General features: G+C 72.0%; 51 protein-coding genes (2 of these 51 running past the window's edge). 27 read left to right on the top strand and 24 right to left on the bottom strand.

Annotated features, from left to right (window positions below; translation table 11 throughout):
- A protein-coding gene (locus tag ACFZAM_RS23370) for a TIM barrel protein (protein ID WP_391048914.1) crosses the window boundary here: on the bottom strand, window positions 1-388 show its start. 620 nt of this gene lie to the left of the window's left edge; the window shows 388 of its 1008 coding nt (coding positions 1-388); the start codon lies at window positions 386-388; its stop codon lies off the left edge, out of view.
- A 24-nt stretch (window positions 389-412) separates the two neighbouring features.
- Complete coding sequence (locus tag ACFZAM_RS23365) at window positions 413-1567, bottom strand: Gfo/Idh/MocA family oxidoreductase (RefSeq protein ID WP_355338795.1); 1155 nt, start codon at window positions 1565-1567, stop codon at window positions 413-415.
- Between the two features lie 239 nt (window positions 1568-1806).
- On the opposite strand from ACFZAM_RS23365, the gene ACFZAM_RS23360 reads away from it, so the two are divergent.
- Window positions 1807-2988 carry an ROK family protein gene (locus tag ACFZAM_RS23360; RefSeq protein ID WP_355338445.1) on the top strand — a complete coding sequence of 394 codons (1182 nt, stop codon included), beginning with the start codon at window positions 1807-1809 and terminating at the stop codon, window positions 2986-2988.
- 78 nt (window positions 2989-3066) lie between these two features.
- Here ACFZAM_RS23360 and ACFZAM_RS23355 read toward each other — a convergent pair whose 3' ends face one another.
- From ACFZAM_RS23355 to ACFZAM_RS23340, 4 genes are all read right to left on the bottom strand, one after another.
- A complete protein-coding gene (locus tag ACFZAM_RS23355; RefSeq protein WP_355338448.1) occupies window positions 3067-3804 on the bottom strand; it encodes an ABC transporter ATP-binding protein in 738 nt (245 codons plus the stop codon).
- Between the two features lie 200 nt (window positions 3805-4004).
- Window positions 4005-4778 (bottom strand): DUF3710 domain-containing protein, encoded by a 774-nt coding sequence (locus tag ACFZAM_RS23350; protein WP_355338451.1) that lies wholly within the window; start codon window positions 4776-4778, stop codon window positions 4005-4007.
- A gap of 2 nt (window positions 4779-4780) precedes the next feature.
- Window positions 4781-5311, bottom strand: coding sequence for a dUTP diphosphatase (gene dut / locus ACFZAM_RS23345; protein WP_188282019.1), 531 nt, complete (start codon window positions 5309-5311; stop codon window positions 4781-4783).
- 37 nt (window positions 5312-5348) lie between these two features.
- Entirely contained in the window at window positions 5349-5954 is a 606-nt protein-coding gene (locus ACFZAM_RS23340) for a PaaI family thioesterase (protein WP_355338454.1), read from the bottom strand.
- Window positions 5955-6109: 155 nt separating this feature from the next.
- On the opposite strand from ACFZAM_RS23340, the gene ACFZAM_RS23335 reads away from it, so the two are divergent.
- Together ACFZAM_RS23335 and ACFZAM_RS23330 are read left to right on the top strand one after the other, a co-directional pair.
- Window positions 6110-7003, top strand: a complete 894-nt coding sequence (locus ACFZAM_RS23335; protein ID WP_355338457.1) for an SDR family oxidoreductase — start codon at window positions 6110-6112, stop codon at window positions 7001-7003.
- A gap of 27 nt (window positions 7004-7030) precedes the next feature.
- Window positions 7031-7480 (top strand): DUF3093 domain-containing protein, encoded by a 450-nt coding sequence (locus ACFZAM_RS23330; protein WP_355338460.1) that lies wholly within the window; start codon window positions 7031-7033, stop codon window positions 7478-7480.
- A 54-nt stretch (window positions 7481-7534) separates the two neighbouring features.
- Here the strand turns inward: ACFZAM_RS23330 and ACFZAM_RS23325 are convergent, their stop codons facing one another.
- From ACFZAM_RS23325 to ACFZAM_RS23310, 4 genes are all read right to left on the bottom strand, one after another.
- On the bottom strand, window positions 7535-8299 hold the full coding sequence (locus ACFZAM_RS23325; protein ID WP_355338463.1) for a hypothetical protein: 765 nt from the start codon (window positions 8297-8299) through the stop codon (window positions 7535-7537).
- Between the two features lie 111 nt (window positions 8300-8410).
- Window positions 8411-8710: a DUF4193 domain-containing protein gene (locus ACFZAM_RS23320; protein WP_103884889.1), complete on the bottom strand. Its 300-nt coding sequence runs from the start codon at window positions 8708-8710 to the stop codon at window positions 8411-8413.
- A gap of 419 nt (window positions 8711-9129) precedes the next feature.
- Window positions 9130-10398, bottom strand: a complete 1269-nt coding sequence (locus tag ACFZAM_RS23315; protein ID WP_391048904.1) for an ATP-binding protein — start codon at window positions 10396-10398, stop codon at window positions 9130-9132.
- A 5-nt stretch (window positions 10399-10403) separates the two neighbouring features.
- On the bottom strand, window positions 10404-11057 hold the full coding sequence (locus ACFZAM_RS23310; protein ID WP_188282025.1) for a response regulator transcription factor: 654 nt from the start codon (window positions 11055-11057) through the stop codon (window positions 10404-10406).
- Between the two features lie 289 nt (window positions 11058-11346).
- Between ACFZAM_RS23310 and ACFZAM_RS23305 the strand changes: the two genes are divergently transcribed.
- Entirely contained in the window at window positions 11347-11520 is a 174-nt protein-coding gene (locus ACFZAM_RS23305) for a hypothetical protein (protein ID WP_188282026.1), read from the top strand.
- 198 nt (window positions 11521-11718) lie between these two features.
- Here the strand turns inward: ACFZAM_RS23305 and ACFZAM_RS23300 are convergent, their stop codons facing one another.
- Window positions 11719-12537 (bottom strand): inositol monophosphatase family protein, encoded by an 819-nt coding sequence (locus ACFZAM_RS23300; protein ID WP_355338470.1) that lies wholly within the window; start codon window positions 12535-12537, stop codon window positions 11719-11721.
- A gap of 96 nt (window positions 12538-12633) precedes the next feature.
- Window positions 12634-13767 carry a ferrochelatase gene (locus ACFZAM_RS23295; RefSeq protein WP_391048899.1) on the bottom strand — a complete coding sequence of 378 codons (1134 nt, stop codon included), beginning with the start codon at window positions 13765-13767 and terminating at the stop codon, window positions 12634-12636.
- Window positions 13768-13997: 230 nt separating this feature from the next.
- Here ACFZAM_RS23295 and ACFZAM_RS23290 point away from each other — a divergent pair, with 230 nt between their 5' ends.
- The 3 genes from ACFZAM_RS23290 (at window position 13998) to sepH (ending at window position 18020) form a co-directional block, all read left to right on the top strand.
- Window positions 13998-15260, top strand: a complete 1263-nt coding sequence (locus tag ACFZAM_RS23290; protein WP_391048896.1) for an MFS transporter — start codon at window positions 13998-14000, stop codon at window positions 15258-15260.
- Complete coding sequence (locus ACFZAM_RS23285) at window positions 15199-16539, top strand: D-arabinono-1,4-lactone oxidase (protein WP_355338479.1); 1341 nt, start codon at window positions 15199-15201, stop codon at window positions 16537-16539. The genes ACFZAM_RS23290 and ACFZAM_RS23285 overlap by 62 nt, the downstream gene beginning before the upstream one ends.
- A gap of 374 nt (window positions 16540-16913) precedes the next feature.
- Window positions 16914-18020, top strand: a complete 1107-nt coding sequence (gene sepH, locus ACFZAM_RS23280; RefSeq protein ID WP_355338482.1) for a septation protein SepH — start codon at window positions 16914-16916, stop codon at window positions 18018-18020.
- Window positions 18021-18181: 161 nt separating this feature from the next.
- Here the strand turns inward: sepH and ACFZAM_RS23275 are convergent, their stop codons facing one another.
- The gene (locus ACFZAM_RS23275) at window positions 18182-19015 is read right to left on the bottom strand and encodes a rhodanese-like domain-containing protein (RefSeq protein ID WP_391048891.1); all 834 of its coding nucleotides are present in this window, start codon (window positions 19013-19015) and stop codon (window positions 18182-18184) included.
- 227 nt (window positions 19016-19242) lie between these two features.
- Between ACFZAM_RS23275 and ACFZAM_RS23270 the strand changes: the two genes are divergently transcribed.
- From ACFZAM_RS23270 to ACFZAM_RS23260, 3 genes are all read left to right on the top strand, one after another.
- Complete coding sequence (locus tag ACFZAM_RS23270; RefSeq protein ID WP_391048888.1) at window positions 19243-20010, top strand: VOC family protein; 768 nt, start codon at window positions 19243-19245, stop codon at window positions 20008-20010.
- A gap of 529 nt (window positions 20011-20539) precedes the next feature.
- The gene (locus ACFZAM_RS23265) at window positions 20540-23785 is read left to right on the top strand and encodes a tetratricopeptide repeat protein (protein WP_391048885.1); all 3246 of its coding nucleotides are present in this window, start codon (window positions 20540-20542) and stop codon (window positions 23783-23785) included.
- 90 nt (window positions 23786-23875) lie between these two features.
- The gene (locus ACFZAM_RS23260) at window positions 23876-26347 is read left to right on the top strand and encodes a tetratricopeptide repeat protein (protein WP_391048883.1); all 2472 of its coding nucleotides are present in this window, start codon (window positions 23876-23878) and stop codon (window positions 26345-26347) included.
- On the opposite strand, the gene ACFZAM_RS23255 is transcribed toward ACFZAM_RS23260, so the two are convergent.
- A complete protein-coding gene (locus tag ACFZAM_RS23255; RefSeq protein ID WP_391048880.1) occupies window positions 26230-26838 on the bottom strand; it encodes a hypothetical protein in 609 nt (202 codons plus the stop codon). The two genes, ACFZAM_RS23260 and ACFZAM_RS23255, sit on opposite strands and share 118 nt — an antisense overlap.
- Window positions 26835-28076, bottom strand: coding sequence for a hypothetical protein (locus ACFZAM_RS23250; RefSeq protein WP_355338500.1), 1242 nt, complete (start codon window positions 28074-28076; stop codon window positions 26835-26837). The genes ACFZAM_RS23255 and ACFZAM_RS23250 overlap by 4 nt, the downstream gene beginning before the upstream one ends.
- Before the next feature lie 374 nt (window positions 28077-28450).
- Here ACFZAM_RS23250 and ACFZAM_RS23245 point away from each other — a divergent pair, with 374 nt between their 5' ends.
- From ACFZAM_RS23245 to ACFZAM_RS23230, 4 genes are all read left to right on the top strand, one after another.
- Window positions 28451-30997 (top strand): sensor histidine kinase KdpD, encoded by a 2547-nt coding sequence (locus tag ACFZAM_RS23245; RefSeq protein ID WP_355338503.1) that lies wholly within the window; start codon window positions 28451-28453, stop codon window positions 30995-30997.
- Window positions 30998-31053: 56 nt separating this feature from the next.
- Entirely contained in the window at window positions 31054-31737 is a 684-nt protein-coding gene (locus ACFZAM_RS23240; protein ID WP_188282663.1) for a response regulator, read from the top strand.
- A gap of 118 nt (window positions 31738-31855) precedes the next feature.
- A complete protein-coding gene (locus ACFZAM_RS23235; protein WP_188282613.1) occupies window positions 31856-32254 on the top strand; it encodes an OB-fold nucleic acid binding domain-containing protein in 399 nt (132 codons plus the stop codon).
- Between the two features lie 114 nt (window positions 32255-32368).
- The gene (locus tag ACFZAM_RS23230) at window positions 32369-33130 is read left to right on the top strand and encodes a DUF3159 domain-containing protein (protein WP_391049037.1); all 762 of its coding nucleotides are present in this window, start codon (window positions 32369-32371) and stop codon (window positions 33128-33130) included.
- A 92-nt stretch (window positions 33131-33222) separates the two neighbouring features.
- Here the strand turns inward: ACFZAM_RS23230 and ACFZAM_RS23225 are convergent, their stop codons facing one another.
- Together ACFZAM_RS23225 and ACFZAM_RS23220 are read right to left on the bottom strand one after the other, a co-directional pair.
- Window positions 33223-33906 carry a TrkA family potassium uptake protein gene (locus ACFZAM_RS23225; protein ID WP_355338506.1) on the bottom strand — a complete coding sequence of 228 codons (684 nt, stop codon included), beginning with the start codon at window positions 33904-33906 and terminating at the stop codon, window positions 33223-33225.
- The gene (locus tag ACFZAM_RS23220; protein ID WP_355338509.1) at window positions 33906-34571 is read right to left on the bottom strand and encodes a TrkA family potassium uptake protein; all 666 of its coding nucleotides are present in this window, start codon (window positions 34569-34571) and stop codon (window positions 33906-33908) included. Before ACFZAM_RS23220 ends, ACFZAM_RS23225 begins: the two co-directional genes overlap by 1 nt.
- Window positions 34572-34816: 245 nt before the next feature.
- Between ACFZAM_RS23220 and ACFZAM_RS23215 the strand changes: the two genes are divergently transcribed.
- Together ACFZAM_RS23215 and ACFZAM_RS23210 are read left to right on the top strand one after the other, a co-directional pair.
- Entirely contained in the window at window positions 34817-36880 is a 2064-nt protein-coding gene (locus ACFZAM_RS23215; RefSeq protein ID WP_355338512.1) for an APC family permease, read from the top strand.
- Between the two features lie 168 nt (window positions 36881-37048).
- Window positions 37049-38413, top strand: coding sequence for a TRAM domain-containing protein (locus tag ACFZAM_RS23210; RefSeq protein WP_391048873.1), 1365 nt, complete (start codon window positions 37049-37051; stop codon window positions 38411-38413).
- A 181-nt stretch (window positions 38414-38594) separates the two neighbouring features.
- Here the strand turns inward: ACFZAM_RS23210 and ACFZAM_RS23205 are convergent, their stop codons facing one another.
- The 5 genes from ACFZAM_RS23205 to ACFZAM_RS23185 all read right to left on the bottom strand — a co-directional run bounded on the left by ACFZAM_RS23205 (window position 38595) and on the right by ACFZAM_RS23185 (window position 45575).
- A complete protein-coding gene (locus ACFZAM_RS23205; RefSeq protein WP_391048870.1) occupies window positions 38595-39311 on the bottom strand; it encodes an FCD domain-containing protein in 717 nt (238 codons plus the stop codon).
- Window positions 39312-39459: 148 nt separating this feature from the next.
- Window positions 39460-42228, bottom strand: coding sequence for a fibronectin type III domain-containing protein (locus tag ACFZAM_RS23200; RefSeq protein WP_391048868.1), 2769 nt, complete (start codon window positions 42226-42228; stop codon window positions 39460-39462).
- Between the two features lie 52 nt (window positions 42229-42280).
- The gene (locus ACFZAM_RS23195) at window positions 42281-43207 is read right to left on the bottom strand and encodes a carbohydrate ABC transporter permease (protein WP_355338524.1); all 927 of its coding nucleotides are present in this window, start codon (window positions 43205-43207) and stop codon (window positions 42281-42283) included.
- Window positions 43207-44100, bottom strand: coding sequence for a sugar ABC transporter permease (locus tag ACFZAM_RS23190; protein WP_355338527.1), 894 nt, complete (start codon window positions 44098-44100; stop codon window positions 43207-43209). The genes ACFZAM_RS23195 and ACFZAM_RS23190 overlap by 1 nt, the downstream gene beginning before the upstream one ends.
- A 164-nt stretch (window positions 44101-44264) precedes the next feature.
- Entirely contained in the window at window positions 44265-45575 is a 1311-nt protein-coding gene (locus tag ACFZAM_RS23185; RefSeq protein WP_391048864.1) for an extracellular solute-binding protein, read from the bottom strand.
- 183 nt (window positions 45576-45758) lie between these two features.
- On the opposite strand from ACFZAM_RS23185, the gene ACFZAM_RS23180 reads away from it, so the two are divergent.
- The 4 genes from ACFZAM_RS23180 to ACFZAM_RS23165 all read left to right on the top strand — a co-directional run bounded on the left by ACFZAM_RS23180 (window position 45759) and on the right by ACFZAM_RS23165 (window position 49417).
- Window positions 45759-46499, top strand: coding sequence for a GntR family transcriptional regulator (locus tag ACFZAM_RS23180; protein ID WP_355338533.1), 741 nt, complete (start codon window positions 45759-45761; stop codon window positions 46497-46499).
- 214 nt (window positions 46500-46713) lie between these two features.
- Window positions 46714-47448, top strand: a complete 735-nt coding sequence (locus ACFZAM_RS23175) for an SDR family oxidoreductase (RefSeq protein ID WP_391048861.1) — start codon at window positions 46714-46716, stop codon at window positions 47446-47448.
- Between the two features lie 26 nt (window positions 47449-47474).
- Window positions 47475-48326: a fumarylacetoacetate hydrolase family protein gene (locus ACFZAM_RS23170; protein ID WP_391048860.1), complete on the top strand. Its 852-nt coding sequence runs from the start codon at window positions 47475-47477 to the stop codon at window positions 48324-48326.
- Window positions 48323-49417: a mannonate dehydratase gene (locus tag ACFZAM_RS23165; protein ID WP_355338542.1), complete on the top strand. Its 1095-nt coding sequence runs from the start codon at window positions 48323-48325 to the stop codon at window positions 49415-49417. Before ACFZAM_RS23170 ends, ACFZAM_RS23165 begins: the two co-directional genes overlap by 4 nt.
- Here ACFZAM_RS23165 and ACFZAM_RS23160 read toward each other — a convergent pair.
- A complete protein-coding gene (locus ACFZAM_RS23160; protein ID WP_355338545.1) occupies window positions 49402-50220 on the bottom strand; it encodes a DUF2785 domain-containing protein in 819 nt (272 codons plus the stop codon). The two genes, ACFZAM_RS23165 and ACFZAM_RS23160, sit on opposite strands and share 16 nt — an antisense overlap.
- Before the next feature lie 9 nt (window positions 50221-50229).
- Window positions 50230-50859 carry a DUF1697 domain-containing protein gene (locus ACFZAM_RS23155; RefSeq protein WP_391048857.1) on the bottom strand — a complete coding sequence of 210 codons (630 nt, stop codon included), beginning with the start codon at window positions 50857-50859 and terminating at the stop codon, window positions 50230-50232.
- A 158-nt stretch (window positions 50860-51017) separates the two neighbouring features.
- On the opposite strand from ACFZAM_RS23155, the gene ACFZAM_RS23150 reads away from it, so the two are divergent.
- From ACFZAM_RS23150 to ACFZAM_RS23120, 7 genes are all read left to right on the top strand, one after another.
- Complete coding sequence (locus tag ACFZAM_RS23150; RefSeq protein ID WP_355338550.1) at window positions 51018-52313, top strand: ATP-binding protein; 1296 nt, start codon at window positions 51018-51020, stop codon at window positions 52311-52313.
- Window positions 52310-52660 (top strand): MazG-like family protein, encoded by a 351-nt coding sequence (locus tag ACFZAM_RS23145; RefSeq protein WP_391048853.1) that lies wholly within the window; start codon window positions 52310-52312, stop codon window positions 52658-52660. Before ACFZAM_RS23150 ends, ACFZAM_RS23145 begins: the two co-directional genes overlap by 4 nt.
- 123 nt (window positions 52661-52783) lie before the next feature.
- A complete protein-coding gene (locus ACFZAM_RS23140) occupies window positions 52784-53188 on the top strand; it encodes a DUF6099 family protein (protein ID WP_391048850.1) in 405 nt (134 codons plus the stop codon).
- 33 nt (window positions 53189-53221) lie between these two features.
- Window positions 53222-54145, top strand: a complete 924-nt coding sequence (locus tag ACFZAM_RS23135; RefSeq protein WP_391048848.1) for a TIGR03560 family F420-dependent LLM class oxidoreductase — start codon at window positions 53222-53224, stop codon at window positions 54143-54145.
- Between the two features lie 7 nt (window positions 54146-54152).
- Complete coding sequence (gene mmuM / locus ACFZAM_RS23130; protein ID WP_391048846.1) at window positions 54153-55061, top strand: homocysteine S-methyltransferase; 909 nt, start codon at window positions 54153-54155, stop codon at window positions 55059-55061.
- A 52-nt stretch (window positions 55062-55113) separates the two neighbouring features.
- Window positions 55114-56694, top strand: a complete 1581-nt coding sequence (locus ACFZAM_RS23125; protein ID WP_391048843.1) for a 3' terminal RNA ribose 2'-O-methyltransferase Hen1 — start codon at window positions 55114-55116, stop codon at window positions 56692-56694.
- On the top strand, window positions 56691-57459 hold the beginning of the coding sequence (locus ACFZAM_RS23120) for a polynucleotide kinase-phosphatase (RefSeq protein WP_391048840.1). 1775 nt of this gene lie beyond the right edge of the window; only the first 769 of its 2544 coding nucleotides appear in the window; it begins with the start codon at window positions 56691-56693; its stop codon lies beyond the right edge, outside the window. Before ACFZAM_RS23125 ends, ACFZAM_RS23120 begins: the two co-directional genes overlap by 4 nt.

The following is a 57459-nucleotide window of genomic DNA, read 5'->3' as shown; positions in this document are numbered from 1 at the left end:
CGACCACGGTGTCCACGCCGAAGGCGGCGGCGGCCCGCGCGGTGTTCTTGATCTCCTCCGCCGCCCGCTCCCGCACCCCCTCGGGCGAGCCGTCGCCCCAGATACGGGCGGGCAGGATGCCGCGGTGCCGCTCGTCGATCGGATGGTCGCAGACCGCCTGGCTGGTCAGATGGCAGGAGATGGTCCAGCTCTTGAGTCCGTGCTTGTCCAGGGTGTCGCGCAGCCGCGGCAGATACGCGTCGTCGCTGAGCGCCGCCTCCACGTCGAAGTGGTCACCCCAGCAGGCGATCTCCAGGCCGTCGTACCCCCACCGCGAGGCGAGCGCGCACACCTCGGTGAAGGGCAGGTCGGCGAACTGGCCGGTGAAGAGCGTGACGGGTCGGGCCATGTGCGTCCTCCAGGGATCGGGGCTTCAGGACTGAGGGGCGGGCACCGGGATGTGCACGCCGAGGGCCGCCGCACTGGTCTCCACGGCCGCCAGCACCCGCTGCACCTGGAGCCCGTCGGCGAACGACGGCCGCGGATCCGTACCGCCCGCCACCGCCTCGGCGAAATCGCGCACCTGGTGCGTGAAGGAGTGCTCGTAGCCGATCAGATGGCCTGGCGGCCACCACGCGTCAAGGTAGGGGTGGGTGGGCTCGGTGACCAGGACGCGGCGGAAACCGGCGGTGTCCGGATCCTCGGAACGGTCGTGGAAGGCCAGCTCGTTCATCGACTCGGCGTCGAAGGCGAGCGTGCCGCGCGAGCCGCTGACCTCGATCCGCATGGCGTTCTTGTGCCCGGTGGCGAAACGGGTCGCCTCGAACACGCCGATCGCGCCGCCGTCGAACCGCGCGGTGAACAGCGCCGCGTCGTCCACCGTGACCCGGCCGCGCTCGGAACCGCCCTTGCCCGACAGGCCGCTCGCCGACTCCGGCAGCGGCCGTTCGGTCACGAAGGTCTCCAGCAGCGCGCCGACCGAGCTGATCCGCTGACCCGTCAGATACTGCGCCGCGTCGATGCTGTGCGCGCCGAGATCGCCCAACGCCCCTGACCCGGCGCGGTCCTTGCGCAGCCGCCAGGCCAGCGGGAACTCCGGGTCGACCAGCCAGTCCTGGAGGTACTGCGCCCGCACCTGGTGGATCGTGCCCAGCCTGCCCTCCTCGATCAGCCGCCGCGCCAGCACCAGCGCGGGCACCCGGCGGTAGTTGAAGGCCACCATCGAACGCACTCCGGCCTGCCGGGCCTTGTGCGCCGCGTCGACCATCGCCTCGGCCTCCGCCACCGAATTGGCCAGCGGCTTCTCGCACATCACGTGCTTGCCCGCCGCGAGCGCCGCCTCCGCGATCCGCGCGTGGCTGTCGCCCGGCGTGCAGATGTCCACCACGTCGATGTCCGGCCGCGCCACCAGCGCCCGCCAGTCCGTCTCGTACGACCCCCAGCCGTACCGCTCGGCGGCCGACGCCGCCCGCTGGGCCGACCGGCCGCAGACGGCGGTGAGTTCGAGCCGTACCGGCAGGTCGAAGAAGCGGCCCGCGGTGCGCCAGGCGTGGGAGTGCGCCGCGCCCATGAAGGCATGGCCGACCATGCCGATCCGCAGCGCGGGGACCGGGGGTGGTGTCGTCGTCACGTACGTCCTCCTGGCGGAATGCCGCTCCTGGTACGGGCCGTGAATCGTTATTCATCCGGCATCGACTGAAACTCACGGCACCGGATAGAACAGTTCGGCAGTTTCTGCCTGAACTTCGGCATAAGTCAAGGCTCTTGACGTCGGTGACGGCAACAGGGCACCGTGCGGTTGCCGAGACGTCACACATCCGGGGGGCAGTGATCGACACTCCAGTCAATCTCCGCGAGGTCGGCAGGCTCCGGGTCCTCGAGGCCCTGCACACCACCGCACGCAGCAGCAGGCCCGAACTCGTCCGTGTCACCGGCCTGTCCAGGGCCACCGTCTCCTCGCTGATCGCCGACCTCATCACCGTCGGCCTGGTCACCGAGGACGAGGGCCCCGAGGAGCCGGAGCCCCGCCGCACCGGACGGCCCGCCCAGTCCCTCTCGCTGGTCCCCAGCTCGGGCTACGCCATCGGCGCGGACATCGGCCACCAGCACGTACGCGTCATCCTCTGCGACCTGTTCGGCGCCGTCCTGTGGGAGCACTGGGTCGCCAAGGACGTGGACCGCGCCCCGCAGGAGACCCTCGACCTGGTCGCCGTCCTCGTCGGCCGCGCTCTCCAGGAGACCGGCGTCGCCCGCGAGCGCGTCCTCGGCATCGGCGCCGGAATCGCCTCACCGGTCGAGAAGGGCAGCGGCGCCCTCGGCGCCGAGGGCATCATGCCCGGCTGGGTCGGCCTGCGCCTCACCGACGAACTGCGCCACCGCACCTCGCTGCCGGTCCGCGTCACCAACGACGCCAACGCCGGCGCCCTCGCCGAGCGCATGTACGGCGCCGGACGGCAGGCGGGCGACATGGTCTACGTCCGGCTCTCCGCCGGTATCGGCGCGGGCATCGTCAGCGACGGCCGCCTCCTGCTCGGCTCACGGGGCCTCGCCGGGGAGATCGGCCATCTTCCGCTCATCACCGACGGCCTCATCTGCCGCTGCGGCAACCGCGGTTGCCTGGAGACCGTCGCCAGTCCGGTCGCCATCGCCCGCCTGCTGTCCGACAGTTGGGGCGAGACCGTCGCACCCCGCGACCTCCCCGCCCTCATCCGGGACCGCAACACCGGCGCCCTGCGCGCCGTCCGCGACGCGGGAGACGCCGTGGGCCGCGCGCTCGCCACGCTCGTCACCCTCCTCAACCCGCGCCTGATCGTGGTCGGCGGCGACCTCGCCGCCGCGGGCGCCGACATCCTCGAACCCATGCGGGCCGGTGTCCGCCGCCACACCCTTCCCTCCGCCGCGGAGGGCCTGGAGATCGTCACCGGCGGTCTCGGGGACGGCGCCGAGGTCCGCGGGGCGGCCGGTCTCGTCCTCGCCGACGCCGCCTCACTGCTCGCCGGAGCGGCCTGACCGGAAAGCGGCCTGTCCCGGAGCTGTCTCACCCGGAAAGCGGCCTGATCCGTACCGGCCTGACCCGCGTCAGGCCGCTCAGTCCGTGGTCTGGACGATCTGCCCGTCGCGCAGTTCCAGGACGCGGTCGGCCAGGGCGAGGAGCTGCGTGTCGTGGGTGGCGACGAGGGCGGTGACGGACTCGCTGCGGACGACCGCGCGCAGCAACTCCATGACGGCCAGGCCCGTGTCGGCGTCGAGCTGCCCGGTGGGCTCGTCCGCGATGAGCAGGACGGGGCGGTTGGCGAGGGCGCGGGCGATGGCCACGCGTTGCTGCTGGCCGCCGGAGAGTTCGCCGGGGCGCTGGGCGGCGTGGTCGGCGAGGCCGACGAGGGCCAGGAGGAGTTCGACGCGCTCCTCGCGCTCCCGCGGCGGGGTCTTGCGCAGCCGCATGGGGACCCCCACGTTCTCGGCGGCGCTGAGGATGGGGAGCAGCCCGAAGGACTGGAAGACGAAGCCGATACGGTCCCGGCGCAGGGCGAGCAGTTCGTCGTCGCCGAGCGAGGCCAGATCGGTGCCGTCGAGCATGATCCGGCCGCCGTCGGGGCTGTCGAGACCGCCCACGAGGTTGAGGATGGTGGTCTTGCCCGAGCCCGAACGGCCCTTGAGCGCGACGAGTTCGCCGCGCGGGACGGAGAACGAGACACCGCGCAGGGCGTGCACGGCGGTGTCGCCGCTGCCGTAGGTGCGGCGCAGATCCTCGACGACGACCATGTCCCCGGACGGCGGACCGTCCGCGACCGCCGTCGCCGCACGTCCCGTGGACCCCTCGCTCATGCGTCCTCCCCGTCCTGGCCGCATCCCCTGCCGGCCCCCGCCCGCGGCGCGCCGGCCACCGTACGGCCGTCGCGTATCCGTACGGTACGCGCAAACGCCGTGGACGGTACGCGCAAACGCCGTGGCCCGGACCCGTGGGAACGGATCCGGGCCACGAGGGGCCACGAAGGCCGCGAACGGCGCGTACGCGGAGCGACGCCTCAGTGCAGCTCGGTGATCTCCGGGCCGCGGCGCAGCGGGTCGATGCCGTCGCCGAACTTCGACGGCTCGCCCTGCTCGGTCGGCGCGGCGCCGTCCGGCACCATCTGCGCGTCGTTCGGCAGCTTCAGCACGATCGGGTCGCGCGGCGCCATCGGGGTGTCGCCGCGCAGCACCACGGTGTCGCGGAAGACGGACTCCAGCACACCGGCGGCGGCGGGCTGCACCGCGCCCTGGCCGGAGATCACCCCGCGCAGGAACCAGCGCGGGCCGTCGCAGCCGATGAACCGCACGAGCTGCACGCCATTGGTGCCGTCGGGGAGCTGGACGGGCACCTGGGCCCGCAGCTCCCAGCCGAGCGGGCCCTCCAGCTCGTCGACGATGCCGCCCTGCTGGGTGATACCGGCGGCGATCTCCTCGCGGACCTCGCCCCAGATGCCCTCGGACTTGGGGGCGGCGAACGCCTGGAGCTGCACGGCGCTGTCCCGCAGCACCACGGTCGCGGCGACGATGGACTCGCCCGCGACCTCGACCCGCAGCTCCATGCCCTCGACTCCGGGCACGAACAGTCCGCCGAGGTCGACGCGGCCCTCGCCGGGCTCACTGACCTCGCTCAGGTCCCACGGGCCGTCGGGCCTCGGGGCGGGCGGAAGGTTGTACCGGAGGGACTCACCGGAGTCGTCCGACTCCTCGGCGTCCTCGACCTGCTCGTCAGGGCCTGCGGCCTCGTCGAGCTCGTCGAGGTCGTCTTCGCGCTCCTTGCGACGACGGAACACGGTCACTGTCCTTCCCGGTCTGCAACGACCGATGCGAATCCGACTCTGGACGTGTCGGCCGACGGCGTCTCCACCGCGGCATGACCCCCCGTGGAGCCGAAGCCCCCCGCGGCCCTGGCAGAGCCGGGCAGCTCCGCCACCTCATGGAAACGGACCCGCTCGACCTGCTGGACGACCAGTTGGGCGATCCGGTCACCCTTTTCGAACCGCACGGTCTCGCGCGGATCGAGGTTGACGACGATCACCTTGATCTCTCCACGGTACCCGGCATCCACCGTTCCCGGGGCATTCACCAGGGCCACACCGCAGCGCGCTGCCAGCCCCGAGCGGGGATGCACGAAGGCCGCGTACCCGTCGGGCAGGGCGATCGACACCCCGGTGGGCAGGACCGCGCGCTCACCGGGCGCGAGGTCCGCCGCCAGCGTGGTCGTCAGGTCCGCGCCCGCGTCACCGGGATGCCCGTAGGACGGTACGGGCACGGACTCGTCGAGCCGGTGCAGCAGTACGTCCACCGGCTGTCGCTCTGTGCTCACGGGTTCACCTCGCTGACGAGGCGCAGCGGCTCACGGCTCATGGGTTCACCTCGAAGGCGCGGGCGACCTTCACCTGGTCGGGGTCCGACATCGCCGCGCGGATCTCCTCCGCGCGGCCGTTCTGCGTGAAGTGGTCGAGCTTGACCTCGACGAACAGCGCCTCCGCGCGGACCGCGACCGGCCCGTCGTGGCCGCCGATCCGGCCCTCGGCCGAGCTGTAGATCTTGCGTCCGGCGACCGCGGTGCAGCGCGCCGACAGGTACAGCGTGGCGCCGACCGGGACCGGGAGCAGGAAGTCCGACTCCAGCCGTCCGGTGACGGCGATGGCGCGCAGCATCCAGTTGACCGAGCCCAGCGTCTCGTCCAGCGCGGTGGCCAGGACCCCGCCGTGGGCGAGGCCCGGCGCGCCCTGGTGGGCGGGCTTGACGGTGAACTCGGCGGTGACGCTGACGCCCTCGCCCGCCCGCGCCGCCAGGTGCAGCCCGTGCGGCAGACCCTCGCCGCAGCCGAAGCACTGGTCGTAGTGCGCCCCGAGCAGCTCGCCCGGCGCCGGGGCGTCCGGGTGCCGCGTGGGCGCGGTGGCGTCGGGCGGCGGCGTCAACGACGACCGTCCGGCGCTTCTGGGTGTGTTCGCTCCACTCACGCCCGAGACCCTACCCTTCCGCGGGATCCTTTCCCTGCCGGTGTCCGTTGGTCCCGGGGGAGCCGCCCGGCGGCCGGCGGAAACCGCCCCCTGTACCACCCTCGTACCGCCCCCGCAGTCCCCCCGTTGTCATCTGGTAGCACCGGAGCGCGCGCATGTCCCCAGGAGTAGGCCAGTCCGTCGTCGTCACCGGAGCCGGACGCGGCATCGGCCGTGCCATCACGCTGGAGCTGGCGCACTGCGGCTTCGACGTGATCGGCACGGTCCGCAACGACCGGGACGCGCGGGCCCTGCGCGCGGCGGTCGACCGTACGGGCGCGGCGGTGCGCACCGCGGTGCTCGACGTGGCCGACGCGACGTCCTGCGTCCGGGCGTTCACCGAGATCGCCACGATGACCGACGGCGGGCCGTGGGCGGTGGTCAACAACGCGGGGTTCGCGCAGCCGGGCGCGGTGGAGGACGTGGACGACGAGCAGGTACGGCGCCAGCTGGAGACCAATCTGGTGGCGCCCGCGCGGATCGCCCGCCTGGTGCTGCCCGCGATGCGGGACCGGCGGGCGGGCCGGATCGTCAACGTGTCGTCGATCGCCGGGCGGGTGTCGCTGCCGATGCTCGGCTGGTACTGCGCGAGCAAGCGCGGCCTGGAGTCGGTGACGGACGCGCTGCGGATGGAGACCGCGCCGTTCGGCGTGCAGGTCTCGCTGATCGAGCCGGGCTCCTACGGCACCGGGATCTGGGAGACCGGCGCCGGGCTGCTGCCCGACGAGCGGGCGTCGGCGTACCAGGAGCAGTACGCGGCGGCCGGGGACGTGCTGCGCGGCAGCCGCGACCTGCCGGGGCCGCGCCCGGTGGCGCTCGCGGTGCGCAAGGCGCTGACCGCCCGGCACCCGCTGCCGCGCTATCTGGTGGGCGGCGGCGCCCGCTCGACCGCGGTGCTGGACGCGGTGGCGCCGACGGCGGCCTCCGACTGGGCGAAGCAGCTCGCCACCGGGCTGCGGCAGGCACCGCCCAGGGTCACCCGTGCGCTGGCGCGCCTTCGCGGCAGATAGCACAGGACCGCATGGCAGTCTGGTGCCATGCAGCCTTACGACGAACGTCTCACCGTGCCGCGCTCCTGGTGGTTCCTGGCCGCCGGGGTGGGTGTGGCGATGGCGCTGATCCTCTTCCCGTTCGGCCCGCTGCCGATGCTGGCCGGGCTCGCGGCCGGCGCGGCCGTCGCCATGATGGCGGTCAGCTCGTACGGGTCCGCGCGGATCCGCGTGGTGGCGGGTTCGCTGGTGGCGGGCAAGGCCCGGATCCCGCTGGCGGCACTGGGCGAGGCGACCGTGCTCGACGCGGCGGAGACGGTGGCCTGGCGCTCCCACAAGGCCGACCCGCGGGCGTACATGCTGCTGCGCTCGTACGTGCCGACGGCGCTGAAGGTCGACGTGACCGATCCGGACGACCCGACGCCGTACGTCTATCTGTCGACGCGTTCGCCGAAGCGGCTCGCGGAGGCGCTGAAAGCCGTGAAGGCGCCCCAGTAGGACCGGCCGGGCCGCACGGTGCCGGGCGGCCCCCGCGAGGGCGCCCGCGGCCGGTCAGGGCTCGATGGCGGGCGGCTGCCACAGCGTGCCGGTCAGGGCCGCGTCGGCCGGTGCGCCGACGGCGGGCAGCTCGGGCCACGGGAGCTGCGCGGCGCGCAGGTCGTGGCGGATCCGCTGGGCGAGCTTGCGGGTGTCGCGGCGGTTCATCACCGCGCCGACGGCCGCGCCGATCATGAACGGCGTCAGCGTCGGCATATTGCGCAGCGTGCGGCGCAGCAGCCGCTGGCGCATCTCCTTCTTCATGCTGCTGCCCAGGGCCACGTTGACCGTGGAGAGTTTCAGCACATCGATACCGCGCTGTTCGGTCCAGGACCACAGATACGCGGTCGCGCGCTCCCGGGAGTTGCCCGGGACACGCAGTCCGTAGACCTCGTGCAGTTCCGCGATGAGTTTGAACTCGACCGCGGCGACGCCGAGCGTCTCGGCGGTCAGTTCGGCCGGCATCGCCGGCGGGGTGGGCAGCATCGCGGCGGCGCCCACACCGGCGCCGACGGTCATGGTGCCCTTCACCGCGGTGGCGATCAGCCGGTCCGCGATGTCCTCGGGGCCGAGACCGGGAAACTGCCCCCGCAGCGTCGCCAGGTCACGCACCGGGATGCGCGGGGCGACCTCGATCAGCCGCTCGGCGACCGAGCCCATGCCCGCCATCGCCTTCCTGCCGCCGTAGCGCGCCCCGCTGCGTATTCCGCGCGCCCCGCGCGCGGTCGTGGCCGCGAGCGAGGCCCTGCGGCCCCGCTCGTCGCCTTCTCGGCCTTCCACCCGGCCTTCCGTCGGACCCTCCACCGGGCCTTGTGCCCGGTCCTGGTCCTGCGCCCGGCCGGCGTCGTCCGCCCGGCCGTCCCGCCGTGAGCCCGTCACCGCGCCCGCGGATCAGGCCGCGCAGTCGCGGCAGATCGGGTTGCCGTTCTTCTCCGCCGCGAGCTGGCTCCTGTGGTGGACCAGGAAGCAGCTCATGCAGGTGAACTCGTCGGCCTGCCTGGGCAGTACGCGAACCGACAGTTCCTCATTGGAGAGGTCGGCGCCCGGCAGCTCCAGGGACTCCGCCTGGTCGAACTCGTCGACGTCCACCGCGGAGGTGGACTTCTCGTTCCGCCGGGCCTTCAGTTCCTCGATGCTGTCCTCGTTGACGTCATCGTCGGTCTTGCGTGGGGTGTCGTAATCCGTAGCCATTTTTCGCTCTCCCCCTGTGGGTGTCTGCGGTGTCTCCAGCGCACGTAACGCGCGGGAGGCCGGACTTGTGCCCGACCCGAGGCGGAGATTTTGCCTCACATCAAGGCCTGTTACTCAATCGACACCCAAGGTCGCCCCCGAAGGGGTGATCGCACGGGTGGCCGATCGTCACTCGCGACAGTCTGAAAGTCGTATGTCGCGGGTGCCATCACGTGTACTTCCCGTGATCATGACCTGGGGAAACATGGATTTTCCGGTCTTTTTCCCCAATGTCTTGATCACTGTGTGTAGGTGTCCCTCCGATAGCATGTGCTGTCGATCACAACGGTTCCCGGCGGGGAACAGACCGCGAAATTTCTCGCATAGCGAACACTCGTCGGTGCTGTCGTCGCCGGTGGCCGTCCTGGGCGTGACGCGGTTCACAACGGGATCGCGACCCGCATGACCAGGCCGCCTCCCTCGCGCGGCTCGGCCACGATGACGCCTCCGTGCGCCCGTGCCACCGACCGCGCGATGGACAGTCCCAGTCCCACCCCCTTGTCACTTCCCGTCCGCTCGGTACGCAGACGCCGGAACGGCTCGAAAAGGTTGTCGATCTCGTACGCCGGAACGACCGGTCCGGTGTTCGCGACCACGAGCAGCCCCTGGCCGCCCTCCACGGCCGTGGAGACGTCGACCCAGCCGTTCTCCGCCACGTTGTACCGCACCGCGTTCTGTACCAGGTTCAGGGCGATCCTTTCCAGCAGCACGCCGTTTCCCTGGACGACCGCGCCGTCGAGCCGGGAGCGCAGCTCCACGCCCTTGCCCTGTGCCTCGGCGCGGGTCTGGTCGAGCGCCCGGGAGGCGGCCTCCGCCAGGTCCACCGGCTTGCGGTCCACGATCTCGTTGTCACTGCGGGCGAGCAGCAGCAGGCCCTCGACCAGCTGCTCACTGCGCTCGTTGGTGGACAGCAGCGTCTTGCCGAGCTGCAACAGGTCGGCCGAGGCGTCCGGATCGGAGAGCTGGACCTCCAGCAGCGTCCGGTTGATCGCCAGCGGTGTGCGCAGCTCGTGCGAGGCGTTGGCCACGAAGCGGCGCTGGGCGTCGAAGGATCTCTCCAGCCGGTCGAGCATCTCGTCGAAGGTGTCGGCCAGCTCCTTCAGCTCGTCGTCCGGGCCGTCCAGCTCGATCCGGCGCTTGAGGTCGGAGCCGACCACGACCCGCGCGGTCCTGGTGATCCGCCCGAGCGGCGCGAGCACCCGCCCGGCCATCACGTAGCCGAAGACCAGCGCGACCACGGCCAGGCCGATCAGCGCCAGCAGCGAGCGCTTGAGCAGCACATTGAGCGCCGCCTCGCGCTGGACGGCCATGCACTGCGCCAGGGCGGAGTTGAAGCGCCCCGAATCCGTCTCGTTGATCAGGCTCGGGCAGGTGTTGCTGACGATGTTGACCCGGCCGCTGTTGACGGTGAACAGCGGCTCGCTGCCCTGGTGCAGGGCCTGGGCCGCCAGCAGATAGATGATCCACAGCAGCAGCACACCGGCGATCAGGAACATGCCGCCGTACAGCACGGTCAGCCGTATCCGGATGGTCGGGCGCAGCCAGGGCAGCGGGCTCTCGCCCGGCAGCGGGTCCCAGGGGGGCCTGGGCGGGTTCGGCGGGGCCGAGGGCGGTGCGGGCGCGGGGGAGCCGGCGGAGGGGGACGCCACGCGGATCAGATCCGGTAACCGGAACCGGGGACCGTCACGATCACCGGAGGCTCACCGAGCTTGCGGCGCAGTGTCATGACGGTCACCCGCACCACATTGGTGAACGGGTCGGTGTTCTCGTCCCACGCCTTCTCCAGCAACTGCTCGGCGGAGACCACCGAGCCCTCGCTGCGCATCAGCACTTCGAGGACCGCGAACTCCTTGGGCGCCAGATGCACCTCCGCGCCGTCCCTGAAGACCTCGCGGCGGTTGGGGTCGAGCTTGATGCCGGAGCGCTCCAGGACCGGCGGCAGTGCCGCGGTCGTACGACGGCCCAGCGCGCGGACCCGCGCGGTCAGCTCGGTGAAGGCGAAGGGCTTGGGCAGATAGTCGTCCGCGCCCAGTTCAAGACCCTCGACCCGGTCGCTGACGTCACCGGCGGCGGTGAGCATCAGCACCCGGGTGGGCAGGCCGAGATCGACGATCTCGCGGCACACCTGGTCGCCGTGGACGACCGGGAGGTCGCGGTCGAGGACGACCACGTCGTAGTCGTTGACCCCGATCCGCTCCAGGGCGGCGCCGCCGTCGTAGACCACGTCGACGGCCATCGCCTCGCGGCGCAGCCCGGTGGCAACCGCATCGGCGAGCAGTTGCTCGTCCTCGACGACCAGTACGCGCAAGGCGCTGTTCCTTCCAGAGCGGGGGGACATGAGCGGTCCTGCGGCGGCGCGGAGCCGCGGCCGGAACGGCATGAGCTGTGCGAATGCTCCACCATCCTGCACCTGAGGACCGTAAATCGGCGGTAAGGGACCGACGACGGAATATTCCTCCGGCCGACGGAGGTTTCCGCTCCGAAGCGGGTGGGCAAGACGACTGCACACCCACCCACCACGCCTCGCCACGCGTTTCCCTCGCGTGGTACCTGGCTTGACACACCCCGTGTCAACGACGACGACGAGGGGGCGCCTAATGGACGCGTTCACCACCGGAATCCTCCAGCGCATACACAGCACGGAGACCGATTTGCGCCGGGCCCGGGAGACAGGCGACGACTTCCTCGCCGACGTCGAGCAGGCGGAACTGGAAGACCTCCGCCGACTCGCGTCGGAGAACGGCGTGGACGTACGGCCGAAGGTCGCCTGATCCACACCGGCTGACCCCGAGCCGCACGCCCCGGACACCTCACAGGTGCCGGGGCGTTCGCATGTCTACGCGCGAATATCAGCCGCTCATCGGACGGTCGGCGTGACACGCGCTGGGAGCGCTGCGAGCCCCGCGGGGTCCTACGAACGCGGCGAACGCCACGGTCCGGCCCGCCGCCCCCGCCGCCGTGCCGACGCTCTAGTCGTGCCAGGCGCCCAAGCCGTCCAGCAGCTCCTGGAGCGGTTCGAAGAGGCCGCCGGGGGCCGCGACCGTCAGCTCGCCCGAGGCGGCCTCTCCCGGCCGTCCACCGGTCAGCGCGCCCGCCTCGCGGGCGAAGAGCGCCCCGGCCGCGAAGTCCCAGGGGTTCAGGCCGCGCTCGAAGTACGCGTCCAGCCGCCCGCAGCCCACGTCCGCGAGGTCGATGGCGGCCGAGCCGCCGCGCCGGATGTCCCGGACCCGCGGCAGCAGGGCGCTCACCACCGTCGCCTGCGCCGCCCGGCGCTCGGACAGGTAGCCGAAGCCGGTGCCGACCAGCGCGTGCGAGAAGGCCGGGGCCGGACGGCAGCGGGCCCGCTCGCCGTTGACGAACGCGCCGCCGCCGCGTACCGCCTGGTACGTCTCGCCGCGCATCGGGGCGGCCACCACACCGGCCACCGCCTCGCCGTCCACCTCCGCGGCGATGCTCACCGCCCAGGACGGCAGGCCGTAGAGGTAGTTCACCGTGCCGTCGAGCGGGTCGATCACCCAGCGCACCCCGCTGGTGCCCTCGCTGCTCGCGCCCTCCTCGCCGAGGACGCCGTCGTCGGGGCGCAGACCGCTGATGTAGGACGTGATCAGCTTCTCGGCCGCGATGTCCATCTCGGTGACGACGTCGATCGGGCTGGACTTGGTGGCGGCCACGCCCAGGTCGGCGGGGCGGCCGTCGCGCAGCAGCTCACCGGCCCTGCGCGCGGCTTCCAGGGCGATCTCCAGCAGCGCGGCGGGCTCGGTCGACGACGCGTCGGGGGTGGGGCTCAACGGGGGGCTCCTTAGTCGGTTCCGGTCACAGCCGGTCTCCGGGCGGGGTCGGTACCTGTCGGTCGTGTCCCGCCGCCCGGCTCCGGTCGGTACCGGTCAGTCGGTTCCGGCGGCGGCGGGCAGCGGGGTCCTGGCCGGGCAGCAGCCCGCGGGACAGATGTCGTGGCTGGGACCGAGCGCGCCCAGCGCGCAGCGCGCCGGGGCCGCTCCCCGCTCGGTCGCGGCCCGCTCCAGCACCAGGTCGCGCACCGCGGCGGCGAAGCGCGGGTCGGCGCCGACGGTCGCGGCGCGGCTGACCGGCAGCCCCAGCTCCGCGGCCTTGGCGACGGCCTCGGTGTCCAGGTCGTACTTCACCTCCATGTGGTCGGAGACGAAGCCGATCGGCACCATGACGACCGCGGGCGCGCCCTGCGCGTGCGCCTGCTCGAGGTGGTCGCAGATGTCCGGCTCCAGCCACGGGATCTGCGGGGAGCCGCTGCGCGACTGGTAGACGAGCTGCCACGGCCGGTCGACGCCGGTCGCGGCGCGTACCGCGTCGGCGATCACCCGGGCGGTGTCCAGGTGCTGCGCGACGTACGCGCCGCCGTCGCCGTGGCCCTCGACGGGTCCCGAGGTGTCGGCGGCCGAGGTGGGGATCGAGTGCGTGGTGAAGGCCAGCCGGGCGCCGTCGCGTACGTCCGCGGGCAGCGCGTCCAGCGCGGCCAGCGTCGCGTCGGTCATCGGCTCGACGAAGCCGGGATGGTTGAAGTAGTGCCGCAGCTTGTCCACCCGCGGCACCGGGTGGCCCTCTTGGGCCAGCACGGCCAGCGAGGCGGCCAGATTCTCGCGGTACTGCCGGCAGCCGGAGTACGAGGCGTAGGCGCTGGTGGCCAGCACCAGGACCCGGCGGTGGCCCGCCCGCGCGATCTCCCGCAGGGCGTCGGTCAGATACGGCGCCCAGTTGCGGTTGCCCCAGTAGACCGGCAGGTCGAGGCCGTGCCCGGCGAAGTCCTTGCGGAGCACGTCGAGCAGTTCGCGGTTCTGCGCGTTGATCGGGCTGACGCCGTCGAAGAGGAAGTAGTGCCGCCCGACCTCCTTCAGCCGCTCTTTGGGGATGCCCCGGCCGTGGGTGACGTTCTCCAGGAAGGGCACGACGTCGTCGGGTCCCTCGGGGCCGCCGAAGGAGAGCAGCAGCAGGGCGTCGTACGGCCCGGCGTCGTGGGGGTCGCGCTGAGGCGGCTGATCGGACATGTCATCGATCCTGCCACCCCGCGACGATCTCGCCGCGCTCCGCCTCCCCGGGCGGGTGCGCCCGGTCACGCGGTGGCTCGCGGTGGCCGCCGCGGGCGCCCTCCGCGCGGTGGAATCCGCGCGGTGGAATCCGGGGCGCCGCGCGGCACAATTCGGTTGCGCGGACTCGTAAGCTGTACGCGCCAGCTACGTTCCTTACCGAGAATTCGGCGACGCCGCCGGGAGCGCCCTTGTCCAGCCCCTATCGCGCGATCTTCACCGCTCCCGGCACCAAGGCGTTCTCCGCCGCCGGGCTGATCGGGCGGATGCCACTGTCCATGCTGGGCATCGGCATCGTGACGATGATCTCCCAGGTCACCGGGAGGTACGGGCTCGCGGGCGCGCTCGCCGCCGCGCTGGCCCTGTCGGGGGCGGCGATCGGACCGCAGATCTCCCGGCTGGTCGACCGGTACGGACAGCGGCGGGTGCTGCGTCCCGCGAGCGCCGTGACGGTGCTGTCGGTGGCGGCCCTGCTGATCGCGGTGCGGGCCGGTTCGCCGGACTGGGTGTACTTCGTGTGCGCGGTCGGCGCGGGCTGCACGCCGAGCATGGGCGCCATGGTGCGCGCCCGCTGGTCGCGGATCCACCGCGGCTCTCCCGAACTCCTGCACACCGCCTACTCCTTCGAGTCGGTGGTGGACGAGATCGTCTTCATCCTCGGGCCGATCCTGTCGATCGGGCTGTGCACGGCCTGGTTCGCGGAGGCGGGCCCGCTGCTGGCCGCGGTCTTCCTGGGCACCGGCGTACTGCTGCTGACCGCGCAGCACGCCACCGAGCCGCCGCCGCATCCGCGCGACCGCCTCTCGGACCGGTCGGTGCTGCGCGAGCCGGGGCTGCTGGTGGTCACCGGCGTCTTCGTCGGCACCGGGGCGCTGTTCGGCGCGGTCGACGTGGCCACCGTGGCCTTCGCGGACGAGCGCGGGCACAAGGCGCTGGCCAGTCTGGTGCTGGCGACGTACGCCCTGGGATCGTGTCTGGCCGGGCTGGTCTTCGGGCTGATGACCCCGCGCGGGACGCCCACCGGGAGGTTCCTGCTGGGCATCGCGTTGATGACTGTGAGTATGATCCCGCCACTACTGGTCGGAAACTTGCCGTTTCTGGCCGTGGCGCTGTTCTTCTCGGGCCTGACCATCGCTCCGACGATGGTGACCGCGATGGGCCTGATCGAAGGGTTGGTACCGCGGACGAAACTGACCGAGGGCATCACGTGGACCTCCACGGGGATGGCGGTCGGGGTCGCCGCAGGGGCCTCGGTGGCGGGTCGGGTGATCGACTCGCACGGGGCGTCGGCGGCTTTCGCGGTGCCCGCCGCCTCGGCGGTCCTCGCCGTGGCGGTGGCGTTTCTCGGGTATCGCCGGCTCAAGCCGGCGCCGGAGCGGGAGGGGCCGCGCGATGAGCACGACGGGCAGTACGGCACGCACGACAAGCAGGGCCGAACAGAAGGCGTGGCGTAACTGGGCGGGGAACGTCTCCGCCCGGCCGGCGCGGGCCGTGGCGCCCGCCTCCGTGGGCGAACTGGCGGCCGTGCTGCGGCGGGCCGCCGAGGACGGCCTGCCGGTGAAGGCGGTCGGCTCCGGGCACTCCTTCACCGCCGCGGCGGCCACCGACGGGGTGCTGATCCGCCCCGAGGGGCTGACCGCGATCCGCGCCATCGACCGCGCGGCGGGCACCGTCACCGTCGAGTCGGGCGTCCAGCTCAAGCAGTTGAACGCGGCGCTGGCCGCCGAGGGCCTGTCGCTCACGAACATGGGCGACATCATGGAGCAGACGGTGGCGGGCGCCACCAGCACCGGCACGCACGGCACCGGCCGTGACTCCGGTTCGATCGCCGCCCAGATCACCGCGCTCGAACTGGTCACCGCCGACGGCTCGGTGCTGACCTGCTCGGCCGAGGAGAACCCCGACGTCTTCGCCGCCGCCCGGATCGGGCTCGGCGCGCTCGGCGTGGTCAGCGCCGTCACCTTCGCCGTCGAGCCGGTCTTCCTGCTGACCGCGCGCGAGGAGCCGATGGCGTTCGACCGGGTGATGGCGGAGTTCGAGCAGCACGCCACGGAGAACGAGCACTTCGAGTTCTACTGGTTCCCGCACACCGACAGTTGCAACACCAAGCGGAACAACCGCAGCCAGGGCCCGGCCGCGCCCGTCCCCGCCGTACGCGGCTGGATCGACGACGAGCTGCTGTCCAACGGCGTCTTCCAGGCCGCCTGCGTGGTCGGCAGGGCCGCGCCCGCCGTCATCCCCGGCATCGCCAAGCTCTCCAGCCGCGCCCTGTCGGCCCGTTCGTACACCGACATCCCGTACAAGGTCTTCACCAGCCCGCGCCGCGTGCGCTTCGTGGAGATGGAGTACGCGGTGCCGCGCGAGGCGGCGGTCGACGCGATCCGCGAGCTGAAGGCGATGGTCGAGCGGTCCGACTTGCGGATCAGTTTCCCGGTGGAGGTACGGGTCGCGCCCGCCGACGACATCGCGCTGTCGACGGCGTCCGGCCGGGACAGCGCGTACATCGCGGTGCACATGTACCGGGGCAGCCGCTACCAGGAGTACTTCACCGCGGTCGAGAGGATCATGACCGCGCGCGGCGGGCGCCCGCACTGGGGCAAGATGCACACCCGCGACGCGGAATACCTCGCCTCGGCCTATCCGCGCTTCGGCGAATTCACGGCGCTGCGGGACCGGTTGGACCCGGACCGGCGGTTCACGAACGACTACCTCCGGCGGGTGCTGGGCTCGTAGTCGCTTCATACGGGAAAGTCCGCATTTGCACTCGGCGCGCAACCCTTTCGTGTGAGCCGTGCCACTCAACTCCCGCGCTCCTGGCCCAGATTCGACGGCGCGGCAGCCCACCCCGCTGGCCCAAATGGAGTACCGTGGCGAATCCTGGCTCCCGGTTGCCCGTCCGGGTGGTCGGTAGCTGGTCCGGAACGGCGGGAGGGGAGCCCGACGGCACTCGTCCCGGGGTGCCGCGATCGGTCACGCTGAGTGGCCAATCGACCACCGTCCCATAACGGCGTGTCACCGTGTCACCCCGACACGCCGGGTAACTCTGCAAGGTTGTGGCACGCTGCACCCGGGCAGGCCACACTCGTCCAACGGGAGCAGCGACGCACGTGACGTCGGCAGGCACCACCCGGGAGGTAACCGTGCCCGAACTGCGGGTTGTGGCCGTCAGCAATGACGGCACACGACTGGTGCTCAAGGCTGCCGACAGCACGGAATACACACTCCCCATCGACGAACGGCTGCGCGCCGCCGTCCGCAACGACCGGGCCCGTCTCGGACAGATCGAGATCGAGGTCGAGAGCCATCTGCGGCCCCGCGACATCCAGGCACGTATACGTGCGGGTGCGTCGGCGGAAGAGGTCGCGTCGATGGCCGGCATCCCGGTCGAGCGCGTACGGCGCTTCGAGGGTCCCGTCCTGGCCGAGCGCGCCTTCATGGCCGAGCGGGCCAGGAAGACGCCCGTACGCCGCCAGGGCGAGAGCACCGGGCCCCAGCTCGGCGAGGCCGTCGCCGAGCGGCTGTTGCTGCGCGGCGCGGAGAAGGACACCGTCCTGTGGGACTCCTGGCGCCGCGACGACGGCACGTGGGAAGTCCTCCTGGTCTACCGGGTGGCCGGTGAACCGCACTCCGCGAGCTGGACCTACGACCCGCCGCGCCGCCTGGTCGCGGCCGTCGACGACGAGGCCAGGGCGCTGATCGGTGAGAACGCCGCGCAGCAGGAGAGCACGAAGGAACCGAGCTTCCCCTTCGTGCCCAGGATCGCCCGCCTGCCGCGCGACCGGCCTCTCGACCGGGCCCTCGACCGGCAGTTGGAACGGCCCGACCGGCCGGACCGCGCCGACCGCGAGGCCCGTGCCGAGGACCGGCCGGAGCCGGAGGAGCGCGACTCGCTGACCAGCCTGCTCGAAGCGGTGCCCAACTTCCGCGGCGACATGGTCGTGCCCGCGCCTCCGCCGGGCCCGCCGGGTCCTCCGGACGTCGTGCCCGCCGTGGAGCCGGAGGAGGAGACCGAGGAAGAGGCGGCTCCGGCCGCCAGCGCCGGGTCCGCCTACGCCGACGTCCTGATGCCGCGCGCCGTCGCCGGTCACCGCGACCGTCTGGTCGGCACCACCGACCGCCAGGCCGAGGCCGACGGGGTCCGCCCCGGACGCCGGGCCACGGTGCCGAGTTGGGACGAGATCGTGTTCGGGAGCAGGCGCAAGAAGCAGGAGTAGCGCGGGTGGCGCGCGGCTTGGACAGACCGGGAGCCGACGGCCGTCAGGGGCAGCCACCTTGGTGGCTGCCCCTGACGCGTTGTGCGGCGGCTCGCGTGTTACCGGGTCGCGTGCGGCCGGTACGGGGCCCTGCCCGGGCCTGGTAGGGAGTGTCGCTGGGGTCAGCCCGGCTGGGGGCCGGTGGCGACCGGGTTGGCCGGGTCGGCGGACCATTCGCTCCAGGAGCCGACGTAGAGCGCGGCCGTGATCCCGGCCGCGGCGAGGGCGAGGACCTCGTGGGCGCCGGAGACCCCCGAGCCGCAGTAGACGCCCACTTCGGCGTCCGGCCCTGCGCCCAACCCGGTGAAGCGGTCGGTGAGTTCGGCGGCGGGCAGGAACCGGCCGTCGGCGCCGGTGTTCTGCGTGGTGGGTGCGTTGACGGCGCCGGGGATGTGCCCGCCGACGCGGTCGATCGGCTCCGAGTCGCCGCGGTAGCGCTCGGGTGCGCGGGCGTCGAGGAGCACCCCGCGGCGGGCGAGGTCGGCCGCCGCGGCCGCGTCGAGCAGCGGCAGGGCGCCGGTCGCGGGCACGAAGTCCCCCGCGTCCCCCGCGGGTTCGTCCCGGCTCAACGGGTGTCCGGCCGCGGTCCAGGCCGCGAGGCCGCCGTCGAGGACGCGCACGCGGGTGTGCCCGGCCCAGCGCAGCAGCCACCAGGCGCGGGCCGCGCCCCAGCCCTGCCAGTTGTCGTACACGACGACGTCCCGGTCGCCGCTCACCCCGGCCCGGCGCATGGCGGCGCCGAACTCCTCGGGGTCGGGCAGCGGGTGCCGTCCGCGGGCCCCGGCGGGCCCGGCCAGTTCGGCGTCCAGGTCGACGTACCGCGCGCCGGGTACGTGGCCTTCGAGGTAGGCGGGGTGGCCGGGAGGGCCGCCGAGCTGCCAGCGCACATCGAGCACGGTGACGCCGTCCCGCTCTGCGGCGGAAGCGAGTTCGGTCACGGAGATGAGGGGTTCCATACGCACATTGTGGTCGACCGGTCGTAGCCGCCGTACGGCGGGACACCGTACGGCAACGGCCGCGAAACGGAAGCGACATGACATTTCGGTTGCCGCGCGGCACCAGGGTGATGAATGCGGCGCGGTCACGGCGCGCGCCGCTCCGGGTGGTGCGACGATCGGCTGTGCCACACCATTCCCGACCGGCGGGGCACGCCGTGCCGGCTGCCCGCCAGGAGACCGTAGCCATGACCGAGGTACCGAACCGTCGCCCACCTGGCACCCCTTGCTGGGTCAGCCTCATGGCGCACCGGGCCGACCTTGCGCGCAGTTTCTACGGCGCGCTGTTCGGCTGGGAGTTCGTACCGGGACCGCCCCAACTGGGCACGTACGCCCTCGCCGAGCTGGACGGCCGCCGCATCGCGGGTATCGGCGAGGGGTCGCCCGAGCCGCACCGGCCGGTCGCCTGGACCACGATGCTCGCCTCCGACGACGTCGACGAGACCGCGGAACTGGTCCGCGAATGCGGGGGCACCGTCGGCATCGGCCCCCTCCAGGTCAACGACGAAGGACGGCTCGCCCTCGCCGTCGACCCCTCGGGCGCCGTCTTCGGCGTCTGGCAGGGCGGACTCCTCGGCGGCGCCGAGGCCACCGGCGAGCCCGGCACCCTCGCCTGGAGCGAGTTGGTGACGCGGGACGCGTCGCTCGTGGGCAAGTTCTACGAGGCCGTCTTCGGTCTCGAGGCCGAAGACGCCGCTTCCGACTCCGACGACGTCCTGCTCCGCGTCGGCGGCCACCCCGTCGCCGCGATCCACGGTGTCGGCTCCCGCGTCCCGCGCGACCGAGGGGCCCACTGGACGACCCACTTCGCCGTGGCGGACGTCGATGACGCCGCCGCCCGCGTCACGGCCCTCGGCGGCCACGTCATCCACCCCGCCCACCCGTCCCCCCACGGCCGCACCGCCACCCTCACCGACCCCGAAGGCGCCCCCTTCACCCTCCAGAGCCCGCCGTAGCCCCCGTCCCCCTCGCAACGCGCCGCGGCCCGCCCCTGCACCTGCTGGGGCGGGCCGCGCTGTGTGCGCCGTGAGGGCGCGTCGACCGTCAGAACATGGCCGACGAACCGCCTATGACGGACGGGATGCAAATGGAGGCGAAGGCCGCGAAGGCGACCACACCGCACACAACGCCGACGACCTTGGCGGCAAGTGACTGCTTCATGTCTCTTTGTTCCTCGTTCTGTTGAAGAAATGAGGGTGCTGAGGTACAGCGGGAGAGACTGCCCGAACGATCATCAACCGCGCAAGCTAGGGCCAATGCGCTGATCTTGGACATATGTCATTGGCACCTGCTTCAGGCATATGCAAAACTGCATGCGATGCGTGAACCCGTCGCGGCCCGGCCGCACTTAGCAGAAGGCACCGTCGCGCGAGCGAACCTTCGGGGATTTCCCGCGTGCGTGAGCGCGGAGGTGGTATGGCCCCGTGACGCACCGTCGTGTCATGCTCACTCTTCAGAGCGTGCCCATCGGCCGGAGGGGCAACGATGGAGGTTCATCTTCTTGGCGCGGTCGAGTTATCGGCGCGAGGCTCGGTCGTACGGCTCGGTTCGGACAGAGAACGCTGTCTGCTCGCGTCGCTCGCTCTCGACGTCGGCCGCCCGGTCAGTCAGGACGTCCTCGTCGGGCGGCTGTGGGACGACGAACCGCCCAAGACGGCCCGCGCCAACCTCCACACGTACATCTCGCGGCTGCGGCACGCCCTGCGCACGGTCGGTGCGGCGACGGCCCAGCGCTCCAAGCCGCCCGCGGTGATCACCCTGCGGGCGCACACGTACACGCTGGAAGCGGAGTCGGAGAGCGTCGACTGGCACCGGTTCGTGCGGCTGTCGCGGGAGGCGGCGGTCGCCGCGCGAGCGGGGGAGGACACACGGGCGCTGGACGGCCTGGACGCGGCCGAGGGGCTGTGGATCGGTGAGGCGCTGGCGGGACTGCCGGGAATCTGGCCGCAGTCGGCGCGGGACATGATGGCCGAGCGGCGGCTCGCCACGGTGCACACCCGGCTGGCGCTGCGCCTACGGCTCGGGCACTTCGCCGATGTCGTCTCCGAGGCATCGGAGCTGACAGGCCGTCATCCGCTGGACGAGACCCTGGCACGGCAGTTGATGGTCGCCCTCTACGCGGTCGGGCGGCATGCCGAGTCGCTGGCCGTCTACCAGCGGGCCCGCACCCTCTTCCGCGCCCAGCTCGGCAGTGAGCCGGGCGAGCCCCTGGCACGGGTGCACGGACAGATCCTGCGCCGGGCCGCGCTCCCCGACCTCATCCCCGGCCTGCGCCCTCCCGCGCCGCGGCCCTCGGCGCCGCCGACGGCCGAGCCCGTCGAGGTGACCGCACCGCCGGTACGGGCCGCGCCGCGCCATCTGCCCAGCCGAAGGCAGGAGTTGGTCGGCCGGGAACAGGAGATCAGCCGTCTCTTACGGGCCGGGAACCGGTCGGGCGGCTCGGGCTGGGTCATCGCCATCGAGGCCATCTCCGGCATGGCGGGCGTCGGCAAGAGCACCCTCGCCCTGCACGCGGCCCACCGGCTCGGCGACAGCTTCCCCGACGGCTCGGTCTTCGTGGACCTTCGCGGACACTCCGTCGCCCAGTCGCCGTTGACCACCGAGGAGGCGCTGGCCGCACTGCTGCGGGGCTTCGAGGTACCGCCGCAGGAGATCCGCCCCGACCTCCAGGCGCGCACCGCGCAGTGGCAGACGCTCGTGGCGGGAAAGCGCGCGGTCATCGTGCTGGACGACGCCGCCGGCACACGGCAGGTGCTCCCGCTGCTGCCCGACGGCTCACCCTCGCTCGTGCTGATCACCAGCAGGCACCGGCTGGTCGAACTGCCCGCCGCCCACCCGCTGTTCGTGGACGTGCTGCCGCTCGACGACGCCGTCGGCCTCTTCCAGCGGCTGGTCGGGCCGGAGCGCGCCACGGACACCGACCGGATCGCCGACATCGTGACCCGCTGCGGTCTGCTCCCGCTGGCCGTCGAGATCACGGCCAGCAGGTTCAAGGCCAGACCCTCCTGGGACCTGGACCATCTGATGGAGCGGCTGTCCCGCAGCCCCGGCAGACTCCAGGAACTGCGCGACGGATACCGCGAAGTGGCCGTCGCCTTCGAGATGTCGTACCACGCGCTCACCCCCGAGCAGCGCTCCGCCTTCCGCAGGCTCAGCCTGCACCCCGGGCCCGACTTCGGCCTGTACGCCGCCGCCGCGGTCATCGGCGAGCCGCTGGACCGCACCGAACGCCTCATCGAGGACCTGCTCGAATACTGCCTGCTCCAGGAGCCCCGGACGGAGCGGTACCGCTTCCACGACCTGCTCGGCGAATTCGCCGCCACGCTGGCGGGGCTGGAGGAGCCGGCGGAGGAACGTGACGCGGCCCTGAGGCGGTTGGGCGGCTACGCGCTACGGGCCGCCGACCGCGCCGACCGGCTGCTGCACCCGCACCGCAACCGGCTGGGACAACTCGCACCGCAGGGACGGGTGAGCGTCCCCCGTATGGCGGACGCCGCCGCGGCCCGCACCTGGCTCGGCGCCGAACTCGAAGGCGCGCTGACGGTCGAACGCGGCCTCCGCCAGCAGGGACACGTCCGGCAGGCGGCTCAACTGGCCCACGCGTTGGGCGAACTGGCGGACTCCGAGGGCTACTGGCGGGAAGGCGTGACCATGCACGAGGCCGCCGCCGCGCACTGGCGGGCCGCCGACCATCCGCGGGCGGAGGCCCGCGCGCTGCTCGACCTGGCCACCGCCCACGCCCGCGTGAGCCGCTACCCGCAGTCGGCCGAGGCCGTCGAGCGCGCCCTCGCCCTGGCCCGCGGCTGCGAGGACGACGTCGTGACGGCGGAGGCGCTCGGGCAACTCGGCGTCCTGCAATGGCATGTCGGCGAATACGACGCGGGCCTGGTGCTGCACCAGGAGTGCCTGGAGCTGCGGCGCCGCTCCGGTGACATCCGCGGCTGCGGCAGGAGTCTGAACAACGTCGGCATCGTGCACCTCTCCATGGGCGACTATCGCGGCGCTCTGGAGAACTTCACCGCCGCGCTGGCGGCGGTGCGCGAGGCCGGTGACGTCGAACTCCAGGCGACCTTCGTGAACAACCTGGCCGAATTCCACCTCAGGACCGGGGACACGGACTCGGCCCGTGCCTGCTTCAAGGAGGCCCTGGCGATCGGGGCGGTCGTGCTCAGCGAGACCGACCGGGCGGTGATCAGGACCAATCTGGCCGTCGCACTGGGGGAGTTGGGCGACCCGGAAGCGGCCCTGGAACTGGGCAGGACGGCCCTCACCACCTTCCGCCGCACCGGGGGCGTACGGCACGAGGCGCACGCCCTCAATGTGCTCGGCAAGGTGCTGCTGGGCGCGGGCCTGTGGCAGGAGGCGAAGGCCCACCACGAGGACGCGCTGCGTCTGGCCCGGGGGATCGGCGCCAGTCACGAAGAGGCCGCGGCCCTGCGCGGCACCGGAACCGTGGAGCGCGCCCTCGGTGAATTCCCCGAGGCCCGGATGCATTTGGAGGCCGCGGCGGCCCTCGCCCGGCGCATTCAGGCACCCGAGGAGGAGGCGCTGGCCACCGACGTACTGGCCCGGCTGCTGTGGGACGAGGGACGGGCGGAGGAAGCCCGCGCGTTGTGGCGGCACGCCCTGGCCCTTTTCGAACCGCTGAATCCGCTGGAGGCGGACCGGATCAGGCGCTCCCTGGCCCGCGACGACCAGGACGGCTCCGGCTGGTGGCCGAAGGAGGCGTAGGCGCACGGAGTACCGAGCACGGGCATCGGACGGCGGGACAGCAGGGCCGCGTTTGCGCGCGGCCCGACGGCAGAGCGGGGGAGAGCGGCTGTGGAGGCGATCGGTCGCGGGGACGTCGAGGCCGCGCTGCGGCGGGCGGACGCGGCGGGGCGGACGACGGCGGAGGAACTGCTGCGGGAGGCCGTCGACCTGCTCGCGGCGGAGAGCGCCACCGCGCTCGACGGGACGTCCCCGGCCGACCCCGCCGATCCGGCGCGGACGCTGAGCGCCGCCGCGGCCGTCAGCGACACGCTCCGCCGACGCCTGGCGCGGTGGATCGCGTCGACGGCCGCCGACAGCACCGGCACCGCCGTCCCCCGGCACCCCGGTCCCCCAGCGGTCGACGCGCCGCACGCCCCGCCCGCCGACCGCCTGGTCAACACCGTCACCGGCGGCGACCACCGGGGAGGCGTCGTCCAGGGACACACCATCGGCGACGTCCACTGGCACGCCGCTCCGGCGCCCGTGGCGTTGCCGACTCCGCGGCAGTTGATCCCCGCCCCTCGCCGTCTGTCCGGCAGGACACGGGAGTTGGCGGACCTCGACGCCATGCTGCGCGGCGAATTCCGCGCGGGTCCCCTGGTCGCCGTCGTCAACGGGCCTGCGGGAGTGGGCAAGACGGCCCTGGCCGCGTACTGGCTGCGCAGCGTCGCCGCGGACTTCCCCGACGGGCAGATCTACGTCGACCTGCGGGGGCACGCCCCAGAGGGCCCGGCGGCGCCTCCCGAGGCACTGGGCATGTTCCTGCGCGCCTTCGGGATGACGGCGATCCCCGGCGACCCGGCCGAACTCGCCTCCCTGTGGCGGTCCGTCACCGCGAGCCGCCGCCTGCTCCTCATGCTCGACAACGCCATCTCCGCCGCCCAGGTCAGGCCGCTGCTGCCGGGCTCCGAGCAGAGCGTCGTGGTCGTGACCAGCAGGCGGAGGCTGACCGGTCTCGGGCTGGAGGGCGCGGTCTTCCACCCGGTCGGGGTGCTGGACGCCGAGGCGTCCGCGGACATCCTCGCCCAGCGGGTGGGCGTCCTGCGGACCGAGGCGGAGCCCGCGGCCGTGCGCCGGGTGATCGACTCCTGCGGCGGCCTGGCCCTGGCCGTCTGCGTCGCCGCCGCGCGGATGGCGGCCCGCCCCGGCCAGCCGCTGGCGGCGACGGCCGAAGCCCTCGACCGCGGGGAGCAGAGCCTCGCGGAACTGCGGATCGGAGAAGAAGCCGCTGTGCAGAGCGCCCTCGACGCGTCCTACCGCCTGCTGCCGGAGGACGCCGCCGCGTTGTACCGGCTGCTGGGCGTACTGCCCTTCGCCGACGTGGGCCTGCCGCTGGCCGCCGCCGCGACCGGCCGCGACGAGGCCGTCGCCGACCGGCTGCTGGAGACGCTGGCCGAGGCCAGCCTGTTGGAGGAGGCGGCGGGCGGACGGCACCGCTTCCACGACCTGGTGCGCCTGCACGCCCGCGGCCTCGCGGAGGCGCGCGACCCGGAGCCGGTCCGTACGGCCGCCGTACGCCGGGCGCTGGAGTGGTACCTGGCGACGGCGACGGCCGCGGAGGAGCTGATCAGCCCGTCCCACCGCACCTTGGACCGCGACTACCCGGCACTGTCCCCCGACCGGGCCCACACCTTCACCGAGGAGAAGCGCGCGCTCGCCTGGCTGGCGGCCGAGCAGCACCACCTCATGACGGCGGTGCGGCTGTCCGCCGCGCGCGGCTGGGACGGCCTGTGCTGGCAACTGGTGGACGCCCTGTGGCCGCTGTGGCTGCGGCTCAGGCCCTACGCGCTGTGGGTCGAGGCGCACCGCCTCGGCCTGGAGGCGGCCCGCCGCGCCGGGCACACGCCGGGCGAACTGCGGATGCTGACCTCCGGTGCCACCGGTTTGTGCGACTGCGGCGCCACGGACGAGGCGATCGTGTGGTTCGGCCAGGCGCTCGACCTGGCGCGGTCGGCGGGGGACCGGCTCGGCGAGGCCCAGGCACTCCACGGCCTCGGCCAGTCCCACCACTACGCCCGGCGGCTCGACGAAGCGGCGGACTGGTTCGGCCGGGCCCTGCGGCTGCGCGAGGAGATCGGCTACGTCCGCGGCGCCGCGCTCTCCCGGATGTCCCTCGGCGACACCGCCCGGCTGGCCGGCCGTCCGGAAGCCGCCGTCGCGGCGCTGCGCCAGGCGCGGGCCGACCTGCTGGCACTGCCCGACGCGTACGAGGCGAACCGGGCGCTGGCGCTGCTCGGCCGCGCGCTCGGGGAGGCGGGCAGGACCGGTGAGGCCGAGACCTGTCTGCGGCAGGCAGCCGCGGAATTCGAGGCGCGCGGTTCGGTCCACTGGGAGGCGTACAGCCTGGACATGCTCGGTGTGGTCCTCCAGCGGGCCGACCGCCCGGACGACGCGAGGCGTGCGTACGAGCGGTCGGTCGCGCTCTACGAGAGCGTCGGGGCCTCCGACACGGACCGGGTCACGGCCCGGATCGCGGAGCTGGACGCCGGACCGGGTACGGCACCCGAGCCGGATCCGCCCGTCGGCTCCGGCACGAGGTGAACGGCCCACCGGCCGGCCCCGCCGGGCTCTCGTGAGGCCGCCGCGACCAGCAGTGGACGGTTCAGCGGCAGCCGGGCAGCGGCGCACGCGTGCAGGAGCGACCCGACGGCGGCCGTGGCGGCGCCCCCGCGGACCGTCCCGCACCCGCCCGGGGGCCCGGACGCGTACACCGTCAGCGGGGGAGCGCCGGTGACGGCGGCGAGCCACGCGGAGCCCCCGCCGCCGTATCCCGCGCAGACCGCCAGGACGCCGGGATGACGGCGGAACACCCGCCGTGTCCAGGCGAGCGCGACGGCCCGGGAGGGCAGCGGCAGGCCGTGCCACAGCACGTCGGCGCTGTCCCGCCAGGGCACGCAACGGGCGTCGTCCCAGCGGACGCTCAGGTGCTCGTCGGCGAAGGCGCCCCCGAACGGCGCCCCGTCACCGCCCACCAGCAGTTCCACCCGGACCTCGCGGCACCCCGGCGCGGCGTGCCCGGAATCCCGGCTCACGGTGACCCGCCGCCCTCGGCCGATGCCACGGGCGGCGGCAGCGGGTCGGGGAGATCCAGTTCCCGCGTCTCCGGCTCGTGGGCGGGCTCGCCCAGCTCCAGCAGCCGGTACATCAACCGCCGCATCCGGCCGTTGAAGCGGCCCGGCTCCGAGGAGATCCGCGCGGCGATCCTGCGGTACGCGCGCCGGTCGTAGTGGTCGCGCGCGTAACGGAGCTGCCGCGACAGCGAATGCGTCAGGGAGATCGCCGGCGCGAGGGCCGCCAGCGCCGCTCCCGGCGAGTGCGGATTGACGTCCTGACCGGGAAAGCGGGCCATCACGATCGGGACGTCGCACATCGCCGCGTACAGCGTCAGCGAGCCGTGGTCGCCGATCACCGCGTCCGCCGCGACCAGCAGCGGACGCCAGTCGACGTCGGGCGCGATCGGCTGAACGGCCTGCCGGCCGTCGCCCGCCAGCCACGCGCGCACCTGCCATCCGCCGTGGCCCGCCCAGGCGTTGGGGTGCAGCAGCAGATACGTACGGAAGCCGTCCGCCGGGTCCAGGTCGGCGAGCACCCGCGGCAGCAGTGCCTCCAGCCGGTTGAAGCTCGACCCGAGGCCCCAGGTGGAACAGACCAGCACCAGCTTCTCCCCGTCCCGCAGGCCCAGCGCCCTGCGGTACTCGTCCCGGCGCCCCAGGCTGCGCGCGATCCGGTCGTACGAGGCGTCCCCGACCACCTCGGCGATGGGCAGCGCCTCGGGGCAGGACCGCGACAGCAGCGCCAGGTCGTCTCGGTGGGCGAGGGCGTACGCGGCCGGGACCACGCGGTCGCCGATCATCAGGAAGTCCCTGGCCAGACCGCTGACGCCCCGCCGAGCCGCGCCGGACGGCCCGGACAGCTTCATGTGCCCCGCGCCGTGCGGGATCCGCAGCAGGGGGCCGCGCAACTGTTCAAGGCCCTGGGAGCCCGCGGCCAGCACCAGGTCGTACTCCTCGGTCACCGCCTCGGACCAGGGCAGCACCTGGGCGTCCAGCGCCGTCAGGAAGGCGCCGACACCCGGGTTGAAGGCGTGCGGGGCGATGGTGAAGCGTACGTGGATCCGCAGATCGGAGCGGAGCAGTTCGAACACGTCCTTGAGCCGCTGCCCGTACACCACGGTGTGCACCACGACCAGGACTCGCTTGCAGTCGGACAGTGTGGACCACCGTCCGGGATCGCGTATGGCCGGGCCGGTAAGCCCGTCTACCGCTGACATGGGTGAAACCCCCCGAAGTGAGTCTTCTCTCCTGCGACCGGTGCCCGGCCGCAGGAAGCGGCTTGCCCGGGGCGTCTGGCGGAAGGCTTGCCAAACCCTTGCCGAAACCTTGCCCGGCAGGCCGGGGGACGGGCGGTCTTGGGACCCGGGGGGAGCGAACGGGCCGCGACGGCGCGAAGTCCGCGCCCGGCGCAGCGTTCTCCGGGTCACGCTCGCGGCAACGGCCCGGTCCCGCTCGGGGCGTCAAGACGCCGTCAAGGTCGCCCCGGCGGTGGCCGCGCGCCCGGAATATCCCGTTGCGCGGTTCTAGAGTCGGAGGGTGCGCCTGCCGGGCCGTCCGGGCGAAGGGGGCGGCGGAGCGGGACGATGGAGACATGGCACGCGGGAAGCTGCGCATTTATCTGGGGGCGGCACCTGGTGTGGGGAAGACCTACGCCATGTTGTCGGAGGCGCATCGGCGTGCGGAGCGCGGTACGGACGTGGTGGTCGGGTACGTGGAGCACCACAGGAGGCCGCGGACCGAGGTGATGCTGGCGGGCCTGGAGGAGATCCGGCGCAAGGAGATCGACTACCGGGGGACCGTGTTCACGGAGATGGACGTGGACGCGGTGCTGGAGCGGGCGCCCGAGGTGGTGCTGGTCGACGAGCTGGCGCACACCAATGTGCCGGGGTCGCGGAACGCGAAGCGGTGGCAGGACGTCGAGGAGCTGCTGAAGGCCGGGATCCACGTCGTCTCGAACGTCAACATCCAGCACCTGGAGTCACTCGGTGACGTGGTGGAGTCCATCACCGGGGTGAAGCAGCGCGAGACGGTGCCGGACGAGGTGGTGCGCAGGGCCGACCAGATAGAGCTGGTCGACATGTCGCCCCAGGCGCTGCGCCGCCGGATGGCGCACGGCAACATCTACGCCCCCGACCGGGTCGACGCGGCGCTGTCCAACTACTTCCGCCCCGGCAATCTGACCGCGCTGCGCGAGCTGGCGCTGCTGTGGACCGCGGACCGGGTCGACGAATACCTCCAGCAGTACCGGGCCGACCACCGGATATCGGCCGCGTGGCAGGCCAGGGAGCGGATCGTGGTCGGCCTGACCGGCGGCCCCGAGGGCCGCACGCTGCTGCGCCGGGCGGCCAGGATGGCCGCCAAGGGCTCGGGCAGCGAGATCCTGGCCGTGCACATCGTGCGCAGCGACGGCCTGGTGTCCGGCTCGGCCAAGGAACTGGCCGTCCAGCGGGCCCTGGTCGAGGACCTGGGCGGATCCTTCCACCACGTCATCGGCGACGACGTGCCGGACGCGCTGCTGGACTTCGCGCGCGGCGTCGACGCCACCCAGATCGTGCTCGGCACGAGCCGCCGCAAGGCATGGCAGTACGTGTTCGGGCCGGGCGTCGGCAGCACCGTGGCCCGCGACTCCGGCGACATCGACGTCCACATCGTCACCCACGAGCACGCCGCCAAGGGCCGCGGGCTGCCCTCCGCGCGGGGCGCGAAACTCGGCCGCTCCAGGGTCGTGGCGGGCTGGCTGACCGGCGTCGCGGGCCCCGTACTGCTCGCGGTGCTGCTCACCCGCTGGCACCCCGGCATGAGCCAGGCCACCGAGATGCTGGTCTTCCTGACCATGACGGTCGCCGCGGCCCTGATCGGCGGACTGCTGCCCGCGCTGGCCGCGGCCCTGGTCGGCTCGCTGCTGCTCAACTACTACTTCACGCCGCCGACGCACTCCTTCACCATCGCCCAGCCAGAGAACATCATCGCCATCGCGATCTTCATCGTCGTCGGCGCCGCCGTCGCCTCGGTGGTGGACCTGGCCGCCCGCCGCACCCAGCAGGCCGCGCGGCTGCGCGCGGAGGCCGAGATCCTGTCGTACCTGGCGGGCAGCGTCCTGCGCGGCGAGAGCTCGCTCGAAGCGCTGCTGGAACGGGTCAGGGAGACCTTCGGCATGGACGCCGTGGTGCTGCTGGAACGGGACGACGAGCACGCGGCCTGGCACTGCGCCGCGAGCGTCGGCAGCACCCCCTGCGTACGGCCCGAGGACGCCGACGTGGAGGTGCCCGTCAACGACCGGCTCACCCTCGCGCTCACCGGCCGCGTCCTGCCCGCCTCCGACCGCCGTGTGCTGTCCGCGTTCGCCGCGCAGGCCGCCGTGGTGCTGGACCGCAAGCGGCTGACCGACGAGGCGGCCAAAGCCAGGGAGCTGGCCGAGGGCAACCGGATACGTACGGCCCTGCTGGCCGCCGTCTCGCACGACCTGCGCACCCCGCTCGCCGGGATCAAGGCGTCGGTGTCCTCGCTGCGCTCCGCGGACGTCGCCTGGTCGCCGGAGGACGAGGCGGAACTGCTGGCCGGGATCGAGGACGGCGCCGACCGCCTGGACCACCTGGTGGGCAACCTCCTGGACATGTCACGGCTCCAGACCGGCACCGTCTCCCCGCTGATCCGCGAACTCGACCTGGACGAGGTGGTGCCGATGGCGCTCGGCGGCGTCCCCGAGCAGAGCGTCGCCCTCGACATCCCCGAAACGCTCCCGATGGTCGCCGTCGACCCCGGCCTGCTGGAGCGCAGCGTCGCCAACGTCGTCGAGAACGCCGTCAAGTACAGCCCGGAGAACGAGAAGGTGCTGGTCGCCGCCAGCGCGCTCGGCCACCGCGTCGAACTGCGCGTGGTCGACCGCGGCCCCGGCGTCCCCGAGAGCGCCAGGGACCACATCTTCGAGCCGTTCCAGCGGTACGGGGACGCGCCGCGCGGCAACGGCGTCGGCCTCGGCCTCGCGGTGGCGCGCGGCTTCGTCGAGGCGATGGGCGGGACACTGGTCGCCGAGGACACACCCGGCGGCGGCCTCACGATGGTGCTGACGCTGCCCGCCGCGCACGGGGCCCCCGCAGCGCCCGGCGTTCCCGACCGGCCCGCCACGGCCGTCTCATGACCGAACAGAAGAGCGCACAGAAGATCGAACAGAAGAGCGAACAGAAGAGGACGCACATGTACCGGGTGCTCGTGGTGGACGACGAGCCGCAGATCGTCCGCGCCCTCGTCATCAATCTGCGGGCCCGCGCCTACGAGGTCGACGCCGCGCACGACGGCGCCACCGCGCTGCGGGTCGCCGCCGCCCGCCACCCCGACGTGGTCGTCCTCGACCTCGGGCTGCCCGACATGGACGGCGTCGAGGTGATCCGCGGCCTGCGCGGCTGGACCCGCGTGCCGATCATCGTGCTGTCCGCCCGGCAGGCGTCCGACGAGAAGGTGGAGGCGCTGGACGCGGGCGCCGACGACTATGTCACCAAGCCGTTCGGCATGGACGAGCTGCTGGCCCGGCTGCGCGCCGCGGTCCGCCGCGCCACGCCCACCGGACCCGACGACGACGCCGCCGTCATCGAGACCGAGTCCTTCACCGTCGACCTGGCGGCGAAGAAGGTCAACAGGGACGGCGCGGACGTACGCCTCACCCCGACCGAGTGGCACCTGCTGGAGGTGCTGGTACGCAGCCCCGGCCGGCTGGTCAGCCAGAAGCAGCTCCTCCAGGAGGTCTGGGGGCCCGCCTACGGCACCGAGAGCAACTACCTGCGGGTCTACATGGCGCAGCTGCGCCGCAAGCTGGAGGCCGACCCGGCCCGCCCCCGGCACTTCATCACCGAACCGGGCATGGGGTACCGCTTCGAGCAGTGACCGGGCTTCCGGTGGCGACCCGGTCCGGTGGCGACCCGGTCCGGCAGTGACCCGGCTCTCCCGGAGCGGCCCCTTCGGGGCAATGACCGGGCTCTGACTGGCCGGTACCCTGGGGAATATGAGTGGTGCCATCCGTTCGGACCGACCCGCGGGACGTTTCCGCCGCATGCTCGACCGCCTGTCCTCCTCGCAGGAGGAGCTGCACTCCGAGGAGCTGCAGAAGGACGCCCTGGCCGTCGGCTGCACGAGGATCTGCGACTGCTCCGACCGCCAGATAGTGTCCGTCACCGGTACGCTGCGTACGGTCACCCTCCGTCCCCGGGCCGGTGTGCCCGCGCTGGAGGCGGAACTCTTCGACGGGTCCGCCGCGCTGGACGTGGTCTGGCTCGGCCGCCGCAGTATCAGCGGTATCGAACCCGGCCGTCGGATCATCGCCTCCGGCCGGATCTCCATGAACCGGGGTCGTCCGGTGCTGTTCAACCCCAAGTACGAACTGCGTCCGGTCGGACAGGAGTAACAGGTGGCGTCGATCGACAACACGGATCAGACGGTCCGCGCGGATTCCCGGCCGCCCGGCGGGAGCACGGACGGTACAGGGACCGACGAGGTCACCGGCGAGGCCGCGGGCGGGATCACCGACGAGTCGCGGGCGGTCACCGAGGCCGCGCTCTTCGACGCCTTCGGCGGGCTGCGCGGCATGGTGGAGACCACCGTGCCCGGCCTGGTCTTCGTCGCGATCTACACGGTCAACAAGGACCTCAAGAGCTCGGCCATCGCCGCCCTCGCGCTGTCGGTGCTGATGGGCGTGGCGCGGCTGGCCCGCAAGGACACCCTCAAGCACGCCTTCAGCGGGGTCTTCGGCGTCGCCTTCGGCGCGGTCTTCGCCATGATGTCGGGCAACGCGAAGAACTTCTATCTGCCCGGCATGCTCTACACGCTCGGCCTGGCCGTCGCGTATCTGGTCTCCGCCGCCGCGGGCTTCCCGCTGCTCGGCCTGATCCTCGGGCCGATCTTCAAGGAGAACCTGTCCTGGCGGAAGCGGAATCCCGGACGGCTGCGCGCGTACACCAAGGCGAGCTGGGCCTGGGGCCTGATCCTGCTGGCCAAGTCGGCGATCCTCTTCCCGCTGTACTGGTGGGGCAACGCGACGCAGCTCGGCTGGGTCAAGGTCGCGCTCGGCATCCCGCCGTTCCTGCTGTCGGTGTACCTGACCTGGATCTTCCTGGTGAAGGCGCCGCCGCCGATCGACGTGATCGCGGAGATGGAGGCGGCCGAGGCCGCGGAGAAGGCCGAAAAAGCCGAAAAGGCCGGAACGGCCGGAACGGCAGAAAACACGGAAAAGGCCGAGCGGACGGGCACGACGGGGAAGTCCGCCAAGCACGCCAGGCCCTGACCCGCGCGTCCGTACGGCATGCGAAAGGGGGCGGGCCCGGACCTCACCGAGGTCCGGGCCCGCCCCCTTTTTCGCGGGTCGTCAAGGAGCGACTACTCCGTGGCGGTGCCACCGTCGCCCTGGAGCGACAGCAGATCCTCCAACTGCTCCTCCCGGTGCGGCGCGGCCACGAACAGCAGCTCGTCACCGGCCTCCAACGCGTCGTCCTTGGACGGCGTCAGCACCCGGTTGCCGCGGATGATCGTGACCAGTGAGGTGTCCTGCGGCCACTCCACGTCGCCGACCCTGGTGCCGACCAGCGCGGCCTCCTCCGGCAGCGTCAGCTCCACCAGATTCGCGTCGCCCTGGCTGAAGCGCAGCAGCCGTACGAGATCGCCGACGCTCACGGCCTCCTCGACCAGCGCCGACATCAGCCGCGGGGTGGAGACGGCGACGTCCACGCCCCACGACTCGTTGAACAGCCATTCGTTCTTGGGGTTGTTGACCCGGGCGACCACCCGGGGGACCCCGTACTCGGTCTTCGCCAGCAGCGAGACCACCAGATTGACCTTGTCGTCACCGGTGGCGGCGATGACCACGTTGCAGCGCTGGAGCGCGGCCTCGTCCAGCGAGGTGATCTCGCAGGCGTCGGCCAGCAGCCACTCCGCCTGCGGGACCCGCTCCACGGAGATGGAGGTGGGGTTCTTGTCGACGAGCAGCACCTCGTGCCCGTTCTCCAGCAGCTCGCCGGCGATGGACCGGCCGACGGCCCCCGCCCCGGCAATGGCGACCCTCATCAGCGCGCCTCCTCGGGACCCTTGGCGAATGCCGCCTCGACCTCGGCGACCCCGTCGGTCCGCATCATCACGTGCACCAGGTCGCCCTCCTGGAGGACGGTCTGGGACGTCGGCACCATCGCCTCGCCCAGCCTGGTGAGGAACGCCACACGGACGCCGGTCTCCTCCTGGAGCGTGCTGATCTTGTGCCCGATCCACGCGACCGACGTGTGCACCTCGGCGAGCTGTACGCCGCCGCTCGGGTCGCGCCACAGCGGCTCGGCACCGGACGGCAGCAGCCGCCGCATCATCTGGTCGGACGTCCACCGCACGGTGGCCACGGTGGGGATGCCCAGGCGCTGGTACACCTCGGCACGGCGCGGGTCGTAGATCCGGGCCGCCACGTTCTCGATGCCGAACATCTCGCGGGCCACCCGGGCCGCGATGATGTTGGAGTTGTCGCCGCTGCTGACCGCCGCGAAGGCTCCCGCCTCCTCGATTCCGGCTTCGCGCAGCGTGTCCTGGTCGAACCCGACTCCGGTCACCCGGCGCCCGCCGAACCCGGAGCCCAGGCGGCGGAAGGCCGTCGGGTCCTGGTCGATCACCGCGACCGTATGACCTTGCTGTTCGAGGGAGTGCGCGAGAGTGGAGCCCACTCGCCCGCATCCCATAATCACGACGTGCACGACCGTCCTTCCGGCTGTCAAACGTTTGTGGCCGGGCTCTTGTGGAGCCCCGCGGAGCACTGTTGGTCAGCACAAGCGTCTCAGACCGCGGCCAAAGCTACACACGCGTGCGGCGGGCGAGAAGGTTGCGCCGACCGGACGCACAACTTCCCCACCGAAGCCGTACCCCGCCCGTCACCAAGTCCCCCACAGTCCTTAGGGCAGTGGGGGGAGCGCCCGTATTGACGATCCCTTAACATCGCGGGGTGTCCAAACTGACCGACCTGCCGAAACGGATCCTGATCGGCCGGGCGCTACGCAGCGACAAGCTGGGGGAAACGCTCCTCCCCAAGCGGCTCGCGCTACCCGTCTTCGCCTCCGACCCGTTGTCCTCCGTCGCGTACGCGCCGGGCGAGGTCCTGCTCGTCCTGTCCATCGCGGGGGCCTCGGCCTACCACTTCAGCCCGTGGATCGCCGTCGCGGTCGTCGTGCTCATGTTCACAGTGGTGGCCTCCTACCGGCAGAACGTCCACGCCTACCCCTCCGGCGGCGGCGACTACGAGGTCGCCACCACCAACCTGGGGCCCAAGGCCGGACTCACCGTCGCCAGCGCGCTGCTCGTCGACTACGTCCTGACCGTCGCCGTCTCCGTCGCCTCCGGAATCGAGAACCTCGGTTCCGCCGTCCCCTTCTTCGCCGACCACAAGGTGCTCGGCGCGGTCGGCATGATCTTCCTGCTGATGGTCATGAACCTTCGCGGGGTGCGCGAGTCCGGGAGCATCTTCGCCATCCCGACCTACGCGTTCGTCGTCGGCGTCTTCTGCATGATCGCCTGGGGCACCTTCAAGATCGCCACCGGACACGACATGCAGGCGCCCACCGCGCACTACACCATCCACGCCGAGACCTCGGGCATCGGCGGCTTCGCGCTGATCTTCCTGCTGCTGCGCGCCTTCTCCTCCGGCTGCGCCGCGCTCACCGGCGTCGAGGCGATCAGCAACGGCGTCCCGGCGTTCAAGAAGCCCAAGTCCAAGAACGCCGCGACCACGCTCGCCGCGATGGGCCTGCTGGCCGTCACCATGTTCTGCGGCATCATCGCGCTGGCCATGAACACCAAGGTGCACATGGCCTCCAACCCGGCGACCGACCTGCTGAACAACGGCGTCCCGGTCGGCTCCGGCTATACGCAGGACCCGGTGATCGCGCAGGTCGCCGAGGCGGTCTTCGGCCACAATTCGATCCCGTTCATCTTCCTGGCCGCCGTCACCGCGCTCGTGCTCTTCCTCGCGGCGAACACCGCGTACAACGGCTTCCCGGTCCTCGGCTCGATCCTCGCCCAGGACCGCTACCTGCCGCGCCAGCTCCACACCCGCGGCGACCGGCTCGCCTTCTCCAACGGCATCGTGCTGCTCGCGGGCTTCGCCGCCGTCCTCGTCTACATCTACGGCGCGGACTCCACCCGGCTGATCCAGCTCTACATCGTCGGCGTCTTCGTCTCCTTCACGCTCAGCCAGACCGGCATGGTCCGGCACTGGAACCGGCACCTGCGCACCGAGACCGACCCGGCCAAGCGCCGCCACATGCACCGCTCCCGCGCCATCAACACCTTCGGCGCCTTCCTCACCGGCCTGGTGCTCGTCATCGTGCTGCTGACGAAGTTCACCCACGGCGCCTGGGTCGCGGTGCTCGGCATGATCGCCTTCTACGCGCTGATGACCGCGATCCGCGGCCACTACACGCGGGTCGCGGACGAGATCGCCGCCGAGGACGAGCCGGGCGACGACTACGTGCGCCCGTCGCGCGTGCACTCCATCGTGCTGGTCTCCAAGCTGCACAAGCCCACCCTGCGGGCGCTGTCCTACGCCAAGCTGATGCGCTCCGACACCCTGGAGGCGCTCAGCATCAACGTCGACCCCGACGACACCAAGGCGCTCCAGACCGAATGGCAGCGCCGCGGCATCGACGTACCGCTGAAGGTCCTCGACTCGCCGTACCGCGAGATCACCCGGCCGATCATCGAGTACGTACGGGGCCTGCGCCGCAGCAGTCCGCGCGATGTGGTCAGCATCTACATCCCGGAGTACGTGGTCGGCCACTGGTACGAGCACGTGCTGCACAACCAGAGCGCGCTGCGGCTCAAGGGGCGGCTGCTGTTCACCCCCGGTGTGATGGTCACCTCGGTGCCCTGGCAACTGGAGTCCTCCGAGGTCGCCAAGGCGCGTGCCAGGCGCCGCGCGGACTGGAACGCGCCCGGTGCGATCCGCCGCGGTCCGGTCGGTCCGCCGCGCCGCGACAGGGAGCACACCGGCAACGGCGGACGCCAGAAGTGACGCCCGGCCCGCGGCCCCGGTCCCGGCCGGGACCGGGGCCGCGGGCCGGGACCGGGATTCCGGCCGGGCGCGGGCACGTAGACTGGAGGGCTTGTCCCCTCGGACACCCCGGCACGCGCGGGGCCCGTCCCCGCGCACCCCACCTTTAAGCTCAGGAGCACCGCCCCCATGCAGACCGAATCCGCACCGTCACTGGTCGGCCAGGAGTACGAGGTCGAGGTCGGCCAGGTGGCGCACGGCGGCCACTGCGTCGCGCGCACCGACGCCGGGCAGGTGCTCTTCGTCCGGCACGCGCTGCCCGGCGAGCGGGTCGTCGCGCGGGTCACGGAGGGCGAGGAGGGCGCGCGGTTCATCCGGGCCGACGCCGTGGAGGTGCTGACCGCGTCCAAGGACCGGGTCGAGCCGCCGTGCCCCTTCTCCGGGCCCGGCCGCTGCGGCGGGTGCGACTGGCAGCACGCGGCGCCCGGCGCGCAGCGCCGCCTCAAGGCGACGGTCGTCGCGGAACAGCTCGAACGGCTCGCCGGGCTCACCCCGGAGCAGGCCGGCTGGGACGGCACCGTGATGCCCGCCCCCGGCGACAAGGTCGCCAAGGGCGAGGTGCCCGCGTGGCGGACCCGCGTGCAGTACGCGGTGGACGCCGAGGGCCGCGCCGGACTGCGCAAGCACCGCTCCCACGAGGTCGAGGTGGTCGACCACTGCCTGATCGCCGCCCCCGGCGTCAGCGACCTCGGCGTCGAGGACCGTACGTGGCCGCAGATCGCCACCGTCGAGGCCATCGCCGCCACCGGTTCGAACGACCGTCAGGTGATCCTCACCCCGCGCCCCGGCGGGCGGCTGCCGATCGTCGAGCTGGACCAGCCGGTGTCGGTGCAGCGGATCGGCGAACGCGACCACGCCGTGCACCGCGTCCACGGCCGCCCCTTCGTCCGTGAGCGCGCCGCGGGCCGCACCTGGCGCGTCGGCGACGGCGGCTTCTGGCAGGTCCACCCGAAGGCCGCCGACCTGCTGGTGGAGGCCGTCATGCAGGGCCTGATGCCGCGCAAGGGCGACATGGCGCTCGACCTCTACTGCGGGGTCGGCCTCTTCGCGGGCGCGCTGGCCGAACGCGTCGGCGACCAGGGCGCCGTCCTCGGCATCGAGTCGGGCAAGCGCGCCGTCGAGGACGCCCGGCACAATCTCCAGGACTTCGACCGCGTCCGCATCGAGCACGGCAAGGTCGAGCAGGTCCTGCCCAAGACGCGGATCGACGAGGCCGACCTCATCGTCCTCGACCCGCCGCGCGCGGGCGCGGGCAAGCAGACCGTCCGCCGGCTCGCCGCCCTCGGCGCCCGCCGCATCGCCTACGTGGCCTGCGACCCCGCCGCCCTCGCCCGCGACCTCTCCTACTTCGCCGAAGCCGGCTACCGCCCCACCACCCTGCGGGCCTTCGACCTCTTCCCGGTCACCCACCACGTGGAGTGCGTCGCGATCCTCGTGCCGGAGAAGCCGGAGAAGCCGGAGAAGCCGGAGAAGCCGGAGAAGAAGGACGCCTGACGCCGGAATGACGCGCGGGGCGTCCGGCTCGCCCTAGTCGCCACGGCCGCCGAACACGAGCGGCTGATGGACCGGCTGTCCGAAGCGCTCTGCCCCGACCCGGACCACGAGGGCCCCTGCCCGGTCCCCTGGACGATGCACAGCAGCAACGAGGAACGAGGGCTCCCTCCTGCTCCGACAGTCAGTCCGTGAAGTAGTCGGGGTACTGCTCGCGCAGGGCGACGCCGTAGCGGCGGACGCGGCTCACGTGGTCGCTGAGCAGGCGACGGCCGCCGGTGACGTCGGCGGCTTCGAGGGCGTCGACGATGGCCGTGTGCTCGGCGACCAGGGCGCGGACGGTGTCGGGGTCGGGGAGGCTGAGGCGGCGCAGCCGGTCGAGCTGGAGCTTCATCGGCTGCATGACGGTCCAGACGCCGTGGTAGCCGCTGATCACGAAGATCTGCTCGTGCAGGGCCTCGTCGGCGTCGAAGAATCCGGCGAGGTCCTGTTCCGCCTCGCAGCGGACCTGTTCCGCCAGCAGGGCGCGGCATACGCCCAGGCGGCGGTCCGGAGCGGCGCACGCGACGGCGAAGGCGGAGATCTCCAGGCTTTCGCGGACGAACCGCGCTTCCTCGACGTCGCGCAGGCTGATCTTCGCCACGGTGGTGCCGACTTGGGGGATGACGGTCACCAGTCCGTTGTCCACCAGGCGGGCGATGGCCTCGCGCACCGGGGTCCTGCTCACCTGGAGCCTGGCCGACAGGTCGGTCTCGGACAGCGAGGCGCCGGGCGCGATGCGCAACGTCCTGATCGCCGAGACCAGCTCTTCGTAGACGCGGTCGGAGGTGCGGGCGCGACCGCGGACGACCGGACGCAGCGGGGAGCCGCCGCCGCGCGCTTCCGCTGGGGGGCTGTTCAACGATCGTTCCACCCTCGCAAGATTTTCGGGCCAAACTCCTCGTCAGGATATCGGGATTCGTCCGTCGGGCAGCGGGTCCCGCGCACACCGCGGCCGGCCGGGTCCCGCGACCCGGCCGGCCGTGTGTCTCATCGATGCGACGCGGCGGTCAGCGCTTCGCGCTCTGTGTGCCGGGCGTCACCGTCCACTGGTCGAAGTCGTACGCGACCGACTCGTCGCCGACGGTCGCGGTGAACGTCGAGCCGAGCTTGTCCTGCTGGAGCCACGGCGTGTCGAACAGCTTGAAGCTGTCGTAACCGATCGCCTGGCCGTTGACCAGGCGGGTCGCGCCGGGCGCCTGGGACGCCTTGTCGTAGGTGAGGTCGAGGTCGTCCCCGGCCAGGCTGTGGTAGACGACGCGCGGGGTGGCGTCGTTCACGTGGCTGGTGTCCAGGGCGGTCTGCGTGGTCAGCGCCGTCGCGAAGGCGTCGAGGTCGGCGTACGCGGAGGCGTCGGCCGTCTCCAGCACCCACGCGTTGGTGTCGGCCTGGCTGCGCAGGATGTCGTAGGTGTAGCCGAGCGTCGCGGTCGGGTGGATCTGCGTCGTCGTCTTCACCTTGTTCGACGGGTCGTTGGGCGTCTGGTGGTACCAGGTGCCGGGCTTCGCCAGCTTGAACGCGAAGTACATCGGGCCGGTGCTGACGACCGTCCAGCCGTCCACCTGCTTGCGCTCCACGATCGAACCGTTGTCGGGGAACATCGCGTTGATGTAGTTCGACGTCTGGTCACCCGACGACTTGTAGATGCCCAGCGCCGTCGGACCGTCCTGCATCACCCGGTGGTTGTCGGGCTGGTCGTACGACCCGATCTGCGCGGTGCCCTGGTCGAGCGAGATCCGGAACAGCGGATTCGCCGCGTTGGACTGCCAGCGCAGCACCATCGGCATGTCCTCGATCCAGTTGTCGACCCTGCGGTACTGCGTCTCGGTGGCCAGTCCCCAGGTGGGCCGCACATAGCTGGTGCGGTAGACGTCCATCGCGTTGCCGCTGGAGTTCTGCAGATTCGACTTGTACGCGCTGTACGACTTGTCGGTCATCTGACCGATCTTCACCGCGAGCGGCGGCGGCGTGTAGGACGTGCCGGACCAGGCCAGCATGCCCACGTACTCCAGGTCGGGCCGGTACGCAGACGGCGCGGTGTTGTCCGACTCGCCCACGCCCTGCTGCGCCCGGTGCTCCCCGAAGTACGTCCAGGCGAGGGTCGTGTGGTCCGCGGACCGCCAGGTCGGGTCGTTGGCGGAGGCCAGGTCGCCCTTGGCGCGGCTCTCCGACGAGATCAGGTAGCCGTTGTCCCAGTCGTTCGCCCACTCGAACCACATGACGTCCATGGCCATCTTGACCTCGGAGCGCAACTGCTGGTCGTCGGACCACTGGTAGATCGCGTTCAGACCGACATACGTCATGATCGTGTACTCGGGGCTCTCGTACTCGGCCCAGCCGCGCCGCACCCCGGCCTTGACCATCTCCTCGATGTTGGCCTTGCTGCTCGCCTTGAGCGCCGCCCCGGAGCTGCCGTTGAGGTCGGCCACGTCCGGGAAGTACTGCCCGACCAGATAGCCGGTGACGTACGTGCTCATCCGCAGGTTCTCGGTCTGCGGGAGCTTCTGGTAGCCGTACTTGGCGAAGTACGCGCGCACGTCCTGGAGCATCGCGGGGCTGAACTGGTCACCCGCCATCAGGTACGTGTACATCTTCGCCATGATCTTGTACTGCTCGTAGTCGTAGCCCTGGTAGAGCTTGTCCAGCTTGCCGAGGTTGGCCGCCACGTTCTGGTGGTCCACCACCTGCGCGGTGTACTGCGCCACGTTGATGGGGCCGTCCTCCTCCTTCATGGCCTTCGTCCGGTCCCACAGCCACTGCGTCCGGGTCTGCTGGGTGCCGGGGAACGGGGCGGGAGCCGCGGGTACGTACGTGGCGGTCGTGACGTGCACGGGGGCGCTCAGCGCGCTGACGTGGCCGAACGCGTCCTTCGCGCGCACCGCGAAGTCGTAACCCGTGCTCGGCATCAGGCCGGTGACGACCGCGGAGGTGCTGGAGCCGCTGACCGAGGAGGCCAGGTAGCCGTCGCGGTAGATGTCGTAGCCGCTGACCCCGGTGTCGTCGGTCGAGGCGTTCCACAGCAGCGGGACGCTGTCCGAGGAGGCCGTCCCGGCGTGCAGGGACGTCGGCGTGGTGGGCGGCGCGCTGTCGGACACCGCGCCGGCGTCGTACACACCGACGTTGTCGACATCGATCGCCTCGTCGGTGCCGCCGGTGTCGACGCGTACCTGGAAGCCGAGTTCGACGGTCGTCACGAGCCGCTGGCCGCCGTTGGGCACCACGGTGAAGCGGTACTCGGGGATGTCGCTGTCGTCGACCGTCGCCAGGGCGCCCGACGTGCTCTTGTACGCGGCGGTGCCGGTCAGGCTCACGGCCGGTACGGCGAACCGCGGCACCAGGACGTTGTCGGCGTTGCCGAACTGGATCTCCGCGTAGATGTCCTTGGCGACGGGCTTGCTGCTGGCCGCGGCGCGCTTGAGGTCGAACTTCAGCACGAACTGCTCGGCCGGGCTGCCGACCGGCGCCCCGTAGACGGCGTTGACGCGGCTCACCAGCGAGCCGGTGGAGAACCGGTGGTAGAAGTAGCTGGCGAGGTTGGTCCCCTGGGAGGCGTCGCGCAGTTCGAGCGCGTTGTTCCCGCCGACGCTCACGATCTGCTGGCTGCCCCCGCCCGAGGCGGTGGACATGGTCAGCGGACTGGTGCCGCTGTCCATCGTGGTGTCCATGTCCGCTGCGAGCAGGTTGACCTGTGGGTCGTCGGCGGCGACGGCACCTTGGGACGGTGCCGCGAGGAGCACGATGACGCACGCGGACGCCATGGCTCCGTACAGGACTCTCATTGATCATCCTTTCGTTGGCACTGGTTGACTTGCCGACCGTTGAACCGACCGGTTACTTGACCGACCCCGCGACCAGGCCCTTGCTCCAGAAGGACTGCAAGGACACGAACATGGCGACGACGGGCACGACCGATAGCAGCGCGCCCGTGACGACGGTCGCGTAACCGATCGGATAGCCCTGCATCTCACGCCAGCCGACGAGCCCCACGGTCACGGGCTGGAGCGATCTGTCGGCGAGCATGAGCGAGGGGAGCAGGAAGTTCGTCCAGATCGCGACGAACTGGAACAGGAAGATCGTCACCATCGCGGGCGCCATGATCCGCATCCCCATCACGAAGATGCGGAACTCGCCCGCCCCGTCGATCCGTCCGGCCTCGATCAGCGCGTCCGGGATCGACGACGCGGCGTAGATCCGGCTCAGATACACGCCGAAGGGGCTGACGATGCTGGGGATGAACACCGACCAGAAGGTGTTGATCACGCCGGTGTGGCTGAAGAGCAGATACAGCGGGACGGCGAGTACGGGGGCGGGCAGCAGGACGGCGGCGAGCACCGTGCCGAAGACCGCCTCACGACCGGGGAAGGGGAACTTCGCCAGCGCGTAACCGCACATCGTGGCCAGCAGCGTGGAGACGACGCCGCCGCCGACCGCGTACAGCAGCGAGTTCAGCAACCAGCGGGAGTAGATGCCGCCTTGGGCCTCGAACAGCGTCTGGACGTTGTCCCAGAGGGCGAAGTGCGCGCCGAACCAGAAGCCGTTGCCGGAGAAGAGCTCCCCGCTGCCCTTGGTGGCGGAGACGATCAGCCACCACACCGGGAGCAGGAAGTAGAGGGCGAACAGGCCCATGACGGCCAGCACGAACATCCGCGAGGCCGGGTTCACGGTCGTCAGCGGGCTTCCCGAGGCGCGCTTGGGCCCCGGTCGCGGCTTCGGGGGAGCCGGCGTGGCGGGCGCGGGTGATTCCACGGTGGCGGTCATCAGTCGGTCCTCTTGGCCGACGCGCGGAAGACGGCGACGGAGAGCACACAGATCAGCGCACCGAGCACCACCGACTGCGTGGCCGCGTAGTTGAAGTTGTTGGAGGAGACCGACCGCAGCGTGGCCATGATCGGCGTGTAGGTGGAGGACAGGTTCGGCGCCACGGACTTCATGGTCGCGGGCTCGTTGTAGAGCTGGAACGTGCCGATGATCGAGAAGACCAGGGTCATCAGCAGGGCGGGGCGGATCTGCGGGACCTTGATCAGCCACGCGGCCCGCCACCCCGTGCAGCCGTCCATCGCGGCGGCCTCCATGGTCTCCTCGGGGATCGCCTGGAGCGCCGCGTACAGCAGGATCGTGTTGTAGCCGGTCCACGCCCAGGTGAGGATGTTCGCGATCGAGAACGGGAGCGCGGCGTCGGTGACGAAGCTGGCGTGGACGCCGATCGAGTCGAGCGCGCGGGTGATCGGGCTCAGCGACGGCGCGTACAGGAACGACCAGACCAGTCCCGCGATCACACCGGGCAGCCCGTACGGGACGAAGTAGGCGAGCCGGAAGAACCGGCCGCCCTTGATCGCCGCGGAGTCCAGGAGAAGGGCGAGTACGAGCGCGATGCCGAGCATCACCGGCACCTGGATCACGCCGATGAACGCCACCCGTCCCAGCGAGGCGAGGAAGTCCGCGTCGTGGAACACCTCGACGTAGTTGTCGAAGCCCGCGAAGACGGTCTTCGAGCCGCCGAGCCCGAGGCCGGAGCGCTTCACCGAGAACAGGCTCTGCTCCAGTGAGTACGCGGTGGGGATCAGGTAGACGACGACGAAGAGCAGGAGGAAGGGCAGGACGAACGGCGCGGCCCGGCGGAGCTCGCGTAGTCGGCGCCGTTGAGTCGTCACGGAGGACACGGTCACCTTCTCTCTGAAGGAACGTGGGTGCTGGGGGACTTGTCGGGGTGAGGGCGAGGGCGAGGGCGAGGGCGAGTCGGGGGCGAGGGCAGGGCAGGGCGGCGGCGGGGGCGGCGGATTCGCGGCCCCCGCGCGGCCCTTCTTCCTGGCCCCGGCTAATTGACCGAGAAGCCCTGGGACTTCAGCGCCTTGAGCGTGTCCTTCTGGGCGTTGCCGAGCGCGTTCTCGTACGTGGCCTTCTTCGTGTGCACCTTGCCGAGGCCGTCACCGAGCGTCGTGGCCGAGATCGACATGATCGGCCCCCACATCCAGCCGGAGTTGACCTTGGCCGACTCGGTGCGGAACAACTGGTAGACGGGCTGGCCGCCGTAGTAGCTCTGCGGGGCGTCCAGCGCGGGGTTGGTGAGCCCGGATTTGGACGCGGGCAGGATGGCCGCGGAGGCGATGAGGTTCGACACCGACTCCTTGTCCGTCGACATCCAGGTGGCGAATTCGGTCGCCTCCTTCGGGTGCGAGCAGTCCTTCATCACGGCCGTGGCCGATCCGCCGGAGTTCCCGACCGTGTCCGTACCGGCCCATCGGGGCATCGGCGCGACGGCCCACTTGCCCGCGGAGCCCGAGGCGTTGTCCCGGATCAGGGACGCCGACCAGACGGGACCGACCTCGGCCCAGACCGTCCCCTTGCTCCACGCGGAGTACAGCGCCGCGTCGAAGGCGGGGTACGAGGCGAGCAGCCCCTTGTCGTACAGGCCCTGCCAGTAGTCGCCGACCTTGCGGTTGGCGGCGCTGTCGAACGACACGGACCACGCGTCGTTCTTCACCCCGAACCAGGGGGCGCCGCCCTGCCACGCGAACCCGGCGTAGAGGTAGGGGTCGGTGGGCAGGTTCATGATCCGCGCCGCCGGGTCCGCGGCCTTCACCGCGGCGGCGGCGGCCGTGAACTCGTCCCAGGTCTTGGGCAGCGCGATGTGCGCCTTCTTGAACAGGTCGGCCCGGTAGAACATCGCCATCGGCGCGGTGTCCACCGGTACGCCGTACGCCTTGCCGTCGACGCCGACGTTGCCCCACACCCAGTCGGGGAACTCGCTCCTGCCGTCCTTGACGTATGTGCTGACGTCCTGGAGCACGCCCGCCGCGAGGAAGCTGGAGAACGTCTCGTACCCGACCTGGGCCAGACAGGGCGCCTTGCCCGCCTTGGCGGCGGTGAGCATCTTGTCGTAGCCGCCGGCGCCGCCGTTGGTGATGGCCTCGTACTTCACGTGGACGTCGGGGTGCGTCTTGTTCCAGAGCGCGACGGACTTCTCGTAGCCCGCGGCCCAGCCCCAGAAAGTGATGTCCGCCGGGCCGCCGGTGTCCGCCTTGGCGCTGCCGCTGCCGCTGCCGCTGCCGTTGCCGCCGCCGCATCCGGTCAGCGCGAGGCTGAGCGCGGCGAGGACCGCGGCGGTGGTGAGTCTTGCCCTGCGCATGATCATGGCGACCTCTCGGTTTGCTGCTGTACAGCGCGGTTCGTGTCTTCGTGCCGTGGTGATGGGGGGCGTTGGCGGGGGCGATGAGGGGGCGATGGGGGAGCGGACATACCGCCGCGGACGACACCGGGTAGGCGACCGGGATACTTGCATACAAGAATACTGGCATGCAAGGATTCGGACGTGAATCCTCCCCGACCAGCACGCATCCAGGAGCAGGCACCCCCCGGCCCCGCCGGAGGGCTGTCGCCGATCACCCGGGACCGCACGCGGAACCGCGCCTCCGACCACGTCTACGACGAGTTGGTCTCCGCGATCCGCAGACTGCGGCTCGCCCCCGGCTCCTCCCTGTCGGAGACGGACATCGCGGAACGGCTGCACGTCAGCCGTACGCCCGTCCGGGAGGCCATCGCCCGGCTCGCCGACACCGGCCTCGTCCACGTCGTGCCGCAGGTCGGCACGCAGGTCGGGCTGATCCGGCTACGCGACGTCGAGGAAGCGCGCTTCGTCCGCGAGAGCCTGGAGGTCTCGGCCTTCGAGGCGGCCTGCGGCAATCCGGCACTGGACGTCGGCATCCTCCGCGACCTGCTCGAACAGCAGGAGCACGCCTACCGCACCGCCGACTACGACACGTTCTTCCAGGCCGACGAGGCCCTGCACAGTGCGATCTTCACCCTCAGCGGCCACCCCGGCGCGTGGCAGGTCGTCCAGCGGATGAAGCTGCAACTCGACAGAGTGCGCCGGCTCGCCCAACCCGACACCGCCACGATGCGTGACCTGATCGACGAACACCGGCTGATCGTCGACGCGTTGGAGTCCCGCGACATCGCGGGCGGGCGCGCCCTGATCAGCCGTCACGCCAGACGCGCGCTCGAACGCGTGCCAGGGCTGCGCGCGCAGTATCCGCACTACTTCACGGCGTGACCACGCGCGGCGGCGTACGACCGGGCGCGGGGCGTATGACCGCGCGCGGCAGCGTCGTACGACCGGGCGGGGCAGCGTCGTACGACCACGCGCGGCAGCGTCGTACGACCGGGCGGGGCAGCGTCGTACGACCGCCCCATAACGTGCACGACCGCGCACGACCGCGCACGACAGCCAGGTGCACCGAATCACCGCGACGAAAGGACAACCCCACGTGAACAGGTTCGCCGGACGGACGGTTCTCGTCACAGGCGCCGGTTCCGGCATCGGCCGCGAGATGACGCGCCAGTTCGTGGCGGAGGGGGCGACCGTCTACGCGGCGGACCTCGACCCCGCCGACGTGCCCGACGGCGGCATCCCGCTCACCGTCGACGTCACCGACCCCGACTCCTTCGCCGCGGCCGTCTCCCGGGCGGTGTCGGAGACCGGCGCGCTGCACGTGCTCTGCAACAACGCGGGCCTGGCCTCCAGCACCGACACCCTGGCGTGCAGCGTCGAGGAGTGGGACGCGACCTTCGCGGTCAACACCCGCGGGGTGTTCCTCGGCACCAAACTCGCCCTGCCGCACATGCTCGCCCAGGGCGACGGCGCCATCGTCAACACCGCCTCCGCCGCCGGACTCGTCGGACTGAAGGACCGCGCCGCGTACTGCGCCAGCAAAGGCGCCGTGATCGCCTACAGCCGCCAGGTCGCCGTGCAGTACGCGGGCACCGGCGTGCGCTGCAACTCCGTCTGCCCCGGCACCGTCGACTCCCCGTGGGTGGGCCGCCTGCTCGCCGCGGCCGACGACCCCGGGCAGGCCCGCGCCCAACTCGTCGCCCGGCAGCCGATGGGCCGCCTCGGCACCCCGGCCGAGGTCGCCGCCGCCGCCCTCTACCTCGCCTCCGACGCCGCCGCGTTCATCACCGGCACCGAGCTGGTCATCGACGGCGGGCTGCTCGCCGGCTGACCATCCCTACCACCGAACGGATCACCGTGAAGCTCATGCGTGTCGGCCCACCCGGGGCCGAACGGCCCGTCGCCCTGCTTCCCGACGGCCGCCACCTCGACCTGTCCGCGCTCACCGACGACATCGACGGCGCCTTCCTCGCGGGCGACGGCCCCGACCGGCTGCGCGACGCGATCGAGGCGGGCGGCCTGTCGGCCGTCGACGTCACCGGGCAGCGCGTCGGCCCGCCCGTCGCCCGCCCCGGCGTCGTGCTCTGCGTCGGCATGAACTACGCGGCGCACGCGGCGGAATCGGGCGCCGCACCGCCCCGGGCGCCGGTCGTGTTCTACAAGTCACCGCACTGCGTCGTGGGACCGGACGACGACGTCCTGCTGCCGCGCGGCTCCGCCAAGACGGACTGGGAGGTCGAGCTCGCGATCGTCATCGGACGCCGGGCCCGCTACCTCGACTCGCCCGCCGACGCCCTGGCCCACGTGGCGGGTTACACGATCTCCAACGACGTGTCCGAGCGGGCCCTGCAACTGGAGACCAGCGGCGGCCAGTGGTCGAAGGGCAAGAGCTGCGAGACGTTCAACCCGCTGGGTCCCTGGCTGGTCACCCCGGACGAGATCACGTCCCCCCAGGCCCTTGCCCTGCGCTCCTGGGTCAACGGCGAACCCCGCCAGGCGTCCGGCACCAAGGACATGATCTTCGACGTCGCCACGCTGATCCACGAGCTGAGCCAGTTCACCGTCCTCGAACCGGGCGACGTCATCAACACCGGCACGCCCGAAGGCGTCGCGCTGTCGGGCCGCTTCCCCTACCTCAAGGAGGGCGACACCATGGAGCTGGAGATCGACGGGCTGGGCCGTCAGCGGCAGCGGGTCGGCCGGGCATGACCATACGACTCTCGCTCGGACACATCGACACCTACGACGCGCGGGTGGCGACCTTCGCGCGCCAACTCGGCCTCACCGGCGTCCAGCTCCACACCCCCGACCTGCTGCCCGGCGAGGACGGCTTCTGGAGCGAGTCCGAACTGCGGGCCCTCAAGGACCGTTGCGAGGCCGACGGCCTCGCGATCGACGGCCTGGAGAACGTACCGCTCGCGCACTTCTGGAAGATCCAGCGCGGACTGCCGGGCCGCGACGAGCAGATCGAGAACTACCTCAGAACCATCCGCAACCTCGCCGCCGTCGGCATCGACCTGCTCGGCTACAACTTCCTCGCCACGTACGTCTGGCGCACGGACATGGCGGCGGCGGGCCGCGGCGGCGCCAAGGTCAGCGCCTTCGACCTGGCGGACGTCTCCCGCGGCAACGCGCTCGCCGGATACCGGCTCACCCCCGACCACCCCGTCGACGAGCCGGCCACGGCCGACCGGATGTGGGCCAACCACCAGTACTTCCTCGACGCCGTCCTGCCCGTCGCCGAGGAGGTCGGCGTACGGCTGGCCCTGCACCCCGACGACCCGCCCGTCGACGTGCCGTTGGGCGGCATCGCCCGGATCTTCACCTCGCCCGCCGCCATCGGACGGGCCCGCGACCAGGCGGGCGGCAGCCCGTCCTGGGGCCTGAACCTCTGCCTGGGCACGGTGTCGGAGATGGCGGGCGAGGAGAGCGTCAACGAGGTCATCGACCTGCTGGGGCCGTCCATCTTCTACGTCCACTTCCGGGACGTCCGCGGCACCGTGCCCCGCTTCAGCGAGTGCTTCCTCGGCGAGGGCAACTTCAACCCGGCGCGGGTCATCCGCCGTCTTGAGGACTCCGGATTCGACGGGTTCCTCATCGACGACCACGTCCCGGCGATGATCGGCGACCTCGACACCTGGGGCGACATCTCCTCCGAGGCGTACTGCAGTCGCGGCCGGGCCCACGCGATCGGCTACCTGCAAGGCGTCCTCAACGGCCTCGGGCTCGACCAGCCGGAGGCCCGCCCGCGGGCCGGCCGCTCGGCGACGGTCGGCCGGCAGCCTCAGGCCAGCCAGTAGTACGGCAGGCGCAGCAGGTCGGCGACGCGTGCGGCGACCTCCCGCGCGTGCGGCGGGACGCCCTCGTCGGCGATGCCGCGTATCAGATGCAGATGGAGCGACTGGAGGGTGGCGAAGGTGTTGAACGCCCAGACCGGGACCGCGCCGGGTCCGCCGCCCTCCAGGGCCTTGTGAACGACGGTCAGCCAGTCGGTGGCCTCCTCGACGGTCAGTCCGGGGGCCTGGAGGATACGGGTGAGCGCGCGGGCCAGCCGCGCGTCCTCCAACTGCGCGTAGCGGTAGTCGGTCTGCTCGACCGTCATCCTGCGGGCGCACAGCTCCAGCAGGCCGGTGCGGCGCTCCGGCAGGGCCTTCGCGAACGCGGCGGCGGCGTCGGCGCCGTGTGCCACGGCGTGCAGCCAGCCCAGCGCGTCGTCCCAGCCGCGGGTGTCGCGCTCGGCCGGATACCAGGCCGAGAACCGCGCGTACCAGCGCTCCGCCGCCTCTCGCGGCACGAGCCCGGGCACGGCGTCGCCCCGCGTCAGCACGGAGCAGATGATCAGCGGTGCGAAGGCCCTGGCCTGAACCTCCGGGTGGGTGAGACGGCCGGCCGCGTCGTCCCCGAGCGTTTCGAGGACGGCGTCGAGACGCCCGTCCCTGATCCAGCGGGCAGCGCCGGTATAGGCGTGGTCGTCGCGTGTCCCGGGGTCCGGGGACGTCAGCATGACGGACAGCTCGGCGGCGAGCCGTGGCGCGGGGACGCCCTCGGGGAAGGGGAATCCGTCGGCCGCGACCGACGTCCAGTCGACACGATCGGCGTTCATGGCATCAGGCTATTCCTCGCTCATCGCCACCAGTTTGGTGACCGTGTTCCAGTTGCGGGTGGACGCCGTCAGGCCGAGGCGGCGGTCGGAGAACTGGGCGGCCAGCTTGGAATTGTGCACACCGCCGGGGAAGTGGCCGTAGATCTCGCTCCGTCCGGGACGGAATTCGTCCGGCGCGTACGCCGCCGCGTCGATCGCCGCCAGCTTGTCGAGGGGGACGGGCCCCGACAGGAACGTCACCATGAAGCGCGACGGATTCACCCCGTCCATCGGGAACGGGTTGGCGTCCACGACCCGCCGGAGGTCCGCGCCGGTACGGATCAGGCAGGCGACGGTCAGCCCCAACTCGTCGCTGATCCGCTGCTCCAAATCCGCCGCCAGCCGCCCCGGATCGGCCTGCGCGTGGGTGAAGACGGCGTTGCCGCTCTGGAGGTGGGTGCGGATGTCGGCGGCGCCGATCGAGGCCAGCAGGTCCCTCAGGGTCCGCATGGGCAGCTTGTTCTTGCCGCCGACGTTGATTCCGCGCAGCAGCGCGACGTAGCGGGTATCCGTGTCCGTATCCGGGGTCGTGCTCTTACTAGTGCGGGTGCTGGTCTTGGTCTTGGTGTTGGTTTCGGCGCCAGTGGCCTTGGTCGTCACGATCGCCACGCTAGCGGCCGGCACTGACAATCGGTCGATTCCGGGTGGTGCCGGGGCAAGCGCGGCGTCGCGCGAATCATGCGCGATGTCCCTCGTTCGGAGGACGGTACGGTCGCTGGAACGGTTCGGCAGGCCGGGGCCTGGTTACGTTCGCGCATATGACCAGCATCCATGACAGGCCCGTCGTCACCGAACTGCGGCTGTCGGCCTTCAAATCGCACCGGGGCGCGTCGTTCGGACTCGGGCCGCTCACCCTGCTGTGCGGGGGCAGCGGCACCGGCAAGTCGAGCGTGCTGGAGGCGCTGGCCGCGCTCGGTCGGCTGGCCTGCGGGGACGGGCTCGACGAGGTCTTCGAGTCCGTGGTGCGCGGTGGCGCGGCGGCGTGCGTACCGCAGGACGCGCAGCCCGACCCGCAGGGACGGCGCGGCTTCCGGATCGGCTGCACGGTCACCGGCCCGGTGGGTCCCGTGCGGCTCGACGTCGCCGTCCAGGCGGAGCCCACGCTGCGGATCGTCGGCGAGCGGCTGACCGGCGCGGGCGAGACGCTGCTGACGACGGCGCTGCGCGACCCGGAACGCCCCACGGTGCAGGCCGCCTGGCACACCGCGGGCCTGGTCGCCGTCACCCGCGCGCCGCTGCCCGACGACCGCCTCGCCACGGCCCTGTTGCCGCTGCGCGTCGCCGGACGCACCGACGGGCAGCGCCTGGTGCTGGCCGCCGCGGAACAGGTCGTCGTGGCGCTGCGCGGGGTCTTCCCGATCGCACCGCGCCCCGAGCTGATGCGCGGCCCCGTCCCGGTCGGCGACGGACGGCTGCGCGCCTCCTGCGACAATCTGTCCGCCGTCCTGGCCAGGACGGAAGGCGAGTGCGGCACCCGGCACGCGGCGCTGGTCAACGCGGTGCGCGCGGTGTGCAGTCCGCCGGTGGAGGGGATCACGGCGCTGGCGGCGGGCGCCGCCGCGAGCACGGGCGCAGGCGGGCGTACGTGCGCCGGTCCGCGTACCGGTGCCGGTACGGCGGAGGGCGCCCGCGCGGGCGGCGGGTCGGTGGCGGAAACGGCGCGTGCGGTGGACGCCGTGATCGCCGCGGTGGACCGAGGCCCGCTCGGCCTGGTCCCGGTGGACCGCCTCGGCGACGGCGAACTCCGCTTCCTCGCGCTGGCGTTGGTGCTGCTCACCGGCCCCGGAGTGCTGGACGTCGACACGAGTACGGAGCTGCTGCCCGCCAGTCAGGTGCTGACCGTGCTGGGCGACGGCCTCGACCACGGACTGGACCGTCGTCAACTGAGCGAACTGCTGCGGCTGGCGGGCCCGGCCGCGGAACGCGGGCACATCCGGCTGCTGGGCACCGTCCAGGACGCGAGCTTCGCGGAGGGGATCGGCGGTGTCTCGGTCACCGCGCTCGGGGTCCCGAGGCCACGCCGCCGCGAGGATGCGGTAGACCAGTCGGGGTGACCGAAGAAACCGACGCACCCGATCTCGCGGCGCTCCAGCACCGCCTCGCCTCCTTCGCCGCGGCCCGGAACTGGCAGCCGTTCCACACGCCCAAGAACCTCGCCGCCGCGCTGAGCGTCGAGGCCGCGGAGCTGCTGGAGATCTTCCAGTGGCTCACCCCGGAACAGGCGGCGGAGGTGATGGCGGACGACGGGACCGCGCACCGGGTCCGCGACGAGGTCGCGGACGTGCTGGCGTACCTGCTGCAATTCTGCGAAGTGCTCGGCATCGACGTGCTGGCCGCGCTGGCGGCGAAGATCGACCGCAACGAGCTGCGGTTCCCGCGGGCCGATCCCTCGTCCGGGTGACGAGGTTTTCCACAGGCGCGGAGTTGTCCACAGATCTCCCGAGGGGCCTTTCCGCACCCGCGAAACTCTGTCACTCTGAGTAACGGCGAAGGGATCGCCGCAGGACAGAGGGGGGTGCGGGACATGGACGCAGCGCGACTGGTGGCCCAGGCGGAGCGCGTGATGAGCCGGTCGCCGCAGCCGGACGACGTCATCGCGGAGGCATGGCAGGCGTTCGAGCTGACCGAGGCCGTGGGACGGCTGCTCACCGCCGATCACGAGCGGCCGGTGGTCCGCGCCGGGCCGGGGCCGGTGGTGGGCGCGTCAGGCGGCGACCCGCCGCGGGCCGCACGGCTGACCGGGGTGCGCGACCCGCACGGCACGCTGCGGGCCCTGCGCACGCTGCTCGGCGAGATCGGCCTGTCGCTGGTCGCCATCACCTGCACGGCGGAGGACGAGGCGGCGTACTGGAACTGCATCGAAGCACTGGACGCGGTGGACGAGGCCAAGGACCGCGTGCGCGCGCTGACCCGGGAGGTGGACCGTTGACGGAGATCGCCGTGATGGGGGCAGGATGGAGGAATGGATCTGCGAATCTTCACCGAGCCCCAGCAAGGTGCCGAGTACGACACCCTGCTCACCGTCGCGAAGGCGACCGAAGACCTGGAATTCGACGCCTTCTTCCGCTCCGACCATTACCTGAAGATGGGCGACGGGACCGGACTGCCGGGACCCACGGACGCGTGGATCACCCTGGCCGGACTCGCCCGCGAGACCAGCCGGATCAGGCTCGGCACCCTGATGACGGCCGGCACCTTCCGGCTCCCCGGTGTGCTGGCGATCCAGGTCGCCCAGGTGGACCGGATGTCGGGCGGACGGGTCGAGTTCGGCCTCGGCGCGGGCTGGTTCGAGGAGGAGCACACGGCGTACGGCATCCCCTTCCCGAAGGAGAAGTTCGCCCGCCTTGAGGAGCAACTGGCCATCGTCACCGGCCTGTGGGAGACCCCGGTCGGCAAGACCTTCGACTACGACGGGACGTTCTACCAGCTCAAGGACTCGCCCGCGCTGCCCAAGCCCGCGCAGGCGAAGGTCCCGGTGCTGATCGGCGGCATGGGCGCCAAGCGGACACCGGAACTGGCGGCGCGCTACGCGACCGAGTTCAACATCCCGTTCGCCTCGGTCGAGGACAGCGGGCTCCAGATCGGCCGGGTGCGCGCGGCGGCGGAGGCGGCCGGGCGCGGCCCCGACGACCTGGTGTACTCCAACGCCCTGGTGGCCTGTGTCGGCAAGGACGACGCCGAGGTGGCCCGCCGGGCCGCCGCGATCGGCCGGGAGGTGGACGAACTGAAGGCGAACGGGCTGGCGGGCACGCCCGCCGAGGTCGTCGACCGGATCGGGCAGTTCGCGGAGCAGGGCTCCACCCGCTTCTACCTCCAGATTCTCGACCTGTCCGACCTCGACCACCTGGAGCTGATCTCGTCCCAGGTCAGGACCCAGGTGGGCTGAGGCCGCGATGTCCATGACCCCGCCCGCACCGCTCTTCCCGGCCGCCGCCGGGAGGGCACTGGTCCTGGACGGCGGGCTGTCCAACCAACTCGCCGACCAGGGCTGCGACCTGTCGGACCCGCTCTGGTCCGCCCGGCTGCTCGCCGACGCCTCGGAGCAGATCGAGGCCGCGCACACCGCCTATGTGCGGGCGGGCGCCCGGGTGCTGATCACCTCCAGCTACCAGGCCACCTACGAGGGGTTCGCCCGGCGCGGCATCGGGCGGGCCGAGGCGTCCGCGCTGCTGACCCGCAGCGTGGAGCTGGCCCGGCGGGCGGGCGCGGGCCGGACCGACGTGCGGGTGGCGGCGTCGGTCGGGCCGTACGGGGCGATGCTCGCGGACGGCAGCGAGTACCGCGGGCGGTACGGGCTGAGCGTGCGGGAGCTGGAGCGCTTCCACCGGCCGCGGATCGAGACCCTGGCGGCGGCCGGTCCCGACGTCCTGGCCCTGGAGACGGTGCCGGACACCGACGAGGCCGAGGCCATGCTGCGGGCGGCCGAGGGGACCGGCGTGCCGGTCTGGCTCTCCTACACCGTCGATGGCGACCGTACCCGGGCCGGGCAGCCCCTGGCGGACGCCTTCGCGGTGGCCGCGGGCCGCGACGAGGTGATCGCGGTGGGCGTCAACTGCTGCGCGCCCGCCGACGCGGACCATGCGGTGGAGGCGGCGGCGACGGTCACCGGCAAGCCCGTCGTCGTCTACCCCAACAGCGGCGAGCACTGGGACGCCGGCCTCCGCCGCTGGGACGGCGCCGCCACCTTCTCCCCGGCCCGCGTGACCGCCTGGGAACGGTCGGGCGCCCGCCTGATCGGCGGCTGCTGCCGAGTGGGCCCGGCCCGGATCAGCGCCCTGTCGAAGGTGCTGGGCGGCGGCTAGGGCCGGGAAAATCCCCTGGTCGGGGGGCGGCCGGAAGAGAATACTCGGTGAGGTGTTCCTGACGATCTCCACCACCGGCACCGCGGCTGCCCCGGCTACTGACCTGGGGTTTCTGCTGCACAAGCACCCGGAGAAGGCGCAGACCTTCTCCACCTCCTACGGCAACGCGCACGTCTTCTATCCCGAGGCGTCGGTCGAGCGGACCACCGCCGCGCTGCTGTTGGAGATCGATCCGCCCGCGCTGGCGCGCCGGGGGAAGGGCAAGGGCAAAGGCCGGGGCGGCGCGCCCGACTCCGCGCTCGCGCAGTATGTGAACGACCGGCCCTACGCGGCCTCGTCGCTGCTCGCGGTGGCGCTGCGTACCGTCTTCTCCAGCGCGCTGCGCGGCGAGTGCCGCTCGATGCCGGAGCGGGCGGCGGCGCCGCTGCCGCTGCGGATCGAGGTGCCGGTGCTGCCCGCCCGCGGCGGCCCCGCGCTGGTGGCCGGGCTGTTCGAGCCGCTGGGCTGGCGGGTGGAGGCCGAGCCGGTGGCGCTGGACACGCGGTTCCCCGAGTGGGGCGACTCGCGGTACGTACGGCTGGTGCTCGAAGGGGAGTTGCGGTTGGCGGACGCGCTGCGGCAGATCTATGTGCTGCTGCCGGTGCTCGACGACGCCAAGCACTACTGGGTGTCGGCGGACGAGGTGGACAAGCTGCTGCGGTTCGGCGAGGGGTGGCTGGAGGAGCACCCGGAGCAGAAGCTGATCACCAGCCGCTATCTGGCGCGGCGCTGGGCGCTGACCCGGCAGGCGATGGAGCGGCTTGAGCTGGCCCGGCTGGCGGACGCCGACGACATCGAGGTCGAGGCCATCGACAACGCGGTCGAGGACACCGTGGGCCCGGACGGCGAGGAGGCGGAGGAGCGGCCGACGCCGCTGGCCGTTCAGCGGCGCGAGGCGATCCTCGGGGCGCTGCGCGACGCCGGGGCCACGCGCGTGCTCGACCTGGGCTGCGGGCAGGGCCAGTTGGTGGGCGCGCTGCTGAAGGACGTGCGGTACACGGAGATCGTCGGCGTCGACGTATCGGTGCGGGCGCTCGGCAGCGCGGCGCGGCGGCTGCGCCTGGACCGGTTGAGCGAACGGCAGGCGGCGCGGGTCACGCTGTTCCAGGGCTCGTTGGCGTACACCGACGCGCGGCTCAAGGGTTACGACGCGGCCGTGCTCAGCGAGGTCGTCGAACACCTCGACCTGCCGCGGCTGCCCGCCCTGGAGTACGCGGTGTTCGGCTCCGCCCGGCCGCGGACCGTGGTCGTGACGACGCCGAACGTCGAGTACAACGTGCGGTGGGAGTCGCTGCCCGCGGGCCATGTCCGGCACGCCGACCACCGTTTCGAGTGGAGCCGCGAGGAGTTCCGCGGCTGGGCGACGACGGTCGCCGCCCGGCACGGCTACGACGTCGCCTTCACCCCCGTCGGCCCCGACGACCCCGAGGTCGGGCCGCCCACCCAGATGGCGGTCTTCACGATCGCCGCGCCCACGACCGACACCCGTCACACGACCACTTCCACGAACACGACCACTTCCACGAACACGACCACTTCCACGAACACGACCACGACCGCGACCACGACCACCGGCAAGGAGGCGGCGGCATGACCGCACCGCGCACGCTGCCCGTCACCGACCTGTCCCTCGTCGTCCTGATCGGCGCCACCGGCTCCGGCAAGTCCACCTTCGCCGCACGGCACTTCAAGCCCACCGAGGTCATCTCCTCCGACTTCTGCCGCGGCCTGGTCAGCGACGACGAGAACGACCAGAGCGTCAGCGCCGACGCCTTCGACGTCCTGCACTACATCGCGGGCAAGCGGCTCGCGGCGGGCCGCCGCACCGTCGTGGACGCCACGAACGTGCAGGCGGAGAGCCGCAGGGAGTTGATCAAGCTGGCCCGCGAGTACGACGTGCTGCCGATCGCCGTCGTCCTCGACGTACCCGAGCAGGTCTGCGTCGCGCGCAACGCCGAGCGCCCCGACCGGGCCTCGCTGCCGCGCCACGTCGTGCAGCGGCACCAGCGCGAACTGCGCCGCTCGCTGCGGGGCCTGGAGCGCGAGGGCTTCCGCAAGGTGCACGTCCTGCGCGGCACCGAGGAGATCGACTCCGCCGAGATCGTCACCGAGCGCCGTTACAACGACCTGGCGCACCTCACCGGGCCGTTCGACATCATCGGCGACATCCACGGGTGCAGTTCCGAACTGGAGACGCTGCTGGCCGAGTTGGGCTACGCCGACGGCACGCACCCCGAGGGGCGCACCGCCGTCTTCGTCGGCGACCTCGTCGACCGCGGCCCGGACAGCCCCGGTGTGCTGCGCCGCGTCATGGGCATGGTCGAGGCGGGCACCGCGCTGTGCGTGCCCGGCAACCACG

It is taken from the genome of Streptomyces sp. NPDC008079, assembly GCF_042957385.1.
Classification (GTDB): Bacteria; Actinomycetota; Actinomycetes; order Streptomycetales; family Streptomycetaceae; genus Actinacidiphila.
Note: the sequence above shows the minus strand (reverse complement) of the source record. Positions and strands in the feature narration are given on the sequence as shown.

Bases quoted from the DNA above. Each gene is read 5' to 3' on its own strand.
- ACFZAM_RS23295 (WP_391048899.1), bottom strand. From the start codon at position 13,767: ATGTCCGATCAGCCGCCTCAGCGCGACCCCCACGACGCCGGGCCGTAC.
- ACFZAM_RS23330 (WP_355338460.1), top strand. From the start codon at position 7,031: ATGCAGCCTTACGACGAACGTCTCACCGTGCCGCGCTCCTGGTGGTTC.
- ACFZAM_RS23305 (WP_188282026.1), top strand. From the start codon at position 11,347: ATGGACGCGTTCACCACCGGAATCCTCCAGCGCATACACAGCACGGAG.
- ACFZAM_RS23365 (WP_355338795.1), bottom strand. From the start codon at position 1,567: ATGGTCGGCCATGCCTTCATGGGCGCGGCGCACTCCCACGCCTGGCGC.
- ACFZAM_RS23270 (WP_391048888.1), top strand. From the start codon at position 19,243: ATGACCGAGGTACCGAACCGTCGCCCACCTGGCACCCCTTGCTGGGTC.
- ACFZAM_RS23235 (WP_188282613.1), top strand. From the start codon at position 31,856: ATGAGTGGTGCCATCCGTTCGGACCGACCCGCGGGACGTTTCCGCCGC.
- ACFZAM_RS23185 (WP_391048864.1), bottom strand. From the start codon at position 45,575: ATGCGCAGGGCAAGACTCACCACCGCCGCGGTCCTCGCCGCGCTCAGC.
- ACFZAM_RS23160 (WP_355338545.1), bottom strand. From the start codon at position 50,220: ATGAACGCCGATCGTGTCGACTGGACGTCGGTCGCGGCCGACGGATTC.
- ACFZAM_RS23265 (WP_391048885.1), top strand. From the start codon at position 20,540: ATGGAGGTTCATCTTCTTGGCGCGGTCGAGTTATCGGCGCGAGGCTCG.
- ACFZAM_RS23165 (WP_355338542.1), top strand. From the start codon at position 48,323: ATGACCATACGACTCTCGCTCGGACACATCGACACCTACGACGCGCGG.
- ACFZAM_RS23275 (WP_391048891.1), bottom strand. From the start codon at position 19,015: ATGGAACCCCTCATCTCCGTGACCGAACTCGCTTCCGCCGCAGAGCGG.
- ACFZAM_RS23225 (WP_355338506.1), bottom strand. From the start codon at position 33,906: ATGAGGGTCGCCATTGCCGGGGCGGGGGCCGTCGGCCGGTCCATCGCC.
- ACFZAM_RS23285 (WP_355338479.1), top strand. From the start codon at position 15,199: ATGAGCACGACGGGCAGTACGGCACGCACGACAAGCAGGGCCGAACAG.
- ACFZAM_RS23245 (WP_355338503.1), top strand. From the start codon at position 28,451: ATGGCACGCGGGAAGCTGCGCATTTATCTGGGGGCGGCACCTGGTGTG.
- ACFZAM_RS23135 (WP_391048848.1), top strand. From the start codon at position 53,222: ATGGATCTGCGAATCTTCACCGAGCCCCAGCAAGGTGCCGAGTACGAC.
- ACFZAM_RS23195 (WP_355338524.1), bottom strand. From the start codon at position 43,207: ATGACCGCCACCGTGGAATCACCCGCGCCCGCCACGCCGGCTCCCCCG.
- ACFZAM_RS23200 (WP_391048868.1), bottom strand. From the start codon at position 42,228: ATGAGAGTCCTGTACGGAGCCATGGCGTCCGCGTGCGTCATCGTGCTC.
- ACFZAM_RS23140 (WP_391048850.1), top strand. From the start codon at position 52,784: ATGGACGCAGCGCGACTGGTGGCCCAGGCGGAGCGCGTGATGAGCCGG.
- ACFZAM_RS23210 (WP_391048873.1), top strand. From the start codon at position 37,049: ATGCAGACCGAATCCGCACCGTCACTGGTCGGCCAGGAGTACGAGGTC.
- ACFZAM_RS23240 (WP_188282663.1), top strand. From the start codon at position 31,054: ATGTACCGGGTGCTCGTGGTGGACGACGAGCCGCAGATCGTCCGCGCC.
- ACFZAM_RS23250 (WP_355338500.1), bottom strand. From the start codon at position 28,076: ATGTCAGCGGTAGACGGGCTTACCGGCCCGGCCATACGCGATCCCGGA.
- ACFZAM_RS23320 (WP_103884889.1), bottom strand. From the start codon at position 8,710: ATGGCTACGGATTACGACACCCCACGCAAGACCGACGATGACGTCAAC.
- ACFZAM_RS23335 (WP_355338457.1), top strand. From the start codon at position 6,110: ATGTCCCCAGGAGTAGGCCAGTCCGTCGTCGTCACCGGAGCCGGACGC.
- ACFZAM_RS23150 (WP_355338550.1), top strand. From the start codon at position 51,018: ATGACCAGCATCCATGACAGGCCCGTCGTCACCGAACTGCGGCTGTCG.
- mmuM (WP_391048846.1), top strand. From the start codon at position 54,153: ATGTCCATGACCCCGCCCGCACCGCTCTTCCCGGCCGCCGCCGGGAGG.
- ACFZAM_RS23355 (WP_355338448.1), bottom strand. From the start codon at position 3,804: ATGAGCGAGGGGTCCACGGGACGTGCGGCGACGGCGGTCGCGGACGGT.